Raw genomic sequence first — 46987 nt, 5'->3', positions numbered from 1 at the left:
GCTGACCGGTACTAATGACCCGAGAGGCTTAACCTTACAACGCCAGAGGCGTTCTGTTGAGAGACAGTGAATAATTTTCAGCTTGTGACGGATAAAGAATTAGCGGGAACGAAAGATTTTGCGCGGAGGCGAGGCGCCGACTGAGACGACGGGACGGAGCATACGTGGGTATGTGACGGAGCGGCGCGAGGGAGAGCAACGCGGCATCGGCGTAAAAGATTCGTTCCGAGCACAAAGAATTTGCCTGGCGGCCGTAGCGCGGTGGTCCCACCTGACCCCATGCCGAACTCAGAAGTGAAACGCCGTAGCGCCGATGGTAGTGTGGGGTCTCCCCATGCGAGAGTAGGGAACTGCCAGGCATCATATAAGAAGATACGAAAAGGTGATATGACCGTTCGTAACTTCAAACCTTTCAGGTGACATGAAAGGAATAAGTAATACCTGATATCGGAAGCAACATTCTGAGTTCAGTACAGAATCGGTGGAGCGGTAGTTCAGTTGGTTAGAATACCTGCCTGTCACGCAGGGGGTCGCGGGTTCGAGCCCCGTCCGTTCCGCCACCCTTTTAGGGGCGTAGTTCAATTGGTAGAGCACCGGTCTCCAAAACCGGGTGTTGGGGGTTCGAGTCCCTCCGCCCCTGCCAGAAATGGTCCTTTACTTCGGTAAAGGATTTTTTTTTGCCCAAAAAACCCTTCAGCTATAATCGCAAGACAACAGTTCCCATACCGTCACTTCAAGTTCTGTCACTCCCCCACTCCCCTGATGGTTAATGAAAAATATATTAATCATGAAGTAATAATCTTTATGTCAGCATTCAGCAAAGCATATAAAACCCACCCGTTGTACAGGTGGATTGTATGTGCCTCTTTTGCTTGCAAATATCTTTAATGTTCAGCGGAAATGCTCGGGATAATAGAGTACTGCCGTTATTGAAAAATATTACTGAGTGTTGACAGGGTACTTTAACAACTGGCGAATGTGCGTTTGCTGATCGCTGTTTTGCAGCCAGACAGCATACAATGGGCGAACTGCAACAGGTGTATCCGGCATGGTGATGAGATCCGGATAGTCTTTGTGCCATATTTCCGGCAAAAAAGCACAGGAATCAGTAGTATGTAACAGCTCTCTGGTAAGATGCGCAGAGGTGGTTGTCAGCACCGGTACATCGTCAGCACCTGCCAGATAGCTCTCGTGCTGATGAAAATCTGCTCCCCATTCCAGTTTGATATAGTCATATTTTTCGCATTTATCCGATCTCCCTGAACGAAACAGCGACAGAGTAATATGCCCTATTTGCTGGCTGGTCAACTCGTCCATTTTGGGAGCTTCAGTCGTAATTAGCAGATCCAACTGGCGTTCATGAAGTTGTTTGACGAGCAAATGACGCTGCGCCACACGGGCCTCAAGGTGAAGGCTTTCCCTGTTCTCATAGAGCGTCCTGAGCCATGGCGTAAGATAAGCCTCCCACAGCGATGCACTGGCACCTATTGACAGTTCATTATGCTGTTGGGTGTGCGACACTTCCTTCTTCGCCATAAGCCATGTACTCATCAGGCTTTCGGCATAAGGAAGCAGGCGTTCGCCAGCCGAAGTCAGCCTGATATTATTCCGATGTCGGGTAAAAAGATTCACTCCCAACTGATTTTCGAGCTGCCTGATGCGGAAGCTGACGGCAGACTGGGTGAGATAGAGCGCTTCAGCGGCACGTCCAAAGTGGCGAGTTCTGCTCACTTCCAGAAAGGTTTTAAGTAATTCCGTATCCACATCCATCTCCAAAAAAACATTTGTCGTTATGATTTAAATGTTTTGTTTTACACTCTGTCAAGCGTATCTAATACTCCGCGCCATAAATAGCACGGCCATAAAAGAGTTAGGAGCGTGTAAAATGGCGGAAAGCTTCGCAACAACTAATCGTTTTTTTGATAACAAACATTACCCGCGCGGATTCTCCCGACACGGTGATTTCACCATCAAGGAAGCCCAACTTCTTGAGCGCCACGGATATGCTTTTAACGAGTTGGATCTGGCAAAGCGTGAACCCATAACCGAAGAGGAACGCCTGTTCGTTGAAGTGTGTCGTGGCATCCGCGAGGCGCAAACTGAGGCAGAACGAGTCTGGTCGAAATATATGGCGCGTATTAAACGCCCCAAACGCTTCCATACGCTGTCTGGCGGCAAGCCGCAGATGGAAGGAGTGGAAGATTACTCGGACAGCGAGGAATAAGAATAAAGGGGCTTCAGCCCCTTTATTGATTGTTTATCAGCAACCTTTCACCGTGAATTTAATCACAACACGACCAGCCCTTTCCCGCACAGGCTCACGACAAATTTTTCTGCAAATGGATAAGTAGCCTGTCAATCGCACGATAGCTCAGAGCTTCATGCAAATGTTCACGCTGTATCTTCTCTTCACCAGCGACATCAGCAATTGTGCGGGCGACCTTCAGTATTCGTTGCCATGCGCGAACTGATAATCCCAGGCGGTTCAACACCTCTTCCAGCCACCGGGCATCTCCCTGAGAGATATGACAGACCCGCTTTATGTCATCGGGCCCGAGGGCCTGATTGATCATCCCTGAGCGCGCAAGCTGCCGCGCACGCGCTTCATGTACCCGCCTGCGCACCGTTTCACTTGATTCACTGTAAGTGGGCGTATTGCTGAGCGTGCCCGGTGGCAGAAGAGGAACTTCCAGCGACAAATCAAAACGGTCCAGAAAAGGTCCTGACAGACGACTCAGGTAACGCAGTGTCTGCTGTGGCGTGCTGCGATTATGGGGACCGCTGTAATGTCCGGTGGGGCTGGGATTCATCGCGGCGACTAACTGAAAACGAGCAGGATAAATTACTCTGGCTCGTGCCCGAGAGAGACATATTACGCCTGCTTCGATAGGCTCCCGTAAGGCATCCAGCGTTTTACGCTCAAATTCTGGTAATTCATCCAGAAACAGGATGCCATTGTGCGCCATAGAAATTTCCCCTGGTTTTGGTAAAGATCCACCACCAACCAGAGCATAACGGGAAGAAGTATGGTGAGGCGCTCTGAAAGGCCGCTGACGCCATTGTCTCTGTATATCCTCGCCATTGACCAGACTGGCAATGGCTGCGCTCTCCAGTGCCTCATGATCGCTTAAAGGGGGCATCAGACCTGGAAGCCGACTGGCCAGCATAGTTTTACCCGTGCCCGGAGGTCCAATTAACAATAAGTTATGTCCTCCGGCCGCGGTAATCTCAAGTGCTCTTTTGGCCTGCTGCTGCCCAATAATGTCGAGCAGATCGCCCTGCCTGGAGAAGGCAGCCTGGGGAGGGGAGTGAGCTGACTTTAGTTCTGCCTGATTATTGAGAAATGCACAGACTTCCAGAAGTTCGGCACTGAGCAGGCAGCTTCCATGTTGTAGCAGCCCAGCCTCTGACTGATTATCACTGGAAAGGATCAACTTTCGCTTAGCCGCAATAGCGGCCATTGCAGCGGGAATGGCTCCCTGAACTCCCCTGACCGCGCCGGTCAGGGCAAGTTCCCCCAGAAATTCATATTGCCCCAGCTTGTCTGAGGCGATTTGTTCTGATGCGGCCAGAATGGCGATGGCAATTGGCAGGTCATAACGTCCTCCCTCTTTAGGAAGATCTGCGGGTGCCAGGTTGACCGTAATACGCCTGGCCGGAAAAGTGAATCCGCAGTTGATAAGCGCACTGCGTACACGTTCACGTGCTTCCTTAACCGTCGCTTCCGGCAAACCGACCAGGGCAAGGGCAGGCAGACCATTGCTCAGATGGACTTCAACAGAAACCAGAGGTGCTTCCACACCAATGGCCGCACGGGTATAAGTTATGGATAACATCAGACGCTCCTTATTAGAGCGAAGTGTGCGATGTCTGGCTTGAAGATTCGATGCGGAATTAAAAACTGTTGCAGGCTGCGCGCAAACATTCCTTCCTGACCGCTCCGGATTGCAACAGATTACAGAGAACGATCGCAGATTATGAAAATTGTCTGCATGGCAGCAGGCCATATACCGTGGAAAATGAATAATTTTCAATATTGAGGTTATTACCTGAATACCCTTTGGTTTTACCGAAATTTTAAGGATTACCTTAAAATAAAATGATTAAAAAAGTTGAATGTCGGCAGCAAACTGTGATAACTCTGTAGGCATTACTTCGTTAAAGCGAAATTACCAAACACAAATGAAAGCCCTTCTACGAGTTCTAAGCCTGGTCGTCATTAGCGTCGTCGTGATTATTGTCACGCCGTGCGGGGCTACGCTCGGAGGAAGAAAGGCTTAAAAATCAAGCCTGATTTCGAAAGAACCCCCGCACCGAAAGGTCCGGGGGTTTTTTTTCGGCAAGGTATTAATGACAGAGGATTAGGAAATGAACAGTAGAATAAAATGCTGCATTTCCCAGCCAGAGGCGGGGAAATAACTATGAATGGTGCACAGTGGGTGGTTCAGGCATTGCGTGGGCAGGGAGTTGAAACAGTTTTTGGCTACCCCGGTGGAGCAATTATGCCCGTCTACGACGCGCTATACGACGGCGGCGTTGAACATCTGTTGTGCCGTCATGAGCAAGGTGCGGCTATGGCTGCTATTGGTTACGCTCGTTCAACAGGCAAAGTGGGGGTCTGTATTGCGACTTCCGGGCCGGGCGCAACCAATCTGATTACCGGCCTTGCTGATGCGTTACTGGACTCTGTTCCGGTGGTTGCAATTACTGGTCAGGTAGCCGGAGGGCTGATTGGTACCGATGCTTTCCAGGAAATTGACGTGCTGGGCCTGTCACTGGCCTGCACCAAGCACAGTTTTCTGGTGGAATCGCTCGAAGAGTTACCCACGGTGATGGCTGAAGCATTCGCCATCGCTCAGTCTGGCCGACCGGGTCCGGTGCTCATTGACATTCCAAAAGATATACAGCTGGCTTCAGGCGATCTCAGTGCGCACCTTATTCCGGTTGAAGATGAGGTTGCGCATCCTCACCAGCAACTGCAACAGGCTCGTGCAATGTTGGCTCAGGCACAGAAGCCCATTCTGTATGTGGGAGGTGGTGTTGGCATGGCGAATGCCGTTGAGGCGCTGCGAGCATTTGCCAGAGAAACCGGCATTCCTGTTGTTGCCACCCTGAAAGGTCTGGGTACACCGGATGCAGAGGATGTCTGCTATCTGGGAATGTTAGGGATGCATGGCACCAAAGCGGCTAATTTTGCCGTGCAGCAGTGTGATTTGTTAATTGCCGTGGGCGCCCGTTTTGATGATCGTGTCACTGGTAAGCTGAACGAGTTCGCACCCAATGCCAGCGTCATCCATATGGATATCGATCCTGCCGAACTGAATAAGCTGCGCCAGTCTCATGTTGCCCTGCAAGGGGACCTCAATAAACTGCTGCCCGATCTGTATCATCCGGTAAACATCGCCGCCTGGCGCGAACATGTCCAGGGTATGAAAGCGGAACACGGCTGGCGTTATGACCATCCGGGGGATGCTATTTATGCTCCTCTGTTTCTTAAGCAATTGTCCGATCGCAAACCGGCCAGTGCGATTGTGACCACCGATGTGGGTCAGCATCAGATGTGGGCTGCTCAGCATATGCGCTTCTCTCGCCCGGAAAATTTCATTACCTCCAGTGGTCTGGGTACGATGGGCTTCGGCCTGCCAGCAGCCGTAGGTGCGCAGGTTGCTCGTCCGCAAGACACGGTAATCTGTGTCTCCGGTGACGGTTCTTTTATGATGAACGTGCAGGAACTGGGAACCATAAAACGTAAACAGCTTCCGGTAAAAATCGTTCTGCTGGATAACCAGCGTCTTGGGATGGTGCGGCAGTGGCAACAGCTGTTTTTTTCAGAGCGTTACAGTGAAACCAACCTGTCCGACAATCCCGATTTCCTGATGCTGGCAAGCGCTTTTGATATTCCAGGCCAGCGTATCACCCGTAAAGACCAGGTTGATGCTGCATTAGACGCCTTGTTGCACAGCGAAGGTCCTTACATGCTTCATGTCGCCATTGACGAACATGAAAACGTCTGGCCTCTGGTACCGCCGGGCGCAAGCAACGAAAATATGATGGAGAAAATTTTATGATGCAGCATCACTTGTCTATCGAAGCGCGCTTTCGTCCGGAAATACTGGAGCGCATTTTACGTGTCGTTCGTCACCGTGGCTTTCGGGTGTGTACCATGAATCTGGCTTCGGCGGGCAATACCGACAATGTTAATATTGAAATGACCGTTGCCAGTCAGCGCTCAGTCGATTTACTGTCAACACAACTTAACAAACTTATGGATGTCGCGAACGTCCAGATCCACCAACAGACAACACAACAAATCCGCGCCTGAGCGTGAAAGGAAATAAGAATGACGAAGAAAGCCGACTTTATCTGGTTCAATGGCGAGATGGTTAAGTGGGAAGAAGCAAAGGTCAGCGTGATGTCCCACGCACTGCATTATGGTACCTCTGTTTTCGAAGGTGTCCGTTGCTATGACTCGCACAAAGGACCTGTCGTCTTCCGCCATCGTGAACACATGCAGCGCCTGCGTGATTCTGCAAAAATCTACCGTTTCCCGGTCAAACAAAGCGTGGATGAGCTGATGGCAGCCTGCCGTGAGGTACTGCGTGTCAATAACCTGAAAAGTGCTTACATTCGTCCTTTAGTGTTTGTTGGAGATGTGGGGCTTGGCGTTAACCCACCAGATGGCTACAGCACCGACGTGATTATTGCTGCTTTCCCATGGGGAGCCTATCTGGGTGCCGAAGCGCTGGAGCAGGGGATCGACGCGATGGTTTCATCCTGGAACCGTGTTGCACCCAATACGCTGCCAACCGCGGCTAAAGCCGGCGGAAATTATCTCTCTTCTTTGCTGGTAGGCAGTGAGGCACGTCGCCACGGCTACCAGGAAGGTATCGCCCTGGACACCCACGGTTATATTTCCGAAGGCGCAGGTGAGAACCTGTTTGAAGTGAAAGATGGCGTCCTGTTTACGCCGCCGTTCACTTCATCTGCACTGCCAGGCATTACCCGTGATGCGATCATTAAGCTGGCGCAGGATATGGGCATCGAGGTGCGTGAGCAGGTACTGTCGCGTGAGTCGCTGTATCTGGCCGACGAAGTCTTCATGTCCGGTACTGCAGCCGAGATCACCCCGGTTCGTAGCGTAGACCGTATTCAGGTTGGTGAAGGTAAACGCGGTCCGGTCACTGCCCGTATTCAGGCTGCCTTCTTTGGCCTGTTCACTGGCGAAACTGAAGACAAATGGGGCTGGCTGGATCCGGTTAACCCACAATAACGACATTTTGCGGGCGTCATTTGACGCCCGTGTACTATCTGATTCTGGAGTATGAGCATGCCTAAGTACCGTTCCGCCACCACCACTCATGGCCGTAATATGGCGGGTGCCCGTGCCTTGTGGCGCGCCACCGGAATGACCGATGATGATTTCGGCAAACCGATTATTGCCGTGGTTAACTCGTTCACCCAGTTTGTGCCGGGACACGTGCACCTGCGTGATTTGGGTAAACTGGTCGCCGGGCAGATTGAAGCCTCAGGTGGTGTGGCTAAAGAGTTCAACACCATTGCCGTGGATGATGGTATCGCGATGGGGCATGGCGGCATGCTTTATTCCCTTCCTTCACGTGAGTTAATCGCTGACTCCGTGGAGTATATGGTCAACGCCCATTGTGCTGATGCGATGGTCTGCATCTCCAACTGTGACAAAATCACCCCCGGAATGCTGATGGCTTCTCTGCGTCTGAACATTCCGGTGATTTTCGTTTCAGGTGGTCCTATGGAGGCCGGTAAAACCAAACTTTCCGACAAAATCATCAAACTGGATCTGGTTGATGCGATGATTCAGGGGGCAAACCCAAACGTCAGTGACGCTGACAGTGAGCAGATTGAACGTTCGGCCTGTCCAACCTGCGGGTCATGTTCCGGGATGTTTACCGCCAACTCCATGAACTGTCTGACCGAAGCATTGGGTCTGTCGCAGCCTGGCAACGGTTCACTGCTGGCCACCCATGCCGATCGTAAAGACCTGTTTCTTAATGCCGGCAGGCGCATTGTCGGTCTGGCAAAACGTTATTACGAGCAGGATGACGAGAGCGTACTACCACGCAGCATTGCCAACAAAGCCGCTTTCGAAAACGCCATGACGCTGGATATCGCGATGGGTGGCTCAACCAATACCGTTTTACATCTGCTTGCCGCGGCGCAGGAAGGTGAGATTGATTTCAATATCTCCGATATCGACCGTTTGTCCCGCAAAGTTCCGCATTTATGCAAAGTGGCACCCAGCACCCAGAAATACCATATGGAAGATGTCCACCGTGCGGGTGGCGTCATCGGTATTCTCGGTGAGCTGAGTCGTGCGGGGCTGATGGACAACAGCGTCAGAAACGTGCTGGGGCTGAGCCTGCAAGAGACGCTGGATAGCTATGACATCATGCTGACCAAAGATGACGCGGTTAAGAAAATGTTCCGTGCGGGACCTGCGGGCATTCGTACTACCCAGGCATTCTCGCAGGATACCCGTTGGGAAACGCTGGATGATGACCGCCAGGAGGGCTGCATTCGTTCCCGTGAATTTGCCTTCAGTCAGGACGGCGGTCTGGCTGTTCTTTACGGCAACATGGCTGAAGATGGCTGTATTGTGAAGACCGCCGGGGTGGACAAAGACAGTCTGACCTTCCGGGGACCGGCCAAAGTTTATGAAAGCCAGGATGATGCCGTTGCCGCTATTCTGGGCGGTAAAGTGGTAGCTGGCGACGTGGTGGTGATTCGCTACGAAGGACCAAAAGGTGGGCCGGGTATGCAGGAAATGCTCTATCCCACTACCTATCTGAAATCGATGGGTCTGGGCAAGAGCTGCGCATTAATCACCGACGGACGTTTCTCTGGTGGCACCTCCGGGCTGTCTATTGGCCATGCTTCTCCGGAGGCAGCGAGTGGCGGCACCATCGCGCTGGTGAAGGACGGCGATATGATTGATATCGACATTCCGAATCGTGGCATCAAACTGGACGTGCCAGACAGCGAACTGCACGCCCGGCGTGAGCAGGAAGAGGCGCGCGGCGAAGCGGCTTACACCCCTCATGATCGTCAGCGTCAGGTATCGTTCGCGTTGCGTGCTTATGCCTTGCTGGCTACCAGCGCAGACAAAGGTGCGGTCCGTGATAAGAGCAAGCTGGGAGGCTGATAAACATGGCTGAATCTCAACCGCTGCCCGCCGAGCCTTGTGGCGCGGAGTATCTGCGGGCGATCCTTCGCTCGCCGGTGTATGAAGTGGCGCAGATTACCCCGTTGCAGAAGATGGAGAAGATCTCATCCCGTCTTAATAACATCATCCTGGTAAAGCGTGAAGATCGTCAGCCGGTGCACAGTTTTAAGCTGCGCGGGGCTTACGCGATGATGGCAACGTTGAGTGAAGAGCAGAAAGCGCGCGGGGTGATCACTGCCTCGGCGGGCAATCATGCTCAGGGTGTGGCGCTGTCGGCGACCCGGATGGGTATTAAATCCCTGATTGTGATGCCGGTGGCTACCGCTGATATCAAAGTGGATGCGGTGCGGGCGTTTGGCGGTGAGGTTTACCTGTTTGGTGCCAACTTCGATGAGGCAAAAGCAAAGGCGATCGAACTGGCTGAACAGCAGGGATACACCTTTGTGCCGCCTTTCGATCATCCGATGGTGATTGCCGGTCAGGGTACGCTGGCGATGGAGCTGTTGCAGCAGGATGCGCACATCGACAGAATCTTTGTCCCGGTCGGCGGTGGCGGACTGGTGGCTGGCGTGGCGGTGCTGATTAAACAGCTGATGCCACAAATCAAAGTCATCGCCGTCGAGGCGGAAGATTCCGCCTGTCTGAAAGCGGCACTGGATGCGGGGCATCCTGTAGATTTGCCTCGCGTCGGGCTGTTTGCTGAAGGGGTGGCAGTAAAGCGCATCGGCAGCGAAACCTTCCGTCTTTGTCAGGAATATCTCGATGACATCATTACCGTGGACAGCGATGCTATCTGCGCGGCAATGAAGGATCTGTTTGAAGATGTGCGGGCTGTAGCGGAACCTTCTGGTGTGCTGGCGCTGGCCGGGATGAAAAAGTACATTCAGCAGCAGCAGATCAGGGGCGAACGTCTGGCACACATTCTGTCCGGCGCCAACGTTAATTTTCACGGTCTGCGCTATGTCTCTGAGCGTTGCGAACTGGGTGAACAGCGTGAAGCCCTGCTGGCAGTGACCATTCCGGAACAGAAAGGCAGTTTTCTGAACTTCTGTCATCTGCTAGGCGGTCGTTCCGTCACCGAGTTTAATTATCGTTACGCCAATGCTGACAACGCCTGTATTTTTGTCGGCGTGCGCCTGACACGCGGGCTGGAGGAGCGGGGCGAAATCCTGAAATTGCTGGATGAAGGCGGCTATAAGGTGGTCGATCTCTCCGACGATGAGATGGCAAAGTTGCATGTTCGCTACATGGTGGGTGGACGTCCGTCGAAACCCCTGCGCGAGCGGCTGTTCAGCTTTGAATTCCCTGAAGCACCCGGTGCGCTGTTACGCTTTCTGCAAACCCTGGGCACACACTGGAATATTTCGCTGTTTCATTACCGCAGTCATGGTACCGACTATGGTCGCGTGCTGGCCGGTTTTGAGCTTGACGAAAACGAACCACAGTTTGAAGAGCATCTTCAGGCGCTGGGCTACGACTTTCATGATGAAACGGCTAATCCGGCGTTCAGTTTTTTTCTTGCCGGTTAGCTACATCAGGCTCCAGAAAGCATTAATCAGCGGCTCATCGAGCCGCTTTTTTTGTACGCAAATACCCAGTTCAAACGGCGCGACCATCTCAACATTTTCCAGTTCCAGAATCCGCTTACGCACCGGTTCCGGGCTGTTCTCCAGCACCACGTCCGGCAGCAACGCGATACCACATCCCAGTGCCACCATCGACACAATCGCCTCATGCCCGGAAACCGTGGCATAAATCAATGGATTGGCAATGCGACGACGACGAAACCACAGGTCAATTCGCTGTCGTGCCGGTCCCTGGTCAGGCAGGATGAAGGGGATTTCTGACCAGTCAGGTTCTGGCTGAGTGGCCTGGCTGCGAACCGGGCACGGCAGCGCTGGTGCAATCAGCACCAGTGGGATCAATCCCAAAGGGGTAAAGCTGATACTGGAGGGCAACGTTGCGGGTCGTCCGGCAATGGCAATGTCGGCCTCGGTACTCTGTACTTTCTCCACCGCATCGGCGGCATCGCCAGTGGTGAGCTTGATTTCAACCAGAGGATGCTCAGCACGGAAGCGGTCAAGAATGGGAGGCAGGTGACTGTAAGCCGCCGTTACCGAACAGAACAGCCGCAGTTCGCCGCTCAGTGACGGGCCGTTCTGGCCGATGACATGGCGCAGTTGCTGATAGTGCAGCAGCGTTTGCTGGGCAAACTGACGCAGCTGTTCCCCGGCATCGGTTAGCGTGACGGTACGGTTATCCCGCAGAAACAGCGCCTGTCCCAGATCTTCCTCCAGCCGCTGGATTTGTCGGGACAGCGTCGAAGGACTGACATGCATTGCCCTGGCACTTCGGCCAAAATGGCGGCTTTCGGCCAGATTCAGAAACAGTTTCAGATCGCGTAAATCCATATTCCGGGAACCTCATTTCAGCGTTGCATTTTCTGCAATGTCACGTTGTTAATATATCAATTTAAGCAATGCATTTCCTGTCATATGATAGGGGTTATACAGAGTGAGCCGCTGGCGGTGTCACTGACTACGATAAAATCAAGACAATCTTATACGGAGTACCCATGGCTAACTATTTCAATACTTTGAACCTGCGCAACCAGTTAGCGCAATTAGGTAAATGCCGCTTTATGGCGCGTGATGAATTCGCTGATGAAGCCAGCTACCTGAAAGGTAAAAAAGTCGTCATCGTTGGCTGTGGTGCTCAGGGTCTGAACCAGGGCCTGAACATGCGTGATTCTGGTCTGGATATCGCTTATGCCCTGCGCGCAGAAGCCATCGCTGAAAAGCGTGCATCCTGGCGTAAAGCGACCGAAAACGGTTTCAAAGTTGGGACTTACGAAGAACTGATCCCGCAGGCTGACCTGGTGGTTAACCTGACTCCGGACAAGCAGCACAGCGCTGTGGTGCAGGCTGTTCAGCCGCTGATGAAAGACGGTGCGGCCCTGGGTTACTCTCACGGCTTCAACATCGTTGAAGTGGGTGAGCAGGTGCGTAAAGACCTGACCGTGGTGATGGTTGCGCCGAAGTGTCCGGGTACGGAAGTGCGTGAAGAATACAAACGTGGCTTCGGCGTGCCAACCCTTATTGCGGTGCATCCGGAGAACGATCCGAAAGGCGAAGGCATGGCGATCGCTAAAGCCTGGGCTGCGGCAACGGGTGGTCATCGTGCAGGTGTACTGGAATCGTCCTTCGTCGCCGAAGTGAAATCTGACCTGATGGGCGAGCAGACCATCCTGTGCGGTATGTTGCAGGCGGGCTCTCTGCTGTGCTTCGATAAGCTGGTGGCAGAAGGTACTGACGCGGCTTACGCGGAAAAGCTGATCCAGTTTGGTTGGGAAACCATCACCGAAGCGCTGAAACAGGGCGGGATCACGCTGATGATGGACCGTCTGTCCAATCCGGCAAAACTGCGTGCTTTTGCCCTGTCTGAGCAGCTGAAAACTATTATGGCTCCGCTGTTCCAGAAGCATATGGATGACATCATCTCTGGTGAATTTTCTTCCGGCATGATGGCTGACTGGGCTAATGACGATAAGAAACTGCTGGGCTGGCGTGAAGAAACCGGTAAAACGGCGTTTGAAACGGCACCACAGTTCGAAGGCAAAATTGCCGAGCAGGATTACTTTGATGAAGGCGTGGTGATGGTTGCTATGGTGAAAGCAGGCGTTGAGCTGGCCTTCGAAACCATGGTTGATGCGGGCATCATCGAAGAATCAGCTTATTACGAGTCCCTGCATGAGCTGCCGCTGATTGCCAACACCATTGCCCGTAAGCGCCTGTACGAAATGAACGTGGTGATTTCCGATACCGCAGAATATGGTAACTACCTGTTCTCTTATGCGGCGGTTCCCCTGCTGAAAGAATTCATGACCACTTTGCAGGCGGGCGACCTCGGTAAAGCGGGTGCAGCTTCGGCAACGGTGGATAATGCCCAGTTACGCGATGTGAACGAAGCGATTCGTCACCATCCGATTGAAGCGGTAGGCCGCAAACTGCGTGGCTACATGACCGACATGAAACGTATTGCGGTCGCAGGTTAATCTCTCTTGCAGCTGGTCAGTGATGGCCAGCTGCCCCTCCTTCTTTCCCCTTATGCAGTTGCCAGAAAACGGCTGGCAAGCAGGCACCAGTAGGCTGCCGCAGGAATAATTAACTCATCATTAAAGTCATAAGCAGGGTGGTGAAGCATCGGGCCTTCTCCTGCACCGATCATCAGATAAGCCCCTTGCGGATTCTCGTCCAGCATAAAAGCGAAGTCTTCACTTCGTGTAAGTGGCGGTGTATCTGTGCAAATCAGGGATTCATCGACCAGCTCTCTGGCAACACTGATAGCGAATGCCGTCTCCTCAGCAGCATTAAACAGCACCGGGCAGCCGTTGATGTGCCTCACCCTCGCGGTGGTGTTTACCTTTTTCGCCTGGGCGTGAACCTCATCCTCAATACGATGCAGTAACTGCTCGCGGCGCTGTGGATCAAGCGTTCCGACGCGAAGTTTTAGCCGTGAGAGTTGGCCTGGATTACTGTCGGACTGAATTTCGCCGGAGATAATAGTGGACGGCCCGAAGAGTGACGCCTTTCTGACAATAAAAGTTTTGATCTGAGCGGCAGTCAGAAGAGGCATCAGCCTGGCCACCGCTGGCGCTTATTTCAATATTCAGGGTATCGCAGGAGGCCATCATGGCACCGGACCTGAAATGAAAAGCGCCTTCGGGCAGCCCCGGCATGGTATGCAGGGCAAACACAGCATCACAGGGGAATTGTGCAAACAGCCCCTCTGCAAGCATCACTCTGCTACCATACAGCAGCTCCGCCGCTGGCTGGAAAATCAGATGCAGGGTGCCGTCAAATGGTCGATGCTCTGCCAGATATTCGGCGGCACATAATAAAATGGCGACATGTCCGTCATGACCACAACCGTGAAACTTTCCGGTGGTTTTACTACTCCAGGCTTTGCCGCTCTCTTCCTGTAGCGGCAGCGCATCCATCTCTGCGCGTATCGCCAGCACTTTGTCCCCTGTACCCGCCCTGAGCGTAGCTATCACGCCGGTGGTGTCCGATTGATGACTGATGCTGAAACCCATTTTTTCAAGCTGTGAGGCCACTAAATCACGGGTGCGAAACTGATCAAAACCGATTTCAGGGTGCTGGTGTAGATCACGACGGAATGCCACCCAGCTGCTTTTTCTCGCCGCAAGGGCCTGATGAAGCGGATGCATAACTCTCTCCTTGTGTGCAGATAAAACGGCGATCCGGCCGTTACGATAAAATATAAATTATTGAAAATTATATTTTTAATCTTGTTTAACACTATAAATATGCCGAAGCCTGCCGGTCAAACCTAAAGCTCATTTTTCGCTGCGGAAAGGGAGAGCGTTCACAAATTAAGCAGAAGGGGAGAAGAGAACGGGCGGGTTTATCGTGGCTTAAAAGGCGTAACCACCGATATGTGGTTGCAGGAACGTCAGCCGGTTGATGGCCTGCTACTTTCCTGCAACGTAAAAAGGGCCTGATCAGTTACGGTACAGCACCTTAATAATGTGGTAGCCAAACTGCGTATGCAGTGGGCCATAAGGCGTGATGAGTGGGCATGAAAACACCACTTTATCAAAGGCCGGGACCATCGCCCCCTGCTTGAATTCCCCCAGATGGCCGCCTTTTTTGCCTGACGGGCAAATGGAGTGCTTTTTGGCTAATTTTTCAAAATCAGCGCCCTGCTCGAGTTGAGCCAGAATGTCCTGCGCCTGTTTCTCTTCTTTAACAAGGATATGGAGTGCTGCTGCGGTTTTTGCCATGTTCGTACCTTGAGTCATAGGGATGCGGCTGGCTATACTAGCACGCTGTGATTTCTTTCCCCCTGTCATTTCATTGAGTGATTTCCCCTATGCGTCTTAATCCTGGGCAGCAGCATGCCGTCGAATTTGTTACCGGGCCGTGTCTGGTGCTTGCCGGAGCGGGTTCAGGAAAAACGCGTGTTATTACCAATAAAATTGCGCATCTGATCCGTGAGTGTGGCTATCAGGCGCGGCATATTGCTGCGGTGACCTTTACCAACAAGGCCTCGCGAGAGATGAAAGAGCGCGTGGCGCAAACGCTTGGACGCAAGGAAGCCCGGGGTCTGATGATCTCCACTTTCCATACGCTGGGGCTGGAAATTATCAAAAAAGAGTATGCGGCGCTGGGGATGAAATCCAACTTTTCCCTGTTTGACGACCAGGACCAGCTGGCATTACTGAAAGAGCTGACCGAGCCGTGGCTGGAGAATGACAAGAATCTGTTACAGCAGCTGATTTCAACCATCGGGAACTGGAAAAATGATCTGATGGACCCGTCCCGCGTTGCCGCCACGGTGACCTCAGAACGCGATAAGATCTTTGCCCATTGTTATGGTCTCTATGACCGGCATCTCAAATCCTGCAATGTCCTGGATTTTGACGATCTGATCCTGCTGCCAACACTGTTGTTTCAGCGCAATACCGAGGTGCGCGAGCGCTGGCAGCAGCGCATCCGCTATCTGCTGGTGGATGAGTATCAGGATACCAATACCAGCCAGTATGAGCTGGTGAAATTGCTGGTGGGCGCGCGTGCGCGGTTTACCGTGGTGGGGGATGATGATCAATCCATCTACTCCTGGCGTGGTGCAAGACCGCAAAACCTGGTTCTGCTGAAAGAGGATTTTCCGGCATTACAGGTCATCAAGCTGGAACAGAATTACCGCTCCTCTGAGCGGATTCTTAAAGCGGCCAATATTCTGATTGCGAATAATCCACACGTTTTTGAAAAGCGTCTGTTTTCAGAGCTGGGCTACGGTGCGGAGCTGAAAGTGGTGACCGCCAATCATGAAGAGCACGAAGCCGAGCGGGTCACCGGCGAGCTGATTGCCCATCACTTCATCAATAAGACTGGCTATAAAGATTACGCCATTCTCTATCGCGGTAACCATCAGTCGCGTGTTTTTGAAAAGATGCTGATGCAGAACCGTATCCCTTACCGCATTTCTGGCGGCACGTCGTTCTTTTCCAGACCGGAAATAAAAGATCTGCTTGCCTACCTGCGCGTACTGACCAATGAGAACGACGACAGCGCTTTTATGCGCATCGTTAACACGCCGAAGCGTGAAATTGGCCCGGCAACCTTACAAAAGCTGGGCGAGTGGGCGCTGCAACGCAACAAGAGCCTGTTCAGCGCCAGTTTTGATCTGGGCTTAGGGCAAACGTTAAGCGGGCGGGGTCTGGAATCGTTACAGCGTTTTACCGTCTGGCTGCGTGAGATTGCCGTTCTGGCGGAACGGGAGCCGGTCAGCGCAGTGCGTGATTTGATCCGTGGCATCGATTACGAAAGCTGGCTGTTTGAAACCTCTACCAGCCCCAAAGCCGCCGAAATGCGCATGAAGAATGTTAATACGCTGTTCCAGTGGATGACGGAAATGCTTGAGGGCAGCGATATTGATGAACCCATGACGCTGACGCAGGTGGTTACACGCTTTACGCTTCGCGACATGATGGAACGCGGTGAAAGCGATGAAGAGGCCGATCAGGTACAGCTGATGACGCTACATGCGTCGAAAGGGCTGGAGTTTCCCTATGTCTACCTGGTCGGTATGGAAGAGGGATTGCTGCCTCACCAGAGCAGCATTGATGAAAATAATGTCGAGGAAGAGCGCCGTCTTGCCTATGTCGGCATCACCAGAGCACAAAAAGAGCTGACCTTTACCCTGTGCCGCGAACGTCGCCAGTATGGCGAGCTGGTGCGGCCGGAACCGAGCCGTTTTTTACTGGAGTTGCCACAGGACGATCTCAGCTGGGAAACCGAACGCAAAGTGGTCAGCGCGCAGGAACGGATGCAGACCGGACAGAGCCGCGTCGCTGGCTTGCGGGCGATGCTGGATAAGGCGAAAAATAACGCCTGACCTGCTTTAACGGGTGGTTAGCCACTGAAAGAAGATTGCTTAAATACCTGTTTTTCAGTGGCCCGACTGCCACTTCCCATTGCCCCAGCCCCTTTTGTCATGCCATCACCGCCGCCCCCTTTCCCGGACGATTATTTCGACAATTTATTATCACAACCGGGAACCTCATTACCTGGGCTACCACCTAAACCACATCGCGATAATTGTGGGCCTTCAATCCCCTCCATAACCAATGATCAGGACAGATCTCAGCTTCTTGTAAGGGTTTATTATGATGATTCAAAACAGAGTGACGGGTTTGTCCACGCCGACTTTTTCTGAAAGCGCGGGCAGCCAGGCCCAGGATCCGCTGAAACAGTCGTTAGCGGGTTGTCATGGTGCTGGTGGTGGTTCATTTTCTTCGGTTTCAAATTCCCCCATTTCCTATGGCAAAACCACATCGCCCGATGCCTTGCAATCAGGTGCTGCGGGAACGAACTCGGGTCAGCCAACTTTGCAGTCGGCATTAACCCAGATTGCTCAGTTGCTGCGTGAACTGTTGCCACTATTGCTCTCACGTATGTCGCAAAATAATCAATCATCTGGCACAGGCGGTGGGCAGCAGGGTAGCGGCTCGTCTTTGGGCGGTTCCGGGCAGCAGGGAAGTGGGCAGAATACGTCTGGTACAAACAATCCCATCGATTTTTCTAAATTCGCTTCGCCATCAAATAATCTTCCTGCCACCAACAGTGGCACGTCGTCGTCAGACAGCATAAAAGGCACGTCGCTGGCGGCCGCGCCAGTGAGCGTTAACTCTCCGGTAAAAGAGACCTCGCTGGCGGCCTCACCCGTTACAACCAGTTCCACATCCAGTGACACCTCATCAATCAAAGGAACATCACTGGCAGCGTCACCTGTGACCACATCGTCCAGTGGCAGTACGCCAGCAAAAGAGACGTCAACAGATAACACCACCGTCAGCGCCCCGACATCAAAGTCAGTGGCGGCTACGCCAGCGGCGGATGCGACTCACAGCGTCAGTTCGACCAGTAAAGTCTCTGCCACCAGCGCAACGTCAGAGGTTTCCTCCAGCAAAAGTACCGGGCTTGCCGGCATGACAGGTTTCGCCAAAGCTGCGAACACCACCGGGGGGGCCGGGGGGAAAGTGGTGACGGTATCCACCGTGGATGAATTGCAAAAAAGTCTGGAAGGCGATGAACCGACGACCATCAAGCTCTCTAAAGATCTGTCGTCTGCTGACAAAGTCGTGCTGAAATTTGGGGCGAACAAGACTCTGGAAGGGACATCGGAAGGGACCGGACTGCACAATATCTATCTCGCCAGTGACAAAACGGCGGGTAATGATGTGTTCCAGAACCTTAATTTCACCCATGACGATCGTTATCGCGCTAACGGTGATATTCCGCTCTTTATCAGCAATGGCTCGGGATACTGGATTGACCACAACACCTTCTCCGGGACCAAAGACAAGGATGCCACCGGGCTGGATAAATTACTGTATGTCGGCGGTACGGCAGACAATGTGACACTGAGCAACTCTGTCTTTAAGGACAATGAGTACGGCGTGATCCTTGGTCAGCCCGATGACTCTGCGTCGGCAAAACAAACTTATGGCGGATATCCGCGCATGACGATTGCCAATAACGTCTTTGACAATCTGGATGTGCGTGCGCCTGGTTTGATGCGTCAGGGGAAATTTGATGTCTACAACAACACCATCAACAATTTCCATCTGGGTTACACCATCGCTTCCAATGCCACGGTCCTTTCGCAGTCAAACTATTTTAATGGTGGCTATGATGTTAATGCGAAAAGCAGTAACTCTGGCGTACTGGACGATAAAGGTGATGCCGCTGGTTTTAAAGATATTGGCAGTAATGTCAGCTTTAAACAGAGTTCAGCCACCACTGACTGGGTGCCAGACTACAGCCGCACAATAAAAACACCGGAAGAGGCCAATGCATATAACCTGGCTAATGCCGGGGCGGGCAAGGGCAGTTTCGCCTCTTAATTTCTGAGCGGCCCGCCGGGCGGGCCTGCACGGATTTAATGAATGGTCAGCTGCCGCTGAACATAGCTCTGCCAGTGACACTCCTGCTCAAGCAGTTCAGCCCTTAAGGGATGTGAATCCAGCCAGCCAGCGGGCAGTGTCAGATCAAGCGCATCACCATTGGTATGCAGTGTAACCACGGGCAGCGTGTCATCACGACGACGGCTGGCGAGGATGATGGCCAGCCGCAGTAAACAACATAATCTTTCCGCCGTTTGCGATGGCAGCGTGTTTTGCTGGCTGAATAATGCCAGATCGATGCTGTTTGCCTGATTTTGTAACAGCGTTGCCAACAGTTTTTTCTGGGCTGGAGTAAAACCGGGAAGATCAAGATGACGGATAAGATAGGCGGCGTGTTGCGGGGCCTGTCTGAAATCAACGCTGAGGCCGATTTCATGGATTAGAGAGGCACTGTCGAGTAACTCGCGACAGCGTTCGTCCAGTTGCCAGCTGTCGCTAACCTGCTGTGCAAAGCTTTCTGCCAGCAGGCGTACGCGATCGGCCTGCTCAGCATCGATACTGAAACGACGCTGGATATTATGCAGCGTACGGCCACGGATATCGTGATCTGTTGGCAGATTCAGCATCCCGTACACCAGACCTTCACGTAGTGCCCCGCCCGCCAGCGTCATGGTGGTGATCGACAGCTCGGTAAAGATGGCGATCAAAATCGACAAACCGCTGGGGAAAACCAGCGCACGTTCCAGCGTCAGTCCTTCAATTTCCAGTTCTTCCAGCTTGCCACACTGAATAGCGCGCAGCTTAAGCTGTTGCAGTTTATTCAGTGTGATACGCTCGTCCATGCCCTGCGCAATCATAATTTCCTGTAGCGCCTGCACCGTGCCGGAAGCCCCAACGCACACCTCCCATCCCTGCTCACGTAGCTGGTCGACTACCGGGCGAATTTGCTCACGGGCGGCATTTTCCGCCTGAGCGAAATTGTCTCTGGTCAGGTGACGATTGCCAAAGTAGCGTTCCAGCCAGGTGACGCAGCCCATTGGCAGACTCAGCAGCGTGGTGGTCTGTGAACCGCTGCCGGTAACCAGCTCTGTGCTGCCGCCGCCGATGTCCACCACCAGACGTTTATCAGGGCCACCGGTGGTGTGCGCCACGCCCTGATAAATCAGACGTGCTTCTTCTTCGCCGCTGATGACGTTTACCGGACAGTTAAGAATTTGTCGGGCTTTTTGCAGAAAAGTATCGGCGTTGGTGGCAATACGCAGCGTCGCTGTGGCAACGACGCGGACCCGCTCTGGTGGGATATCCTGTAATTGTTCTGAGAACAAACGCAGGCACTGCCAGCCTCGCTCCATCGCCTCTTCTGACAGCTGATGGTTGCCGTCGAGGCCCGCCGCCAGTCGTACTTTGCGCTTGATGCGTGCCAGGGTCTGGACATTGCCTGCCACTTCGCGCACCACCAACATATGAAAGCTGTTAGACCCTAAATCTATCGCAGCATAAAGCGATGATGCGCCTGGCATAGCTGTTTAACCTGAACGTTTGCGGTTGGTGTTGCGAGGCGCACCGCTGCGGCGATTATTATTACCGCCACGACGAGGACCGTTGCCAGAGCGATTTCGCGTCAGACGCTTTGGCGGAGGCAGATCGGTCATCAGCGCATCACTGTTGTAGCGGCTCACACTAATACTGTGGCCGATGTACTCTTCAATTGCTGGCAGGTTCAGTGCGTACTCTTCGCAAGCCAGGCTGATTGAGTGCCCGTTGGCACCAGCTCGTCCGGTACGACCAATACGATGCACATAGTCTTCGCGATCATCAGGCAGATCGTAGTTAAACACGTGGGTTACTGCCGGGATATGCAGACCCCGCGCCGCAACGTCAGTTGCAACCAGAATATCCACGTCACCTTTAGTAAAATCATCCAGGATACGCAGGCGCTTTTTCTGTGCCACATCACCGGTTAGCAGACCAACCCGATGACCGTCGGCTGCCAGATGGCCCCAGATATCCTCGCAACGGTGCTTGGTATTAGCAAAAATAATGGCGCGGTCTGGCCACTCTTCTTCCAGCAACGTTTGTAGCAGCCGCATTTTCTCTTCATTAGAAGGATAAAAAAGCTCTTCTTTAATACGATGCCCGGTTTTTTGCTCGGGTTCGACTTCCACGTATTCGGCGTTATTCATATTTTCGAACGCCAGTTCGCGCACGCGGAAGGAGAGGGTGGCAGAAAACAGCATATTCAGACGCTGATTAGCCGCAGGCATACGACGAAACAGCCAGCGAATATCTTTAATAAAGCCAAGATCAAACATCCGGTCAGCTTCATCGAGCACTACAACCTGGATGGCGCCTAAATTGACGTGATTTTGTTTGGCATAGTCGATCAGCCTGCCGGTCGTGCCGATCAGGATATCAACGCCGCTTTCCAGCACTTTCAGCTGTTTATCATAGCCGTCGCCGCCGTAAGCCAGCCCGAGATTCAGGCCCGTTGCCTGTGCCAGCGGTTCAGCATCAGCATGGATCTGCACGGCAAGCTCACGTGTGGGTGCCAGAATTAACGCACGTGGCTGATTCACCTGGCGGCCGTCCGGCGCAGGGTGAGAAAGAAGATGATGAAACGTTGACGTCAGAAACGCCATCGTTTTGCCAGTACCGGTTTGCGCCTGTCCCGCGATATCACGCCCGGAGAGCGTAAAAGGTAATGCCAGCGCCTGAATAGGCGTGCAATAGTGAAAGCCTTTACTTTCAAGGGCTTCAACAACCTTTGGGTGCAGGGCGAAGTCGGAAAACTTCTGTTCGGTTAAGTGTGTTTTGCTCATAGTGTGGTAGAATATCAGCTTACTATTGCTTTACGAAAGCGTATCCGGTGAAATAAAACCAAACTCTGTTGGCATATTTTACGCCAACCAGCCAGGCATAATCTTTTGGAGTAAGACATGAGCAGCGATAAAATTGTCCATCTGACCGACGACAGCTTTGAAACCGACGTACTGAAAGCAGAGGGTTTGACGCTGGTCGACTTCTGGGCGGAGTGGTGTGGCCCATGCAAAATGATCGCCCCCATTCTTAATGAAGTCGCTGAAGAATACGACGGCAGGTTGACAATCGCCAAACTGAATATTGACGAAAACCCGGGCACTGCGCCTAAGTATGGTATTCGCGGTATTCCAACTTTGCTGCTTTTTAAAAATGGTGAAGTGGTGGCAACGAAAGTTGGTGCGCTTTCCAAAGGCCAGCTTAAAGAGTTTCTGAACGCGAATCTGGGCTAAACAGCTTTTCCGGCGGCTGACGGTGGGTACGGATATGCCCCATCCGTCCGGCCTCCGGTATATTTTTAGAACAACCCTGGACGTTTAGCATCAGACATGCTAATTTGAATTTCACTGCACGAAGAACTTACCTGTATTTGAATCTTAGATATGCTCCTTGTTGGACACTGTATACACCCTGATATTTACAGATACCCAACAACCTGGCGGTTAGTATCATCAGTATTTCGGCCTCTTGTCTGTTACCGTCTCCTCGTTTCTGATGCACGTTTTCCTGTACGTCATCGTCGGGACTTTGACAAGAAAGCCATTAGCAGGCATGGATTTTTTGCCATACCACTTACAACAAACATTTCGAGATTTACCCCGAGTTTAAGAACCCACCATTATGAATCTTACCGAATTAAAAAATACGCCGGTTTCTGACCTGATTACCCTCGGCGAAAACATGGGGCTGGAAAACCTGGCGCGTATGCGTAAGCAGGACATTATTTTCGCCATCCTCAAACAACATGCAAAAAGTGGCGAAGATATCTTCGGTGATGGCGTACTGGAGATATTGCAGGATGGATTTGGATTCCTCCGCTCTGCTGACAGCTCCTACCTCGCCGGTCCTGATGATATCTATGTTTCTCCCAGCCAGATTCGCCGCTTTAACCTCCGCACGGGTGACACCATTTCCGGTAAAATCCGTCCGCCAAAAGAGGGTGAGCGTTATTTTGCCCTGCTGAAAGTTAACGAAGTTAACTACGACAAACCAGAAAATGCCCGCAGCAAAATTCTGTTTGAAAACCTGACGCCACTGCATGCTAATTCGCGCCTGCGGATGGAGCGTGGTAATGGTTCTACCGAAGATTTAACCGCTCGCGTACTGGACCTGGCTTCACCAATCGGTCGTGGTCAGCGTGGTCTGATCGTGGCACCGCCAAAAGCGGGTAAAACCATGCTGCTGCAAAATATCGCGCAGAGCATTGCCTACAATCATCCTGACTGTGTGCTGATGGTGCTGCTGATCGATGAGCGCCCGGAAGAAGTGACCGAAATGCAGCGTCTGGTGAAGGGTGAAGTCATCGCCTCGACCTTTGACGAACCAGCTTCCCGCCATGTGCAGGTTGCTGAAATGGTGATTGAAAAGGCTAAACGTCTGGTTGAGCATAAGAAAGATGTCATCATCCTGCTTGACTCCATCACTCGTCTGGCGCGTGCTTACAACACCGTTGTACCGGCTTCCGGTAAGGTTCTGACCGGTGGTGTGGATGCTAACGCCTTACATCGTCCAAAACGCTTCTTCGGTGCTGCGCGTAACGTGGAAGAGGGTGGCAGCCTGACTATCATCGCGACGGCGCTGGTGGATACCGGTTCGAAGATGGACGAAGTCATCTACGAAGAATTTAAAGGTACGGGCAACATGGAGCTGCATCTGGCGCGTAAAATCGCTGAGAAGCGTGTCTTCCCGGCGATCGATTACAACCGTTCCGGTACCCGTAAAGAAGAGCTGCTTACCAGTTCAGAAGAGCTGCAAAAAATGTGGATCCTGCGCAAAATCATTCATCCGATGGGTGAAATTGACGCAATGGAGTTCCTCATTAACAAGCTGGCGATGACCAAAACCAATGACGAATTCTTCGATATGATGAAGCGTTCCTGAGTATTGTCGCTGCCAGAAGGTGAAGGGCGTAGCCCGTATTACTTTCTCTCTGAAGTTTAAATACACGGGTCACCAGCAGTAAAACCCGTAGGACGCCACGCGTAAACGTGGCGTTTTTCTTTTGTCAGCTATACGATTAGGCACTGGAGAATCACATAAAAGGTGCAACTCAGGATGAAATACAGCCGGACGCTGCATTTTTTACTGAAGCAAGACGGAAATCAGAGTTTAGCCGCTGTTAATGGCATATAAATTGCTTATAACTACGCGAGATTCTTAGCAGAGAGCTGTTTAATGTGAATTTACTCAATATGAGTACTGAGCTTGCTTTAATTTTTTTGTTTTCACTGGTTTTTCTTTTCTTCGCCCGTAAAGTGGCCAAAAGTGTTGGTCTGGTGGATAAACCCAATTATCGCAAGCGCCACCAGGGTGTCATTCCTCTGGTGGGGGGTATCTCTGTTTTTGCCGGAATCTGTTTCGGGTCGGTTATCACCAATTATTACATCCCCCACTTCCTGCTTTATCTGGGCTGTGCCGGTGTGCTGGTTCTGGTCGGTGCGCTGGACGACCGTTTCGATATCAGTGTAAAAATTCGCGCCTTTGTACAGGCGGCCATCGCCGTGGTCATGATGACAGCGGGCAAACTTTATTTGCTCAGTCTTGGCTATATTTTTGGCCCCTGGGAACTGGTGGTCGGCCCGTTTGGTTATGTACTGACTCTGTTTGCGGTCTGGGCCGCCATTAACGCCTTCAACATGGTTGACGGTATTGATGGCCTGTTGGGCGGTCTGTCCTGCGTCACCTTTCTGGCGATGGGCATCATTCTGCTGCTGGACGGCCAGCAAAGCCTGGCGATGTGGTGTTTTGCCATGATCGCCGCCATTGTGCCCTACATCCTGCTGAATCTTGGCGCGTTTGGTGGCCGTTATAAAGTTTTTATGGGGGATGCCGGCAGCACGCTGATTGGCTTCACTATCATCTGGATCCTGCTGGAGGCAACCCAGGGTCAGTATCATCCCATCACCCCGGTCACCGCGTTGTGGCTGATTGCCATCCCGTTGATGGACATGGTGGCTATTATGTACCGCCGTCTGAGTAAAGGGATGAGCCCTTTCTCTGCCGATCGTCAGCATATTCATCATTTGATCATGCGTGCCGGGTTCACTTCCAGACAGGCCTGCTTCCTGATAACCCTTGCGGCTGCGCTGCTGGCGGGCATCGGGGTGCTGGGAGAATCTCTCAGCTTTGTCCCCGAGTGGTCGATGCTGGTGCTCTACTTGCTGGCGTTTATGCTTTATGGCTACTGCATCAAGCGCGCATGGCGCGTGGCGAGATTGATTAAAAGAGTAAAAAGACGGCTGCGCAGGGCCAGGTAGCCGTGAATACACTTAATACCCTGAAAACAAGGAATATGAAGTATGACCCGTCCTGACGTTGCTGATAACGAACTGGATATCCGTGGACTTTGCTGCACCTTATGGCGTGGCAAACGCTGGATTGTCGGTGGCATGCTGCTGTTTGCGCTGCTGGCTTATATCTGGTCCTTGCTGGTGACGCCACAGTGGAGCACCACGGCGATCACCGATCGTCCAACGGTCAATATGCTGGGAGACTTTTATACCCAGCAGCAGTTTCTTAACAATCTGGATGTACGAAACAGCAGCAGTAGCTTTGTGCCGCCGTCGGTGACCGATGAAGCTTACCGGGAATTTGTCATGCAACTCTCGTCATATGACACGCGCCGTGAGTTCTGGTTACAGAGTGATTATTACCAAAAGCGCCAGACCGGTAACGTCGGCAAGGACGCGGCACGCCTCGATGAGTTAATCGGCAACATTCAGTATCAGCCAGCGGATGCGGCAAAAAATCTCAATGACACGGTTAAACTGCTGGCGGAAACTGCGTCAGACGCCAACACATTACTGCGCCAGTATGTGGCATTTGCTAATCAACGGGCAGCCTCTCATCTGAATGAGGAACTGGCTGGCGGTTGGGCGGCAAAGACTGCGCAATTACAGGCACAGGTTAAACGACAGGAAGCGGTGGCGAAAGCCATCTACGACCGCCAGCTGAACAGCGTACAGCAGGCGTTAAAAATCGCCCAGCAGCAGGGTTTTGAACAGGCAAAAACAAACACGCCGTCAGAACAGCTGCCCGATTCTGAGTTGTTTTTACTGGGGCGTGCCATGTTGCAGGCTCGTCTGGAGAGTCTTCAGGCCAGCGGGCCCGGCTACGAACTGGACTATGATCAAAACAAAGCCATGCTGAATACCCTTGATGCCGGCCCGTCGCGGGTGGCGACTTTCCAGACCTGGCGCTACCTGCGGACGCCGGAAGAGCCAGTGAACCGCGACAGCCCTCGTCGGCTGTTTTTAATGATTATGTGGGGTGCTGTGGGCGCCCTGACCGGAGCAGGGACTGCGCTGGTGCGTCGGCGCCGGGATTGAACGCTGGTAAGCCTGGCGTGACCACAACAGATAAAGGGAAGAGAGTAACAGTGAAAGTATTAACGGTATTCGGCACGCGCCCGGAAGCGATAAAAATGGCCCCGCTGGTTCACGCACTCGCTCAGGACAGTGAGATAGAAGCACGCCTGTGCGTGACGGCACAGCATCGTGAGATGCTGGACCAGGTGTTACAGCTGTTTGCCATCGTCCCGGATTACGATCTCAATATCATGCGTCCTGGTCAGGGGCTGACTGAGATTGCCAGCCGTATTCTTGAAGGGTTGAAAGCCGTTTTTACTGAATTCACTCCTGACGTGGTGCTGGTGCATGGCGATACCACCACCACGCTGGCCGCCAGTCTGGCTGCGTTCTATCACCGGATTCCGGTAGGACATGTGGAAGCGGGCCTGCGTACCGGCGATCTCTATTCGCCGTGGCCAGAGGAGGCGAACCGCACTCTGACTGGCCATCTGGCGTCTTACCACTTTACGCCAACGGAAACGGCCCGGCAGAATCTGCTGCGGGAGAACCTGTCCGCCACGCGCATGTTTGTCACCGGCAACACGGTCATTGATGCGCTGTTTTGGGTTCGTGACCGGGTGCTGAGTGATGATGGATTGAGAAATAGCCTGGCGACACGCTATCCGTTTCTGGATGCGGAAAAAAAGATGGTCCTTGTCACCGGACACCGGCGTGAGAGTTTTGGCGGTGGTTTTGAACGTATCTGTAGTGCGCTGGCGGAGATTGCCCGCCTGCATCCGGATGCTCAAATCGTCTATCCGGTCCATCTCAATCCTAACGTCAGTGAGCCGGTTAACCGCATTCTTAGCGGCATTGATAACATCGTGTTGATCGAGCCACAGGAGTATCTGCCGTTTGTTTACCTGATGGTGCGTTCCTGGCTGATCCTCACCGATTCCGGCGGTATTCAGGAAGAAGCGCCATCACTGGGCAAACCTGTGCTGGTGATGCGCGACACCACCGAACGCCCGGAAGCCGTTGAGGCGGGCACGGTGAAGCTGGTGGGCACCGATGTCAAAAAAATTGTCAGTGAGGTGACACGCCTGCTGACGGATGAAGAAGCGTACCAATCCATGAGCCGTGCCCATAACCCCTATGGCGACGGCCTGGCCTGCGAACGTATCGTGCAGGCACTCAAAAATAATCGGGTTTCGTTATGATTTTCAATACCATATCTGTAATCGGGCTGGGCTATATTGGCCTGCCCACCGCTGCCGCTTTCGCTTCACGGCAAAAATCGGTGATCGGCATCGATATCAATGCTCACGCAGTTGACACCATCAATCGCGGCGAGATTCACATCATCGAACCTGACCTCGACAGGGTGGTGAAAACGGCTGTGGAGCAGGGCTGGTTGCGGGCAGCAACCCAACCTGAACCGGCAGATGCCTTTCTGATTGCCGTGCCAACCCCCTTTCAGGAAGGGCATCAGCCCGATTTATCCTTTGTAAAAGCGGCTGCGGAGTCGATTGCGCCGGTGTTGAAGAAAGGGGATCTGGTGATCCTCGAATCCACCTCTCCTGTGGGGGCCACGGAGCAGATGGCCGCCTGGCTGGCATCCGCGCGCAGTGACTTAACCTTCCCCCAGCAGGCCGGTGAGCAGGCTGATATCCATATTGCCTACTGCCCGGAACGGGTATTACCCGGCAAGGTGATGATTGAGCTGTTTAAAAACGACCGGGTGATCGGCGGCATGACCGCCACCAGTTCGCAAAAAGCCTGCGCGCTGTACGATATTTTCCTTGAGGGCGAATGTGTGGTGACCAACTCACGCACCGCCGAGATGTGCAAGCTGACGGAAAACAGCTTTCGGGATGTCAACATCGCCTTTGCCAATGAACTGTCACTGATTTGCACCGAACAGCGGATCAACGTCTGGGAGCTAATCGCGCTGGCCAACCGCCATCCCCGCGTCAATATTCTCCAGCCAGGACCTGGCGTTGGGGGGCACTGTATCGCCGTCGATCCCTGGTTTATCGTGGCGCAAAACCCCGACGAGGCCCGCTTAATCCGTACGGCGCGTGAGGTGAACGATGCGAGGCCGCACTGGGTGCTGGAACAGGTGAAAAAGACCGTAGCAGAGTGCCTGCTGACCAGCGATAAACGTCCCAGCGAGCTGACCATTGCCTGCTTTGGCCTGGCATTCAAACCGAACATCGACGATCTGCGTGAAAGCCCGGCAATGGAAGTAACCGGTCTGATCGCGAACTGGCATCAGGGAGATACGCTGGTCGTGGAGCCCCATATCCATCAGCTGCCTGACGCGCTGCCGGGTAAAGCCCGGCTGGTATCACTGGATAACGCTTTACAACAGGCAGATGTGCTGGTGATGCTGGTCGATCACGCCGTATTCAGGGCGGTGGACAACAACCGCGTCAAATCTCACTGGATTGTCGACACCAAAGGGGTCTGGCAGTGAGTCTGACAGGCCAGCCATTGCAGGCAATCAAGGGGCGACTCACGCCGCTTGGCTGGGAAAATGCCTTTTTTGCGCAAAACAGCGCGCTTCTCAGCCTGGATATACATCAGCCCACTCTTGATGAAGCGCAGTTGCAGGCCTGGGGGCTGGTGCAGGTTAAAGTCCTTTCCCAGCAGACGGCGGAGCTTGATGCGCTGCATCAACTGGGCTTCCGTCTGGTTGAAGGCGAAGCCGAGCTGGTGTTGGGTATCGGCACGGGCGGCAGGCCGGAGGGGATCCGCATCGCTAAAAAAGAGCACATTGAGCCACTGCGTGAAGCCGCAAGCGGTGCCTTTGCCCACAGTCGTTTCCGCCAGCCCTGGTATCAGCCGGGCGACAGCAGCCGCTTCTATGCGCAGTGGGTGGAGAACGCGGTGCTGGGCAGCTTCGATCATCAGTGCCTGCTGGCCGTTAGTGAGCAGGGTGATTTACAGGGTTTCGTCTCCCTGCGCGAATTGTCAGATGGCAGTGCGCGTATTGGCCTGCTGGCAACCCTCCCCGAAGCGCAGGGGCTGGGCGTAGGGCAGAGAATGGTTGCGGCGGCCGTTGACTGGTGCCGCGCCCGCCGTCTGACGCGCCTGCATGTGGCAACCCAACTGGGCAACCTGCCTGCGCTACGGCTTTATCTTCGTTGCGGTGGCGTGATTGAACGTACCGCTTACTGGCTTTACAGGTAACCTTATGATCCCGTTTAACGCCCCCCCGATAGTCGGTAGCGAGCTTGAGTACATGCAGTCTGCGATGGGCAGTGGCAAGCTGTGCGGTGACGGAGGCTTTACCCGCCGCTGTCAGCAATGGATGGAAAATAAATTCGGCAGCAAAAAGGTGCTGTTAACGCCCTCCTGTACCGCGTCGCTGGAGATGGCCGCCATCCTGATTAACATCCAGCCGGGTGACGAAGTGATTATGCCCAGCTACACCTTTGTTTCCACTGCCAATGCCTTTGTGCTGCGCGGCGCGACCATTGTCTTTGTGGATATCCGCCCGGATACGCTCAACATTGACGAACGGCTGATAGAAGCGGCGATCACCGACAAAACCCGCGCGATTGTGCCGGTTCATTATGCGGGTGTCGGGTGCGAAATGGACGCCATTATGGCGCTGGCAGAGAAATACAGGCTATGGGTGGTCGAAGATGCCGCGCAGGGCGTGATGTCCACTTACAAAGGCAAAGCGCTGGGCACCATTGGCCATATCGGCTGCTTCAGCTTTCACGAAACCAAAAACTACACCGCAGGGGGTGAAGGCGGCGCGACGCTAGTCAACGATCCTGCGTTGGTCGAACGGGCAGAAATTATCCGTGAAAAAGGGACTAATCGCAGCCAGTTCTTTCGCGGGCAGGTGGATAAATATACCTGGCGGGATATCGGCTCCAGTTATCTGATGGCCGATTTGCAGGCGGCATACCTCTGGGCGCAGCTTGAGGCGGCGAAGCGAATTAACGATCAACGCCTGCGCCTGTGGCAGCACTACTTTACTGCGCTGCAACCGGTAGCGGCCAGCGGCAGAATATCGCTGCCATCCCTGCCGCCAGCCTGCCAGCACAACGCCCATATGTTCTATATCAAGCTGCGCGATAACGATGACCGCACGGCGCTGATCGCCTGGCTGAAAGAGGCGGAAATCCTGGCGGTGTTCCATTACATCCCGCTACACGCTTCCCCCGCCGGAGAGCGTTTCGGTCGTTTTCACGGTGATGACCGCTACACGCAGTCAGAGAGCGAGCGCCTGCTGCGTCTGCCGCTGTTTTACAACCTGTCTGACAACAATCAGCAGACGGTGATCAACTCTCTGCTGAGCTATTTTTCCTGATATGTCACTGGCAAAGGCTTCGGTGTGGACGGCAGCGTCCACGCTGGTAAAAATTGCTGCCGGATTGCTGGTGGTGAAAATGCTGGCGGTGTCGTTTGGCCCCGGCGGTGTCGGACAGGCGGGTAATTTCCGCCAGCTCATTACCGTGCTGGGCGTGCTGGCCGGGGCGGGTATCTTCAACGGTGTGACGAAATACATCGCGGAATATCAGCAGCAGCCGGCGCGATTACAGGCGGTTACCGGCACTGCGTCAGCAATGGTGCTGGTTTTCTCTCTCGCGCTCGGCGTGTTTTTCCTGCTTTTCGCGAAGCAAGTCAGTATCGGGTTGTTTGCCCGTGATGAGTATCAGAACGTGGTGCGCGTGGTGGCCTTTCTCCAGATGGGCATTGCCTGGGCTAATCTGATGCTGGCGATCATCAAGGGGTTCCGCGATGCACGGGGCAACGCGCTGGCATTGATTTCCGGCAGCCTGGCAGGCGTGGTCGCGTGGTTTGTTTGCTACTGGCTTGGTGGATACAGCGGTGCGCTGGTAGGTATGGCACTGGTTCCGGCGTTGGTTGTCTTGCCTGCGGCGATGATTCTGGCGAAGCGTGACCATCTGCCGCTGCGTTTTCTCCGACCGGTGTGGCATGGTGACATCGCCCGTAACCTCAGTAAATTCACCCTGATGGCCTTGATCACCTCGGTGACGCTGCCGGTGGCGTGGATAATGATGCGTAACCTGCTGGCAGAGCATGATGGCTGGGAGCAGGTTGGCCTGTGGCAGGGCGTGACCAGCATCTCCGATGCTTACCTGCAATTTATTACCGCCTCCTTCAGTGTATATCTGCTACCAACGCTCTCCAGACTGACCAGCAGGCAGGCCCTCTCGCAGGAGATTTTTCGCGCGTTACGCTTTGTGCTTCCGACGGTGATGGCGGTCAGTCTGACGGTCTGGCTGATGCGCGATCTGGCCATCTGGCTGCTGTTTTCCAGCAAGTTCACGGGGATGCGTGACCTGTTCGTCTGGCAGCTGACCGGTGATGTGTTCAAAGTCGGATCGTATATTTTCGGATACCTGGTGATCGCCAAAGCGTCGCTGCGTTTTTACATTCTGACCGAGATAAGCCAGTTTTTACTGCTGACGTTATTTGCGCGCTGGCTGGTCCCACTGCATGGTGCCACCGGCGCAGCGCAGGCCTATATGGCCTGCTATATCACTTATTTTGCACTCTGTGTGGGTGCCTTTTTTATCTGGCGCAGACAAGTATGACAACCATCATTCATGTGCTCGGCTCGGCCATTCCCCACCACAATCTGACGGTGCTGAGGTTTTTTAACGACATTCTGTCTGAGGCCGCGCCTTGTTCTGTGCGCCGTTCGTTCTGGGTGGTGGGTGACGCCAGCGAATGGCCTAATCTGGCGGTTCGCACCTTTGCTGACAAGCGAGCGATAGCACAGGCGGTAACCGCGCTGGCCTCTGCTGACCGCAGCACGCGCTTTTTCTTTCACGGGCAGTTTAACCCGACGTTATGGCTGGCGATGCTGACCGGCCGGTTGCGCAGGTCGCAGGTCTGGTGGCATATCTGGGGGGCCGACCTGTATGAACAGGCCGCTGGTCTGAAATTCCGCCTGTTCTATCTGATGCGCAGGCTGGCTCAGCGGCGGGTGGGGCATATCTTCGCCACGCAGGGAGATATCAGTTATTTCCGACAGCGTAATCCGTCTGTCCCGGCCTCTTTGCTCTACTTCCCGACCCGTATGGCGCAGGTTGCTGTGCCGACGATGTCCGGAAACCAGCGCTTAACCATCCTCGTGGGTAACTCCGGGGACAGCAGTAACCGTCATATTCAGGCGCTGCATGACATTCATCAGCAGTTTGGCGATGAGGTGGAGGTGATAGTCCCGCTGGGTTATCCGGAAAATAACGCCGCTTATATCCAGCAGATCGCGCAGGCAGGGAAGGCACTCTTTGCCGAGGGCCGCGTGCACCTTCTCCATGAAAAGCTTGATTTCCCGGCCTACCTCCAGCTGATTTCCCGCTGCGATTTAGGCTATTTCATTTTTGAACGCCAGCAGGGGATTGGCACGCTGTGTCTGCTTATTCAGGCCAATATTCCCTTTGTCATCAATCGCAAAAATCCATTCTGGCAGGATCTGACCGCGCAGCAGGTTCCGGTACTGTTTGCCGGCGATCCGCTTGACGCCGCCGTGGTGGATGAAGCGCGACGGCAGATGCAACTGCTGGACAAATCTTCGATAGCCTTCTTTGATCCGACATACGTGGCTGGCTGGCAAAAGGCGTTGATGCTGATCGAAGGAGAAACGGCATGATGTTATCGCAGTTTGCAGGGCTGCTGGTGGTCTGGCTGCTGTCGCTGGGGATGATACTGACGCTGACCTGGCATGAATTTCGCCGGGTACGTTTTAACTTTAACGTTTTCTTCTCGCTGCTGTTTCTGCTGACTTTTTACTTCGGCTTTCCATTCACTGCGCTGTTAGTGTCACGCTTTAACGTCGAGGTGGTGCCTGCGGAGTATCTGCTTCAGGCGATGCTGTCTGCCACCTGCTTTTATGCCATCTATTATGTCAGCTACAAGACCCGCCTGCGGTCGGCCAACCATCGGCCTTCCCGCCAGACCTTCACCATCAATCGCGTCGAGGCGCATCTCACCTGGGGGATCCTCGCGCTGATTGCGCTTGGTACGGTGCTGGTGTTCTTTCTGCATAACGGTTTTTTGCTGTTCAAACTGCACAGTTACAGCCAGATATTCTCGGCTGACGTCTCCGGCGTCGCCCTCAAACGCTTTTTCTATTTCTTTATCCCGGCGATGTTAGTGGTCTATTTCCTCAATCAGAGCCTGCGCCGCTGGCTGTTCTTTCTGGTGGCGACGGTGGCATTTGGTCTGTTGACCTACGTGATTGTGGGTGGCACGCGGGCCAATATCATTATCGCCTTCGCCCTGTTTCTGTTTATTGGCATTATTCGCGGTTGGATCACGCTCTGGATGCTGGCAGCGGCGGGCGTGGCAGGCGTGGCGGGCATGTTCTGGCTGGCGCTGCGACGCTATAACCTTGACGTCAGCGGCGATGAGGCTTTTTACACCTTTCTTTATCTGACGCGGGATACCTTTTCGCCGTGGGAAAACCTGGGGCTGCTGTTACAAAATTATCACCGGATTGATTTCCAGGGCCTCGCGCCAGTGGTGCGGGATTTTTACGTCTTTATTCCCGGCTGGCTGTGGCCGGATCGCCCCTCCATCGTGCTGAACAGCGCCAACTATTTCACCTGGGAAGTGCTGAATAACCACTCTGGCCTGGCGATCTCCCCGACGCTGATTGGCTCGCTGGTGGTGATGGGCGGCGTGTGGTTTATTCCTCTGGGCGCGGTAGCCGTTGGCATGATCATCAAATGGTTCGACTGGCTGTATCAGCAGGGCCAGCGTGAAACCAATCGTTACAAGGCCGCGGTGCTGCAAAGTTTCTGCTTTGGCGCGGTGTTTAACATTATTGTGCTGGCGCGTGAGGGGCTGGATGCGTTTGCTTCTCGCGTGGTGTTCTTCTGCCTGATTTTTGTCGCGGCGGTGGTAGCAGCCAAGCTGATTTTTTGGCTGCTGGACAGCGCAGGCCTGATCCGCCGCCGTAAAATGACGGTTTCTGTCCCTGTGCAGAGCTGATTGTCAGATTAAGAGTCGTTGACCTTAAGGAACCTGCAATGGATATCCCCTCTCTTGTGCCGCAGTATCAGATCCGTGGCATTACCCTGCTGGGATTCAGCGACATGGCCGGGATGCTGGACTATCTCTGTCAGGAAGGGACGGTAAGAACCGGTACGCTGGTGGCGATTAATGCCGAAAAAGTGCTGACCGCCGAGAGCCAACCGGAGATTCAACAGTTGATCGCGGCGGCAGAGTACAAATATCCCGACGGCATCAGTATCGTGCGCTCCATCCGCAAAAAGTATGCGGGTGCCAGAGTGGCGCGTATTGCCGGTGCTGATTTATGGCAAGCGTTGATGGAGCGAGCCGGGCGGGAAGGCACGCCTGTATTTCTGGTCGGTGGCAAGCCTGCCGTACTGAATCAGACCGCAGATAAGCTGCGCCGACAGTGGAATGTAAATATTGTCGGCGTACAGGATGGGTATTTCACCCCGGTCGAAAGCGAGGCATTGTTTGCGCGCATTGCTGCAAGCGGCGCAAAGATTGTCACGGTGGCGATGGGTTCACCGCGTCAGGAAATATTGATGCGTGACTGTAAGGCAGTTTATCCGCAGGCGCTGTATATGGGTGTTGGCGGCACCTATGATGTTTTCACCGGCCATGTTAAGCGTGCGCCCAAAATCTGGCAGAAAATGGGGCTGGAGTGGTTATATCGACTGATTTCGCAGCCCTCGCGTTTACGGCGTCAGCTCCGGCTGCTGAAATACCTTAACTATCACTGGCGCGGCGAGCTGTAAAGGTTGATGCAGATGTCCCCACACTCTGGCCGCCTGGACAACTGAGGTGAGATTTAAAAATGACGGTCGGGTGTTGACGTTGAACGCCTTCAGCACGGCGGCATCACTTTTATTTTCGCTTTAGTGGTGATTAAAAATTCGCTGTTTAGCCGTCATTTTCGGCCAAAAACGAGGGTGCGTCAGACAGAACGCACAAAGCGTAAGCAAACTGATTTTTTTATGAAAAAAGCACTGGACAGTATCGGCCCAAATCCGTAGTATGCCCATCCGCAACGGCGCTACGCGCCCGTAGCTCAGCTGGATAGAGCGCTGCCCTCCGGAGGCAGAGGTCTCAGGTTCGAATCCTGTCGGGCGCGCCATTAAGTTGTGCGCAAGAGCTGCGGTGGTGGTATTACCGCGTTAGTAACAAGAAGTAGCAGTAATGGTGGCTATAGCTCAGTTGGTAGAGCCCTGGATTGTGATTCCAGTTGTCGTGGGTTCGAGTCCCATTAGCCACCCCAGATTTTGAATGGTATGCGAAGGTGGCGGAATTGGTAGACGCGCTAGCTTCAGGTGTTAGTGTCTTAACGGACGTGAGGGTTCAAGTCCCTCTCTTCGCACCACAAAATCAGCAGTACAGAGAAGACGTTTTCGGCGAGTAGCGCAGCTTGGTAGCGCAACTGGTTTGGGACCAGTGGGTCGGAGGTTCGAATCCTCTCTCGCCGACCATCTTTTAAGACCTTGCCATCGCAGGGTTTTTTGCTTCAGGGCAACAGAAATTTAGTATTTAGCCGTATCCGGCGAGTAGCGCAGCTTGGTAGCGCAACTGGTTTGGGACCAGTGGGTCGGAGGTTCGAATCCTCTCTCGCCGACCATCTTCAGAAAAGGCCAGCCTTCGGGCTGGTCTTTTTGCATCCGGAATTCATCTGCCAGATATATTCATGATGAATATATTTCTCCATTTAATTATAACCTTTTGTAATTACTTTTAGTCCTCATTACAGAACCCGTGTTGCATATTTTTTCGGCAGGGGTAAAGTGATGCCCGGCAAGTCTTGTAAAGGAATACAGATATGGATATTGCAGATGCCATTGCCGATACCGGGCAATCCCGCTACCGCCTGCACATCAACGACAGCCGCGCAGAGCCTGACGTGCTGCGCTTTCGTGGACGAGAAGCCCTCAGTGAACCCTTTAGCTGGCGTATCGAGTTCACCACGCCGCAGGATGATATTGACGGAACGGACGTACTGAAAAAATATGCCACCTTCCGTATGCGCAGCGGTAAAACGGTGCAAGGGGTCATTACCGGCTTTGACGCGCTGGGCACAACGGCAGACCAGTCTCATTACAGCGTTACCCTCAGTTCCCGTCTTGCCCTGCTGAGTCTTACCCGTCGCTGCGCCGTCTGGCAGGATATATCCGTGCCGGCGCTGGTGGAAAAGCTGTTACGGGTACACGGGCTTGAAGGCAGTGATTTTGAGTTTCGTCTTGAGCATACCTGTCCGGCCCGTGAACTGATTACTCAGTGGCGTGAAACTGACCTTCAGTTTATTCAGCGTCTGCTTGCCGAAGTGGGAATATGGTTTCGTTGTGGCCTCAATGAATCCACCGGGCTGGATACGGTCATTTTTGCCGACAGCCAGCTTTATTACACGTTTAACGTCACGCTGCCTTTTCAGGAACCCGCCGGGCTGTATGACGGTGCAGAGGAATCTGTCTGGAGTCTGCGAACGTGGCATAAGGTCGTCGCCGGACAGGTGCAGACCCGCAGCCACAATTACCGTGATGCTGCCATGCCGATGGATTCCGTCGTCGCCGTGCGCAGCGGGGCGGCGACCACCGGGGAGCATTACCGCTACGGGGATAATTTTCTGAGCCCCGGAGACGACCACCCTGCCGCCATACCGGAAACCGAAAGCGGCGCATTTTATGCCCGACTTCATCACGAGCGCGAACTGAATAAATCCGCCCGGTTCCATCTGTTCAGTAACGCTTCACACCTTACCCCCGGACAGGTGCTGGAAACGCCCGGCAGCGGGCTTGAGGAGTTGCGCGAAGGAATGGTTATCACCCTGACGACCTTCATTGCCTCACGTGATTCACGTCTGCATACGTCTGTATGGGGCATCCCTTATACCGAGCGCTACTGCTATCGCCCGCCCGCTATCCCGCGCCCGGAGATTTTTGGCACGTTGCCTGCGCGGGTGGAAAGCCGTGATGCCTATGACCCGTATTCGTACCTCGATGAGATGGGCCGCTATCGCGTAAAGCTGCATTTCAGCCGCGAGGATGCAGAGCCCGGTTTTAACTACCTGTGGATACGTCAGGCAAAACCGTATGCCGGAGACACTTACGGCTGGCATATGCCGCTGGTGGACGGCACGGAGGTCGGCGTAGCCTTTCATTACGGCGACCCGGATAAACCGTATATCGCCCATGCTTTCCACGACTCAGAGCACGCTGACGTGGTGAACCGTGACAACCGCAGCCAGAACATCCTGCGCACCGCGGGTGCCAATGAACTTCGGATGGAGGATAAGCGGCAGGAGGAACACATTGCCCTGTCCACCCCATTTGGCGCAACGCAGCTTAATCAGGGGCATATCACCGACGCGCAGGGGGAACAGCGCGGCAGCGGTTTCGAACTGCGCACCGATGAACACGGGGTGATCCGCGTGGCTAAGGGGCTGTTTATCACTGCTGACGGGCAGCATAAAGCCGTGGGCGATATGCTGGAGATGGATACCGCCCTGCGTGAAATTGAATTCTGTCAGCAGCAAATTAACGCCCTGTCTGCCGCGGCTGTACAGGCGCAGGCGCTGGAGGCCGATATTGCCAGCCAGCAGGCGATGTTTGCGGAGCGATTCCGGGACTTAGACGAAATGATCCACTTCTACGGCCCGGAAGGTGTGGCGTTCACCAGTGGCGAGCATATGCAACTGGCAGCCGCAGACAATATAGCCATCAATGCCGGGGGCGATATCAGCAGCGGGTCAATGGGCAATACGACCCTGCTTGCCGGAGAATCACTTGGCATGTTCGCCCATACGGGCAAACTGAGCCTGATTTCGGGGGAAGGCCCGGTACAGGTTCAGGCGCAAAACGGGGCTATACATATCAGCGCTGAACAAAAACTGAGCATCGCATCCATGAGTGAAATCCTGTTTCAGGGCAAAAAGCGCATCACGTTGATTGGTGGTGGCAGCTACCTGAAAATCGAAGCCGGAAAAATTGAATACGGCACTATGGGGACCTATACCCTCAAGGTTAAACGCTTCAGGCTCTGCGCCCCCGCCGTCATGCCGCTTGATTTACCCGCAATGGGGAACGCCCTTAAACAATTTTTTTCCGTTGCCACTGGAAGGGGTTGCGAGACGAACAGCACACTCGTATTTAAATTTATGCCGGAGGAGGAAGAATAATGGCAAGAGAAGACCATTATGTACCGATATTTCCGGAAGCGGATGTGATGCCCCGTAAATTTGATGGCCTGCTGGGCTGGTCGGCTGACTGGCGCTGTGTGGTTGACCCGCAGGAAAAACCCCTGACGCTGGACAGCACCCTGTCACTTAACCCGTCAGCCACTGAGGTGACGGTGCAGTTTGGTGATTCGCTTAGTGAAATTGCGCAGGAGCATGGCTGCACCGTAAAAGAGCTTGCGGAGCTGAACCAACTCCGTAACAGGTCGCTTATTTTTCCGGGACAGGTGCTGAAACTTCCCTTTCGTCAGTACAGCATGGTACCAACAGAGGTCGCCAGTCTGGCAGCACAGGCTGATACCTCCTGTACACTCTCCTTTGCTTTTGAGGATTTGATAGAAAAACCGCTACAACAGTTCAGGGTCAGAATCGAGTCGGCGGCGGGTGATGTGGTCGAGTCGGTGACGGATGAACTGGGAAAGATTCAGGATTACGTCATGGCGAAAGCGGAAGAGATCCGCGTCTTTGTGAAGGGGGCACACGGTGTCAGGGAGGTGGCAAAATTTACGCCGTCAGAGGGTAAAAGTAAGATAAGGCTGACCAGCCCAAAAGTGCGGGTAAAGGGTGTAACCGAACCCATTAAAGATCGCGCCGGGCGAACCGACCTTGATATACACCCGGTGAACACCGTGGTCAGTGGGCGTGACAGCAAGGGGAATCCGGTAATTCAGTTAAATCATACCTGCCCGAATAAATATGATCTCCAGTTAGGACCAAATCTGCATTACTGGGATCAGATTATTGCCGCCTCAGAACGCAGCGGAATTATTCCGCAAAGTATCGCTGCGGTAATTAATGCTGAATCTGCCCAGGATAAAGAAGGTGTCTGGAATAAAGATTCCGTTGCGATAAGCCGGGAGAAAACAAAGGCGGCGAAGACATTAAAAAAACAGCGGGGAGAATCAGCCGAAGGCGTTGTGATTTATGCCAGTTCAGCCGCAGGCATGACGCAGTTTTTAAATGCCACCTGGCTGGATGAAACCTTTCGGGAAGGGACATACCTGAATGAGCAGGCCAGAGCGCGGGGCATACTGACAAATAAACCCAAACGGGATGTGCTGGGCGATATTGAATATCATCCGAAAACCCACCAGCAAATTATCCTGCCAATGTTCGAGGTAGCGCCGGATACCTGGCTGACAAAACAGCAGATAATCAACAACCGGTTAATCCGGGGTGTCACGCCTTACCCACCCTATGCAACAAAAGCGCTTCAGGCGTGGCTTAATCTGCGTTTTGAGCCGGAGTTTATCATTATGGCGGCGGTGGATTACGGGCTGTATAACCTCTCTCAGCTACAGACAGCGGGCTACAGTGTGGACAGGTTGAACGATGCGGAGAAGGCCAAAATCTTTTATCTGACGCACCATCTGGGGCTGGGTGATGCGAAACGCTTTATCCGGAAAATCATAACGGAAGAAAGCGCGCATAAATTACTGGTGGCGCAGGTTGGGGCTAAAAAGGCTGCCAAATCAGCTAAAGATAATGGGAGTTATGTTGAGGGGCATAGAACATGGTTATCAGAATATATTGACAGGAGTATCAGGCTGGAAAAATTTTTTTGTCCAAAAATAGAGTTTACGGAAAAACAGGATTCAGACGGGTTAGAAATCGTGATAGAAAAGATAAAAGGAGGTGTCATATAATGATTTTACGTGCGATGACTTTATTCTTGATGCTGATATCTTCCATGTCATATGCTTTTGAAAAATGCATTCAAAGGACAAGTTGTGACAATACAACATTAGGTAAGTTAGAGTATGTTTGGGGACAATATTCAAACGATAATAAGTCACATGTTACACTCAATGGTAATAATGTACTCACTGTGGATGGCAGTCAGATTGGTCGGGAGCCTAATGGGGATGGTTTTATCCTAGATAAAAATAACAATATAAGTAAGGTTATATTTTATTATTATCTCAATACCCCTCAACATATAAAAACCGATCCCAGATATGGAGATTTATATCGATATGTAGAATATCGGTTATTTGATTTCTCGGGCAAAGAGGTTGTGATTTCAAACGAATTTTACCCACCAGCAGATTATGATGCGCCTCTGGGATGGGTTTCTTGGGGACAAAAAAACTCTGTAATTACCTTTGGTGATGGTTCTCGTTTCAAATATGAAAATGGTCACGTCACGATGATTGACAGTGGTGAAAGTGACACATCTGAAAACAAGCAATAATGTCTTATCGATTAAATGGTGCTACAGCTCAGTCTTTAGCACCTCAGCAGACAATCAACAATCGGTTAATCCGGGGTGTCACGCCTTACCCACCCCATGCAACAAAAGCGCTTCAGGCGTGGCTTAATCTGCGTTTTGAGCCGCAGTTTATCATTATGGCGGCGGTGGGCTGTATAACCTCGCTCAGCTACAGACAGCGGGCTACAGTGTGGACAGGTTGAACGATGCGGAGAAGGCCAAAATCTTTTATCTGACGCACCATCTGGGGCTGGGTGATGCGAAACGCTTTATCCGGAAAATCATAACGGAAGAAAGTGCATATAAATTACTGGTGGCGCAGATTGGGGCTAAAAGTGCTGCCTGGTATGCAAACATCCCAGATAATGACGGAAGTTATATAAAGGGGCATCGGATGTGGTTATCTAATTACATTGATAATAATATCTACCTCAAAGATTTTTATTGTCTAAAAATAGAGTTCACAAAGAAACAGGAATCAGGCGATTTAGAAATCGTCATAGAAAAAATAAAGGGAGGTGAAAAATGATGGTTTTACGTGTTATGACGGTACTCCTGATGCTGGTATCTGCCGTGTCATATGCATCTGGAGAATGCCCAGCTAGCGCAACAAAATGTAATTACACGCGGCTAGGAACTTTAGAATATGTATGGGGGATGAACTCGCCAGATAAGCAATCTCATGTTTTATTAAATGGGAAGGAAATATTTAAAAATGATAGTGATCAGATTGGATGGGATCAAGACGGATGGTTTTATTCTGATAATAAAAAAATGGGAAACATGAGTAAGTTTGTTGTTTATTATGATCTCAATGAACCGAGACAGATAACCAAAGATCTTTATTTATATAGAGCCTATCGTGTTTTTGATTTTTCTGGTAAGGATATCGTAATTTCAAACGAATTTTATCCCCGAAAAGTTTGGAATATTCATCTCGATTGGGCGTCATGGGGAAAGAAAAATGCTGTAATTACCTTTAAAGATGGTTCTCGTTTTAAATATGAAAATGGTCATGTCACGATGATTGACAGTGGTGAAAGTGACACATCTGAAAACAGGCAATAATGTTTTTTGATTCAAGTCCTCTCGCGACCCTCTTCAGAAAAGGCCAGCCTTCGGGCTGGTCTTTTTGCATCCGGAATTCAAAGAGGATGAGAACCTCCGAAGGAGGTTTGAGCCGGGCACTCGTCCGTTTACGGATGCCGGAGGCCGCATCATAACGACACGACCTCCGGCTACAGCCGTCAGCTGCGTGACCGCAGAATCTGACTGATACGCCGCCCCAGCTGTTGGCGGTTATCCTTATCGCTCATCATGCTGGCATGGTCTCCTTTTACCTTTGCAACAGTGAGTTGCGCTTCCGAGTACAGCCTGCGCCAGCCCAGATCTGCCTGGCCTGCCGTCTGCGCGACAAACCGGTTAAATCTGGCGGCATCGGCCAGCACCAACGGATCAACCTCCGGCACCGGCAGGGTTTTCTCCGCCGCCAGCAAATGAACACGCTGAAGCACCGGGCGCAGCAGCGCATTGCCACACAGCTGTTGATAGTGATAGCTCTGCTGCCAGCGTTCAGGCGATACAGCAAACAGCGACCGGGTTTCCGGCATATTCAGCGCCTCAACCCTTTGATGAAGGGCATCCTGATCCAGCTGCATCAATGCCTCAATCTCAGGCCTGTCCCACTGCTGCGCCAGCGTTGGCGCATTGAACAGGAACATGTTTACCAGCCATGAATTGAAAGCCGGTGCGGGAGCCGAACCTGCAAGAGTATCGATCAGGCCAACCAGCGCCACCGTCTCTCCCGCCTCCTGCAACTGTGCACCGATTTCATGCGCCAGCAACCCGCCGGAAGAGTAGCCGAACAGCGTATAGGGTCCCTGTGGCTGAACTTCCCGCACCTTTTCCACCATCTGCCCTGCCAGCTTCTCCAGCGTGGCCGGTTGAGCCACTGCGTGCTCAGGCCAGGGCAGAGCGTAGAGAGGACAGTCAGTGTCGATTTCACGTGCGAGCCGGAAGGCATAAGTGTAATCACCGAGGCCAGTAGGCACAAAGAAGACGGGCTGCTCTGCGCCAGTGTTGCGGATAGTAACGGCGCGTGATGGCATCTTTTCATCCTGTGCGGCCAGCGCGGCGGCAAATTCCCACAGCACCGGTTTAGCAAACAGCGCATCGACGCCGATAGCGCCATACGGACGCAGACGTTCGACCACCCGCACCGCCAGCAGGGAATGACCGCCAAGATCGAAGAAGTTATCGAAGCGGCCTGGCTGCTCAATATCCAGCTGTTCACCCCAGATATCCGCCACGATTACCTCGGTCGCTGAGACAGGGGCTGCATTTTCAGCCCGGATAAAAGCCTGTTCGTCCGCAAGCGGCAGCTGGTTGCGTGCCAGCTTGCCATTGGGCGAGAGCGGCAGGTTCTCCATCATCACCCAGGCGGCCGGGACCATATAGTCCGGCAGAGTGTCAAACAGCCTGTGACGCAGATCGGCCGCATCCAGCGATCCCTGTTGATGCAGCACCACATAAGCGACCAGCTGCGGCTCTCCACGGCGATCATCGACGATAACCGCAGCGTCATCCACCTCAGGAAGCCTCTGAATCGCCGACGCAATTTCACCGGGTTCAATACGCAGCCCACGAATTTTTATCTGATCGTCATTGCGACCCAGATAAACCAGGCTGCCATCGGCCTGGTAGCGCGCCAGATCGCCAGTGCGATACATCCGCTCACCCTGCCGATCGCTGAAGGGATCGCGCAGGAAGCGTTCCGCCGTCAGTTCATCCCGCTGATGATAACCCCGCGCTACCGGCACACCGCCAATATACAGCTCGCCGCAGGCACCAAAAGGCACGGGTTGCTGCTGGTCGTTTAACAGGTAGAGCCGCGTATTGGCAATCGGTCGGCCAATCGGCACCCCCTGGTGCGGATCTAACGGATGGCAGCGCCAGGAGGTGACATCAATCGCGGCCTCGGTCGGGCCGTAGTGATTGAAACAGCTCACCGACGGCAGTGCGCTCAGCACCGCTTTCAGCAGTTCGGCGGACAGCGCCTCGCCGCTGAAGATCAGGCGGCGCAGGTAGCTATCGCAGCGCCCGACCGGATGGCGTAAAAACTGCGCCAGCATCGAAGGCACAAAGTGGGCGGTGGTCACCTGTTGTTGCTCAATCAGTTCTGCCAGATAAGCAGGATCCCTGTGCCCACCCGGTCTGGCGATGACCAGCGAGGCACCGGTGATCAACGGCAGGAAAAGCTCCCAGACTGACACGTCAAAGCCAAAAGGCGTTTTTTGCAGCACCCGGTCGCTGGCATTCAATTCATACTCTTTCGCTGCCCACAGCAACCTGTTGAGCAGGCTGCGGTGGCTGTTACCCGCGCCTTTAGGGTTGCCGGTGGAGCCGGAGGTATAAATCAGATAGGCCAGGTCGTCCGGTGAATCCACTGTCCGGGGATTAGTTTGCAGCCAGTTCCCCTCTGGCGGGATATCAACAGCAAGGCTGTCGAGCGGATGTTCACCCAGCGCGGAGCGTCCGGCGGCGTCGGTCAACAGCAGCGGTGCGCCGCAATCATGCAGAATGTAATGCAGGCGTTGTTGCGGATAATCAGGATCGAGCGGGACGTAAGCAGCCCCGGTTTTCAGCACCGCCAGCAGGCTGACCATCAGATGCAGGCTACGAGACGCGCAGATAGCCACCAGGCTCTCTGGTCCGACGCCTCTCGCCAGCAATCTGTGCGCCTGCTGATTGGCCATGCGGTTAAGCTCACCATAGCTGAGCGTCTGTCCCTCAAAGGTCAGCGCCAGCGCGTTGGGGCGTTGTGCTGCCTGCTGCTCAAACAGCGTCTGAACCGGTAAACTGCACGGCCACTCCTCGCGGGTCTGATTGAGTTCCTCCAGCAGGAAATGCCGCTCCTTTGCCGACAGTATTGCCAGCGACCTGACGGCGGTATCCGGCGCGTTTTCCAGCGCATCAACCAGTGAAGTCAGCGCCTGGTTCATCCAGCCACACACCTGTTCTGGCGTCACCCTTGCGGTAGTCTGCGCGGTCAGACCCAGCGCATCCCCGAAATCTTCGATGGATAACACAAACGGATAGTTGGTGCGCTCCTGTGCATCGAGGATTTGCATACCTTCCGGTGTATGCTGTATGTTGCGCGCATCGCTGTGCCGGTAATTGAGCAGGGCGCTGAACAGCGGTGCCGGTGCGGCAATGCCGCTACAGCGCTGGGCCAGCGCCAGCGAAGCATGTTCATGCATCAGCAGTTCGCTCAGTGCCTGATGGGTTGCTGCCACCGCCTGAAGGACGCCGCGCTGATCGATATCCAGCCGCAGCGGCAGGGTATTAATAAACAGCCCCATGGTGCTTTCCGCATCGCGGCCGCCCTGTAAGCGTCCCAGCAGCACGGTGCCGAACACCACCTGAGTATTGCCGCTGGTATGAGCCAGCAGCACACCCCAGGCGAGATGGCACAGGCTGGCGAGGCTGACGCCAAGCTGGCGCGCCTGCTGGCGCAAACGCTGGTTCAGCCCGGCTGACAGGCGTTGGTGTGCTTCTGTTATCCCGGCGGTAGCGTCCGGCTCTTCGGTCAGCTCAAACGGCAGGGTGAGTGTATCAATATCACTAAGCATCCGGCGGTAAAACGCCTCATGTTCCTGTCGACTGACGCCAAGCCTGGCCTGAGCGATCAGATTGCGATAAGGCGTGGCGGGCGCCAGGCTGTCGCCCTCTCCGGCATAGATCGCGGCGATCTCCTGCTGCTGGATAGCCAGCGTGGAGTGATCACCGATCAGGTGATGCCACAGCTGCACGGCGTACCAGCGCCCGTCTTTTTTGTCGCGGGCGGCGATCAGCCGCAGCAGCGGAGCCTGGCGGAGATCCAGACGGAAATGCGACAAATCATAACGCGCCAGCAGTTGCTCCTGTATCGGTGCGCTGTCGTGCAGCGTCAGTTCGGTCAGCACCGTTTCCACCCGGCGCAGCACCACCTGGGCGGGTTCGCTCAGGCCTTCCCAGAGGAAAGCGGTGCGCAGCACGTCGTGGCGGGCCACCACCCGGTCAAGGGCGTCGGCATAGCGCAGCAGGGCGTGGCGATCGTCAAAACAGAGCTGAACCCGCAACAGGTAGGGGTCGCCCCTGTCGCTCCTCAGGTGGTGGAACAAAATCCCCTCCTGAAGCGGCGACAGGCCGTAGATATCCCGGATGGCGGCAACGCCGCCGGGCAGGCGGTCGGTGATGCGGTCAATGTCGGCCTGGCTGAGGACGATAAGCGGCAGCTTCTCCGGGGTGATGTCACTGCACGTTTCGGTCAGCAGCGAAGGCGGCACGGCCACCTCCTGCTGCTGTCCGAGGCTGGCGGCGAGTCCGGCAAGGGTGCGGGTGGTGAACACCGCCTGTACGCTGGCGTGCAGTTTCTGTCGGCGCAGCCGCTCCATCAGGCGCACCGCCAGCAGGGAGTGGCCGCCGAGGGCGAAGAAGTTGTCGTCACGGCTTACGCGTTCAACGCCGAGCAGTTCCTGCCAGACGGCGGCAAGGGCCTGCTCCACTTCCCCCTGCGGCGCAACAAAGGCGCGTCGGGCAACGGCATTGTCGTCCGGCTCCGGCAGGGCGCGGCGGTCAAGCTTGCCGTTGGCGGTTAGCGGCAGACGCGGCAGAGCAATATACGCCGCCGGAACCATCCAGGCCGGGAGTCTGTCGCTCAGGAAGTCGCGCAGCGTGGTCGCGAGATCTTCCGGCGAGTGGTGGAGGACGACCCAGGCGATCAGCTGTGTTTCACCACGCCACGGACGGGCGAGCACTGCCGCCTCGCGCACAGCCGGATGTTCACTCAGCTGCGCGGCGATTTCGCCCGGCTCGATACGGAAGCCGCGAATTTTGACCTGATCATCGTTGCGGCCCAGGCAGGCGATATTGCCGTCGGGCAGGTAGCGGGCGAGGTCGCCGGTGCGATACATGCGTGCGCCGGGTATCTGGCTGAACGGCTCAGGCAGGAAGCGCTCTGCGGTCAGTTCTGGCCGATTCAGATAGCCGCGTGCGACACCCAGACCGCCGATATAGATCTCGCCGGTAGCACCGGTCGGTACTGGCTGGTGGT

General features: G+C 53.8%; 36 protein-coding genes, 7 tRNA genes and 1 rRNA gene. 35 read left to right on the top strand and 9 right to left on the bottom strand.

Annotation, left to right across the window (positions count from 1 at the left end; genetic code table 11):
• Positions 1-243: 243 nt before the first annotated feature.
• The 3 genes from rrf (at position 244) to BG55_RS14700 (ending at position 643) form a co-directional block, all read left to right on the top strand.
• Positions 244-359 (top strand): 5S ribosomal RNA (gene rrf, locus BG55_RS14710).
• A gap of 124 nt (positions 360-483) precedes the next feature.
• Positions 484-560: transfer RNA gene (locus tag BG55_RS14705), tRNA-Asp, on the top strand.
• 7 nt (positions 561-567) lie between these two features.
• A tRNA-Trp gene (locus BG55_RS14700) sits at positions 568-643 on the top strand.
• 296 nt (positions 644-939) lie between these two features.
• Here BG55_RS14700 and hdfR read toward each other — a convergent pair.
• Complete coding sequence (hdfR, locus tag BG55_RS14695) at positions 940-1764, bottom strand: HTH-type transcriptional regulator HdfR (protein WP_034938989.1); 825 nt, start codon at positions 1762-1764, stop codon at positions 940-942.
• Positions 1765-1885: 121 nt separating this feature from the next.
• Here hdfR and BG55_RS14690 point away from each other — a divergent pair, with 121 nt between their 5' ends.
• Entirely contained in the window at positions 1886-2224 is a 339-nt protein-coding gene (locus BG55_RS14690; RefSeq protein ID WP_034938980.1) for a MaoP family protein, read from the top strand.
• A 94-nt stretch (positions 2225-2318) separates the two neighbouring features.
• Here BG55_RS14690 and BG55_RS14685 read toward each other — a convergent pair whose 3' ends face one another.
• On the bottom strand, positions 2319-3839 hold the full coding sequence (locus BG55_RS14685) for a YifB family Mg chelatase-like AAA ATPase (RefSeq protein ID WP_034938987.1): 1521 nt from the start codon (positions 3837-3839) through the stop codon (positions 2319-2321).
• Positions 3840-4182: 343 nt separating this feature from the next.
• On the opposite strand from BG55_RS14685, the gene ilvL reads away from it, so the two are divergent.
• From ilvL to ilvA, 6 genes are all read left to right on the top strand, one after another.
• The gene (gene ilvL, locus BG55_RS21955; RefSeq protein WP_071995027.1) at positions 4183-4281 is read left to right on the top strand and encodes an ilv operon leader peptide; all 99 of its coding nucleotides are present in this window, start codon (positions 4183-4185) and stop codon (positions 4279-4281) included.
• 140 nt (positions 4282-4421) lie between these two features.
• Positions 4422-6068: an acetolactate synthase 2 catalytic subunit gene (ilvG, locus tag BG55_RS14680; RefSeq protein WP_034938978.1), complete on the top strand. Its 1647-nt coding sequence runs from the start codon at positions 4422-4424 to the stop codon at positions 6066-6068.
• Positions 6065-6322 carry an acetolactate synthase 2 small subunit gene (gene ilvM / locus BG55_RS14675; protein ID WP_034938976.1) on the top strand — a complete coding sequence of 86 codons (258 nt, stop codon included), beginning with the start codon at positions 6065-6067 and terminating at the stop codon, positions 6320-6322. The genes ilvG and ilvM overlap by 4 nt, the downstream gene beginning before the upstream one ends.
• Positions 6323-6340: 18 nt before the next feature.
• The gene (locus BG55_RS14670) at positions 6341-7270 is read left to right on the top strand and encodes a branched-chain amino acid transaminase (RefSeq protein WP_034938975.1); all 930 of its coding nucleotides are present in this window, start codon (positions 6341-6343) and stop codon (positions 7268-7270) included.
• A 57-nt stretch (positions 7271-7327) separates the two neighbouring features.
• Positions 7328-9178, top strand: coding sequence for a dihydroxy-acid dehydratase (gene ilvD, locus BG55_RS14665; RefSeq protein WP_034938973.1), 1851 nt, complete (start codon positions 7328-7330; stop codon positions 9176-9178).
• A gap of 5 nt (positions 9179-9183) precedes the next feature.
• Entirely contained in the window at positions 9184-10728 is a 1545-nt protein-coding gene (gene ilvA, locus BG55_RS14660; RefSeq protein WP_034938971.1) for a threonine ammonia-lyase, biosynthetic, read from the top strand.
• Here ilvA and ilvY read toward each other — a convergent pair whose 3' ends face one another.
• Entirely contained in the window at positions 10729-11610 is an 882-nt protein-coding gene (gene ilvY, locus BG55_RS14655) for an HTH-type transcriptional activator IlvY (protein WP_034938970.1), read from the bottom strand.
• A 164-nt stretch (positions 11611-11774) separates the two neighbouring features.
• On the opposite strand from ilvY, the gene ilvC reads away from it, so the two are divergent.
• Positions 11775-13253, top strand: a complete 1479-nt coding sequence (gene ilvC, locus BG55_RS14650; protein ID WP_034938968.1) for a ketol-acid reductoisomerase — start codon at positions 11775-11777, stop codon at positions 13251-13253.
• Between the two features lie 50 nt (positions 13254-13303).
• Here the strand turns inward: ilvC and BG55_RS23285 are convergent, their stop codons facing one another.
• The 3 genes from BG55_RS23285 to ppiC all read right to left on the bottom strand — a co-directional run bounded on the left by BG55_RS23285 (position 13304) and on the right by ppiC (position 15005).
• Complete coding sequence (locus BG55_RS23285) at positions 13304-13834, bottom strand: M20/M25/M40 family metallo-hydrolase (protein ID WP_235192771.1); 531 nt, start codon at positions 13832-13834, stop codon at positions 13304-13306.
• The gene (locus tag BG55_RS23280) at positions 13731-14429 is read right to left on the bottom strand and encodes an amidohydrolase (protein WP_052018870.1); all 699 of its coding nucleotides are present in this window, start codon (positions 14427-14429) and stop codon (positions 13731-13733) included. Before BG55_RS23280 ends, BG55_RS23285 begins: the two co-directional genes overlap by 104 nt.
• A gap of 294 nt (positions 14430-14723) precedes the next feature.
• Complete coding sequence (gene ppiC, locus BG55_RS14640) at positions 14724-15005, bottom strand: peptidylprolyl isomerase PpiC (protein ID WP_034938966.1); 282 nt, start codon at positions 15003-15005, stop codon at positions 14724-14726.
• An 89-nt stretch (positions 15006-15094) separates the two neighbouring features.
• Between ppiC and rep the strand changes: the two genes are divergently transcribed.
• Positions 15095-17119: a DNA helicase Rep gene (gene rep, locus BG55_RS14635; protein ID WP_034938965.1), complete on the top strand. Its 2025-nt coding sequence runs from the start codon at positions 15095-15097 to the stop codon at positions 17117-17119.
• Between the two features lie 271 nt (positions 17120-17390).
• Positions 17391-19130 carry a pectate lyase family protein gene (locus tag BG55_RS14630; RefSeq protein WP_052018868.1) on the top strand — a complete coding sequence of 580 codons (1740 nt, stop codon included), beginning with the start codon at positions 17391-17393 and terminating at the stop codon, positions 19128-19130.
• 35 nt (positions 19131-19165) lie between these two features.
• Here BG55_RS14630 and gppA read toward each other — a convergent pair whose 3' ends face one another.
• Together gppA and rhlB are read right to left on the bottom strand one after the other, a co-directional pair.
• A complete protein-coding gene (gene gppA / locus BG55_RS14625) occupies positions 19166-20650 on the bottom strand; it encodes a guanosine-5'-triphosphate,3'-diphosphate diphosphatase (RefSeq protein WP_034938963.1) in 1485 nt (494 codons plus the stop codon).
• Between the two features lie 6 nt (positions 20651-20656).
• Positions 20657-21949 carry an ATP-dependent RNA helicase RhlB gene (rhlB, locus tag BG55_RS14620; RefSeq protein WP_034938961.1) on the bottom strand — a complete coding sequence of 431 codons (1293 nt, stop codon included), beginning with the start codon at positions 21947-21949 and terminating at the stop codon, positions 20657-20659.
• A 117-nt stretch (positions 21950-22066) separates the two neighbouring features.
• Between rhlB and trxA the strand changes: the two genes are divergently transcribed.
• The 22 genes from trxA to BG55_RS14510 all read left to right on the top strand — a co-directional run bounded on the left by trxA (position 22067) and on the right by BG55_RS14510 (position 41961).
• Positions 22067-22399, top strand: a complete 333-nt coding sequence (gene trxA, locus BG55_RS14615) for a thioredoxin TrxA (protein ID WP_034938960.1) — start codon at positions 22067-22069, stop codon at positions 22397-22399.
• A gap of 388 nt (positions 22400-22787) precedes the next feature.
• On the top strand, positions 22788-24047 hold the full coding sequence (rho, locus tag BG55_RS14610; protein ID WP_016192346.1) for a transcription termination factor Rho: 1260 nt from the start codon (positions 22788-22790) through the stop codon (positions 24045-24047).
• A 296-nt stretch (positions 24048-24343) separates the two neighbouring features.
• Positions 24344-25423, top strand: a complete 1080-nt coding sequence (gene wecA / locus BG55_RS14605) for a UDP-N-acetylglucosamine--undecaprenyl-phosphate N-acetylglucosaminephosphotransferase (protein ID WP_034938958.1) — start codon at positions 24344-24346, stop codon at positions 25421-25423.
• Positions 25424-25465: 42 nt separating this feature from the next.
• Positions 25466-26494, top strand: coding sequence for an ECA polysaccharide chain length modulation protein (gene wzzE / locus BG55_RS14600; protein WP_034938957.1), 1029 nt, complete (start codon positions 25466-25468; stop codon positions 26492-26494).
• A gap of 50 nt (positions 26495-26544) precedes the next feature.
• Positions 26545-27675, top strand: coding sequence for a non-hydrolyzing UDP-N-acetylglucosamine 2-epimerase (gene wecB / locus BG55_RS14595; protein WP_034938955.1), 1131 nt, complete (start codon positions 26545-26547; stop codon positions 27673-27675).
• A complete protein-coding gene (gene wecC, locus BG55_RS14590; RefSeq protein WP_034938953.1) occupies positions 27672-28934 on the top strand; it encodes a UDP-N-acetyl-D-mannosamine dehydrogenase in 1263 nt (420 codons plus the stop codon). The genes wecB and wecC overlap by 4 nt, the downstream gene beginning before the upstream one ends.
• A complete protein-coding gene (gene rffC, locus BG55_RS14585; protein ID WP_235192770.1) occupies positions 28931-29650 on the top strand; it encodes a dTDP-4-amino-4,6-dideoxy-D-galactose acyltransferase in 720 nt (239 codons plus the stop codon). The genes wecC and rffC overlap by 4 nt, the downstream gene beginning before the upstream one ends.
• 4 nt (positions 29651-29654) lie before the next feature.
• Positions 29655-30785, top strand: a complete 1131-nt coding sequence (rffA, locus tag BG55_RS14580; RefSeq protein ID WP_034938951.1) for a dTDP-4-amino-4,6-dideoxygalactose transaminase — start codon at positions 29655-29657, stop codon at positions 30783-30785.
• 1 nt (position 30786) lies between these two features.
• Complete coding sequence (gene wzxE, locus BG55_RS14575; protein WP_034938948.1) at positions 30787-32037, top strand: lipid III flippase WzxE; 1251 nt, start codon at positions 30787-30789, stop codon at positions 32035-32037.
• Complete coding sequence (wecF, locus tag BG55_RS14570; protein ID WP_034938944.1) at positions 32034-33098, top strand: TDP-N-acetylfucosamine:lipid II N-acetylfucosaminyltransferase; 1065 nt, start codon at positions 32034-32036, stop codon at positions 33096-33098. The genes wzxE and wecF overlap by 4 nt, the downstream gene beginning before the upstream one ends.
• Positions 33095-34441 (top strand): ECA oligosaccharide polymerase, encoded by a 1347-nt coding sequence (gene wzyE / locus BG55_RS14565; protein WP_034938942.1) that lies wholly within the window; start codon positions 33095-33097, stop codon positions 34439-34441. Before wecF ends, wzyE begins: the two co-directional genes overlap by 4 nt.
• A 38-nt stretch (positions 34442-34479) precedes the next feature.
• Positions 34480-35220 carry a lipopolysaccharide N-acetylmannosaminouronosyltransferase gene (wecG, locus tag BG55_RS14560; protein ID WP_034938939.1) on the top strand — a complete coding sequence of 247 codons (741 nt, stop codon included), beginning with the start codon at positions 34480-34482 and terminating at the stop codon, positions 35218-35220.
• Between the two features lie 282 nt (positions 35221-35502).
• Positions 35503-35579 (top strand) — tRNA-Arg (locus BG55_RS14555).
• A gap of 65 nt (positions 35580-35644) precedes the next feature.
• Positions 35645-35720, top strand: a tRNA-His gene (locus BG55_RS14550).
• Between the two features lie 15 nt (positions 35721-35735).
• A tRNA-Leu gene (locus BG55_RS14545) sits at positions 35736-35822 on the top strand.
• A 29-nt stretch (positions 35823-35851) separates the two neighbouring features.
• Positions 35852-35928, top strand: a tRNA-Pro gene (locus BG55_RS14540).
• A 69-nt stretch (positions 35929-35997) separates the two neighbouring features.
• Positions 35998-36074: transfer RNA gene (locus tag BG55_RS14535), tRNA-Pro, on the top strand.
• A gap of 198 nt (positions 36075-36272) precedes the next feature.
• Positions 36273-38624: a type VI secretion system Vgr family protein gene (locus tag BG55_RS14530; protein ID WP_034938936.1), complete on the top strand. Its 2352-nt coding sequence runs from the start codon at positions 36273-36275 to the stop codon at positions 38622-38624.
• Positions 38624-40327 (top strand): LysM peptidoglycan-binding domain-containing protein, encoded by a 1704-nt coding sequence (locus BG55_RS14525; RefSeq protein ID WP_034938934.1) that lies wholly within the window; start codon positions 38624-38626, stop codon positions 40325-40327. The genes BG55_RS14530 and BG55_RS14525 overlap by 1 nt, the downstream gene beginning before the upstream one ends.
• Positions 40327-40875: a hypothetical protein gene (locus BG55_RS14520; RefSeq protein WP_034938931.1), complete on the top strand. Its 549-nt coding sequence runs from the start codon at positions 40327-40329 to the stop codon at positions 40873-40875. Before BG55_RS14525 ends, BG55_RS14520 begins: the two co-directional genes overlap by 1 nt.
• A gap of 208 nt (positions 40876-41083) precedes the next feature.
• On the top strand, positions 41084-41422 hold the full coding sequence (locus tag BG55_RS14515; RefSeq protein WP_235192769.1) for a hypothetical protein: 339 nt from the start codon (positions 41084-41086) through the stop codon (positions 41420-41422).
• Positions 41419-41961, top strand: a complete 543-nt coding sequence (locus tag BG55_RS14510; protein WP_235192768.1) for a hypothetical protein — start codon at positions 41419-41421, stop codon at positions 41959-41961. Before BG55_RS14515 ends, BG55_RS14510 begins: the two co-directional genes overlap by 4 nt.
• A 179-nt stretch (positions 41962-42140) precedes the next feature.
• Here BG55_RS14510 and BG55_RS14505 read toward each other — a convergent pair.
• On the bottom strand, positions 42141-46987 hold a 4847-nt coding region (locus tag BG55_RS14505), incomplete at its 5' end, for a non-ribosomal peptide synthetase (RefSeq protein ID WP_034938929.1).

It is taken from the genome of Erwinia mallotivora (assembly GCF_000590885.1).
GTDB lineage: Bacteria > Pseudomonadota > Gammaproteobacteria > Enterobacterales > Enterobacteriaceae > Erwinia > Erwinia mallotivora.
The sequence above is the reverse complement of the archived record's forward strand: the minus strand, read 5'-3'. Positions and strand labels throughout refer to the sequence as shown.

Excerpts from the sequence above, each read along its gene's own strand:
- BG55_RS14690 (WP_034938980.1), top strand. The coding sequence starts at position 1,886 with ATGGCGGAAAGCTTCGCAACAACTAATCGTTTTTTTGATAACAAACAT.
- ilvL (WP_071995027.1), top strand. The coding sequence starts at position 4,183 with ATGAAAGCCCTTCTACGAGTTCTAAGCCTGGTCGTCATTAGCGTCGTC.
- ilvG (WP_034938978.1), top strand. The coding sequence starts at position 4,422 with ATGAATGGTGCACAGTGGGTGGTTCAGGCATTGCGTGGGCAGGGAGTT.
- ilvM (WP_034938976.1), top strand. The coding sequence starts at position 6,065 with ATGATGCAGCATCACTTGTCTATCGAAGCGCGCTTTCGTCCGGAAATA.
- BG55_RS14670 (WP_034938975.1), top strand. The coding sequence starts at position 6,341 with ATGACGAAGAAAGCCGACTTTATCTGGTTCAATGGCGAGATGGTTAAG.
- ilvD (WP_034938973.1), top strand. The coding sequence starts at position 7,328 with ATGCCTAAGTACCGTTCCGCCACCACCACTCATGGCCGTAATATGGCG.
- ilvA (WP_034938971.1), top strand. The coding sequence starts at position 9,184 with ATGGCTGAATCTCAACCGCTGCCCGCCGAGCCTTGTGGCGCGGAGTAT.
- ilvY (WP_034938970.1), bottom strand. The coding sequence starts at position 11,610 with ATGGATTTACGCGATCTGAAACTGTTTCTGAATCTGGCCGAAAGCCGC.
- ilvC (WP_034938968.1), top strand. The coding sequence starts at position 11,775 with ATGGCTAACTATTTCAATACTTTGAACCTGCGCAACCAGTTAGCGCAA.
- BG55_RS23285 (WP_235192771.1), bottom strand. The coding sequence starts at position 13,834 with ATGCCTCTTCTGACTGCCGCTCAGATCAAAACTTTTATTGTCAGAAAG.
- BG55_RS23280 (WP_052018870.1), bottom strand. The coding sequence starts at position 14,429 with ATGCATCCGCTTCATCAGGCCCTTGCGGCGAGAAAAAGCAGCTGGGTG.
- ppiC (WP_034938966.1), bottom strand. The coding sequence starts at position 15,005 with ATGGCAAAAACCGCAGCAGCACTCCATATCCTTGTTAAAGAAGAGAAA.
- rep (WP_034938965.1), top strand. The coding sequence starts at position 15,095 with ATGCGTCTTAATCCTGGGCAGCAGCATGCCGTCGAATTTGTTACCGGG.
- BG55_RS14630 (WP_052018868.1), top strand. The coding sequence starts at position 17,391 with ATGATGATTCAAAACAGAGTGACGGGTTTGTCCACGCCGACTTTTTCT.
- gppA (WP_034938963.1), bottom strand. The coding sequence starts at position 20,650 with ATGCCAGGCGCATCATCGCTTTATGCTGCGATAGATTTAGGGTCTAAC.
- rhlB (WP_034938961.1), bottom strand. The coding sequence starts at position 21,949 with ATGAGCAAAACACACTTAACCGAACAGAAGTTTTCCGACTTCGCCCTG.
- trxA (WP_034938960.1), top strand. The coding sequence starts at position 22,067 with ATGAGCAGCGATAAAATTGTCCATCTGACCGACGACAGCTTTGAAACC.
- rho (WP_016192346.1), top strand. The coding sequence starts at position 22,788 with ATGAATCTTACCGAATTAAAAAATACGCCGGTTTCTGACCTGATTACC.
- wzzE (WP_034938957.1), top strand. The coding sequence starts at position 25,466 with ATGACCCGTCCTGACGTTGCTGATAACGAACTGGATATCCGTGGACTT.
- wecC (WP_034938953.1), top strand. The coding sequence starts at position 27,672 with ATGATTTTCAATACCATATCTGTAATCGGGCTGGGCTATATTGGCCTG.
- rffA (WP_034938951.1), top strand. The coding sequence starts at position 29,655 with ATGATCCCGTTTAACGCCCCCCCGATAGTCGGTAGCGAGCTTGAGTAC.
- wzxE (WP_034938948.1), top strand. The coding sequence starts at position 30,787 with ATGTCACTGGCAAAGGCTTCGGTGTGGACGGCAGCGTCCACGCTGGTA.
- wecF (WP_034938944.1), top strand. The coding sequence starts at position 32,034 with ATGACAACCATCATTCATGTGCTCGGCTCGGCCATTCCCCACCACAAT.
- wzyE (WP_034938942.1), top strand. The coding sequence starts at position 33,095 with ATGATGTTATCGCAGTTTGCAGGGCTGCTGGTGGTCTGGCTGCTGTCG.
- wecG (WP_034938939.1), top strand. The coding sequence starts at position 34,480 with ATGGATATCCCCTCTCTTGTGCCGCAGTATCAGATCCGTGGCATTACC.
- BG55_RS14530 (WP_034938936.1), top strand. The coding sequence starts at position 36,273 with ATGGATATTGCAGATGCCATTGCCGATACCGGGCAATCCCGCTACCGC.
- BG55_RS14525 (WP_034938934.1), top strand. The coding sequence starts at position 38,624 with ATGGCAAGAGAAGACCATTATGTACCGATATTTCCGGAAGCGGATGTG.
- BG55_RS14520 (WP_034938931.1), top strand. The coding sequence starts at position 40,327 with ATGATTTTACGTGCGATGACTTTATTCTTGATGCTGATATCTTCCATG.
- BG55_RS14510 (WP_235192768.1), top strand. The coding sequence starts at position 41,419 with ATGATGGTTTTACGTGTTATGACGGTACTCCTGATGCTGGTATCTGCC.